Raw genomic sequence first — 57,671 nt, forward strand, 5'->3', positions numbered from 1 at the left:
CTTGCCATCCTGTTCATCAACGGGATGTGTCTGGGCGCGGGCATTCTGGTCAGCACCGCCTTTGGCGCGGGAGATACCCAGCTGGTAGAGCGGCAGGTCTCCACCACCGCCATTGCAGGCACGGCGTTCTCTTTGACCTTCTCTGCCCTGTGCGTGCTGCTGGCAGACCCGCTGCTGCGGCTGCTGCAGGTGCCTGCGGCTATTCTGCCCATTGCGGTGAACTACCTGCGTATCGTGTTTGCGGGGCTGATTTTCACCTTCTTCTATAATTTTCTTGCCGCCACCATGCGTGCGCTGGGCGACAGCAAGAGCGCGCTGTATTTTTTGATGATCAGTGCGGTGCTGAACATTGGCGGCGACCTGTTTTTTGTGGAGGCACTGGGCTGGGGCAGCGAGGGCTGCGCCCTTTCCACCGTGCTCAGCGAGGCCGCCTGCTGCCTGCTTTGCGTGGTGTACATCCGCTATAAGGTTCCGGTTTTACAGCTGGGCAGACGGTGGCTGGTGTATGACGGCAAGCTGCTGCGCAAGACCGTGAGCTACGGCTGGGCCAGTGCCATGCAGCAGGCCACGGTGCAGCTGGGCAAAATTGCGGTGCAAGCCATCGTGAACACCATGGGCGTCAACGCCATGGCGGCTTTTACCGCCGCCTCCCGCATTGATGACTTCGCCTACACCCCGCAGCAGAACATCGGCCACGCCATGACCACCCTGATGGCGCAGAACCGGGGCGCGGGCAAGGCCGACCGGGTACGGCAGGGCTACCACTGCGGGATGCGTATCGAGTTTGCCTATGGCATTCTGCTTACGGCCATCTGTCTGCTGTTTGCCCAGCCCATTATCCGGCTGTTTGCCACCGACCCCGCTGTGGTGGACTTGGGCGTGCGTTTCTTGCGCACCATCTCGCTGTTTTATCTGATGCCCGCCGCCACCAACGGCATTCAGGGCTTTTTCCGGGGTATGGGCGATTTGAAGGTCACCCTGAACAGCAGTATGCTGAACATGGGCGGCCGTGTGGCTGCTGCCGCCCTGTTTGTGCTGGTGCTGAAGATGGACATCGAAGCCCTGCCCTTCAGCTACGCGGTAGGCTGGCTGCTGATGCTGCTGTACGAGCTGCCCCTGCTGGTACGTTTTCTGCGCAGCAGCGAGATGTAAGATAAAAAACAATGCCGGAGCATCAACGCTCCGGCATTGTTTTTTATAGATATGTTTTACTTGGTGCCGTAGATACGGTCGCCTGCATCGCCCAGACCGGGCACGATGTAGCCATTCTCGTTCAGGCGGTCGTCCTGTGCGCCCAGATAGATGTCCACATCGGGGTGTGCCTCGTGCAGAGCCTTGATGCCTTCGGGTGCGCCCAGCAGACCGATGAACTTGATGCGCTTTGCGCCGTGCTTCTTGATCTGGGTGATGGCGTCGATGGCGCTGCCGCCGGTAGCCAGCATGGGGTCCAGCACCAGAACGTCGCGCTCAGCGATATCCTGCGGCAGCTTGCAGAAGTACTCCACAGGCTGCAGGGTCTTTTCGTCGCGGTACAGACCGATGAAGCCCACCTTGGCAGCGGGCAGCAGGGTCAGCATGCCGTCCAGCATACCCATGCCTGCGCGCAGGATGGGCACCAGAGCCAGCTTGCGGCCTGCCAGCACCTTGGTCTTTGCCATGGTGATGGGAGTTTCGATCTCCACCTCTTCCAGCGGCAGATCGCGGGTCGCCTCGTAGCACAGCAGGGTTGCGATCTCGCCAACAAGGTCGCGGAACTCCTTGGTGCCGGTCTGTTTGTTGCGCAGCAGGCTGATCTTGTGCTGCAGCAGCGGATGTTCAACGATCATCGGGGTCATAAAAACACGCTCCTTAATTTATATAGAACATTCTATCGGGTACTGATCTGTGGCCTTGCCCGCCCGGTGGGCGCACAAAAGGATTTTTTCACAGAGAAGCTTGCAGTGCAAGCTTCTCTGTGAAATTACAAAAATTCCAATCAGCGGTTTTCCAGTGCGGTCAGCTTGTCGATGCGGCGCTGATGACGGCCGCCCTCAAACTCAGTGTTCAGGAAGATATCCACCAGCTGGCAGGCAAGGCCTGCGCCCACTACACGACCGCCCATGCACAGGGCGTTGGCGTCGTTGTGGCGGCGGGTATACTCGCAGCTGAAGCTGTCGGAGCAGCAGCAGGCGCGGATGCCCTTGATCTTGTTGGCTGCCATGCTGATGCCCACACCGGTGCCGCAGAACAGCAGTGCCTTCTCACACTGGCCGCTCACCACTGCGTCACAGGCGGGTACAGCCATATCGGGGTAGTCCACGCTGTCGGTGCTGTGGGTGCCAAAGTCGATATACTCCAGACCAAGCTCCTCCAGATGTGACTTGACAGCCTCTTTCAGTTCAAATCCGCCGTGGTCGGCGGCAAGTGCAATGGGTTTTGCCATGAAAAAACGTCCTTTCCCTGTGAGTGGTCACAGTTCCGCTTTTATTGTTTGTTTGCTGCGGCTTCGGCAGCCAGACGCTCTGCCCGCTCCCGCTCCGCCTGACTGAGACGGTGGTAGTCCGGCAGCAGCGCCTCCGGCAGCACAGCCTGCCCGGCTGCGGCCATCTGCTTTGCCACAAGTGCTACGGCAGCGGCACGGCCGCCCCGCAGCGCCGGGGGTGTTTGCAGCACACCCGGCACATCGCTGTATTTATTATAGCACAGACCCGCGCCATCACCAACAAAAAACAGGGGCTTTTTGCAATTTTCTACAAAATCCGCCAAATCTGCAACCGCCCGGGCGTCATCGTCCAGCAGGCGTGCGTGGGTGGCAAGGTCAAACGCTGCGCTGTATACCTGTGCGCGGCGGGCATCCAGTGCGCAGAGCACCGTGCCCTCGCCGGTGTGGGCAGCAGCCAGCGCTTCCAGTGTAGACACCGGGGCGCACAGGGTCTCGCGCGGGAAGGCCAACCCCTTGACGGCGGCCAGCCCGATGCGCAGGCCGGTAAAACTGCCCGGGCCTGCGTTGACAGCATACAGGTCGATGTCCGCGCAGGTCAGCCCGCACAGCTTTAAGCAGGTGTCGATCATGGGCATCAGCGTTTCGCTGTGGGTCATGCCGCCGTCCAGATACACCTCGTACAGCAGGCGGTCGTCCTGCAGCAAAGCCACACCTGCGGTCTTGCCCGCCGTATCCACGGCCAGAATATTCATACCGTCACCCCCTCAATGGTAATCTTGCGGGTGGTATCGTCCAGACGTTCGATGTTCACCCGGATGGGGTTTTCCAGTGCCAGCAGGTCGGCAAAGTTTTCGCTCCACTCTGCCGCCACCACAGCGCCCTGATCCAGATAATCGTAGAAGCCTGCCGCGCACAGATCATTCTCGGTAGAAATGCGGTACAGGTCAAAGTGCGCCAGCGGGCGCGGGCCCCGGTAGTAGTTCACGATGGCAAAGGTGGGGCTGGACACTGGGTCGGTGCAGCCCAGACCCTCGGCAAGACCCTCGGTAAAGGCGGTCTTGCCAGCGCCCAGACCGCCGGTAAAGGCGATCAATGCCCCGGGGGCCAGCACAGCGGCCATCCGTTTGCCCAGCGCCACCGTTTCGGCGCGGGAATGGGTGATATATTCTGACATGAAGGTTACCTCATCGTTTCAAAAAAGGGATGGCAGACACTCTGCCATCCCTAAGTATAATATAAAACGTGCAAAAGTGCAATGGTCAGGCGGCGGCAGGGGTCTGCTGCTCTACGGCACTGTTCGTTGCCATGCCGGGCGCGGTGAGCCGAGCGGTGCCGTCGCCCTGAATGATGGGATAGGACGCCGCCGAGTGCGGATGCCGCCCGGTGTTCTGGTTGAGATACCACACGATGTCGTTTTCGCCGTAGACCTCAAGGCCGTAATCAATGGCCTGCTGCAAGGTCTCACCCTCGATCAGGCGGTTCACGGTCGCCCACAGCATACTGCGGGAGTACACGCTGTATACGTTGTTCACAAAGCCCGCCACAGCCTTTGCCCCGCCGGAGAGCAGCCCATCCGAAAGGGCGGTGTTCACATGGCCGCTGCGTCCGTAGAACTCGCAGGTCTCCGAAAGCACGATGGTGCCGTTCAGCTTCCCGCCCCGGTAGGCATTGCTGAAAAAGCCTCCGGTGACGGCGTAGCAGCCGTTCACCTTGATGACCCGGTGGCTGAGCAGATCCATGCCGTAGCGCAGGTCGTTCCAGAAATCCGATTTTTCCAGCAGCAGAAGGATGGGCGCAGTGGCCTGTTTTTTCCACAGCCAGCCATACTCATAGGTATAATACGCGCCGTGGGCGCTTAGGATGGCAAGGTCGTAGTCTGCCATCCGCTTCAGGTCGGAGACGGTCACCATCATGTCCAGATGGGTGTCCAGGCCGTAGCCGTTCCAGTAGTCCTTCATATAAGAATAGTAGGGGTAGCGGTTGCTGTTCACCCCGTTATCAAAGGCATAGTAGATGACCGCATTGCCCACGGTGCCGTTCTCTGCAGCGAGCAGGGCGGGCGCATCCTCCATCTCCGGCCCGGGCAGGGCGGCGTCTGTCTCGCTCTCGGTGTCGGTGAGCAGAATACCGCCCAGTGCGCCGCAGCTGTAAGTAAAGCTTATCATGCCGTTTTTCGCATCCACATAGATGCTGTCCTTTTTTATAAGCCCCTGTGCCGCCAGCTCGTCCAGCTGCGCCAGCGCAGCAGTCTGACGCGCTTTCTCCGACATTCCGGCGTAGGCGGCGCTGTCGGTCAGGGCGGTGACGGCGGCATCCGTCTGCTGCATCTCCTTTACCTCAGAGGCAGTCAAGGTCTGGGGGGTGCCGGTGGTCTCCTCCGGCGCGGCGGCCACTGCCGGACACACTGCCGTAAAGGCCAGTGCGATGGCACACACCGCACTGAGCAGGCGGCGATAAACTGTATGTTCCATTTCTTCTTTCCCGTTCCTCTCCCCCGGCACACTGCCGGGGCTGTTGTGCGCAAGGCTGCGCCCACAGGTTCATTGTAGGATGCCGCCGGGGCTTTGTCAAGCATCCCGGCAATGTTTTACCATTCCGTCACACCCGGCGCATTGCATTGGCAGGGGGATTTGTGTATAATAGCGATATGTTGGGTTTTTATCGCCTGTACGCAGGTACACCCCGGCAGACTGTTCTGATGAAAGGCGGTGCTTTCCTTGGATAGCATTCGACAATATTTTAAGCGCACCGATAAGATCTATCTGCTGCTGTGCATTTTCAGCAGCGTTATGGCGGTGCTGGCGCTGTCCTCGTGGGCAGCTAAGCAGGGCAACGGCTTTGCCACCGACGAGGTGACCGGTGCCATCATTGGCATTGGCGACTACCGCCGGGCACTGGTGCAGGCGGGCGCTTCCGTCATTGGCATCGTGATCGCGCTGCTGCTCTCTTGCGTGGACTACCGCAGCCTTGTAAAGGTGTGGCCGGTGCACGTTGTGCTGACGTGGGGTCTGGTGCTGCCCACGCTGGTCATCCGCAACGTATCCATCGGCCCGCTGACCATCGGCTACAACGCCGGTGATACCGACAACTACTCCTGGTACAAGCTGGGCGGCTTTACCTTTCAGCCCACAGAGCTGGCAAAAATCAGCTTTATCCTGACCTTTGCCATGCACCTGAACAATGTGCGCAGCCGCATCAACGAGCCAAAGGAGCTGGCAAAGCTGCTGCTGCATCTGCTGGTGCCCATTGCCATCATCCATGTGCAGGGCGATGACGGCACAGCCATCATCTACGGCATCATCGGCTGCTGCATGATGTTTGCGGCGGGACTGAGCTGGAAGTATATCTTTGCGGCGTTTGCGGCGGCAGGTACTGCCGTGGCGATGGCCTTTGCCTTTTTCAGCGATAAGATCGGCAAAGGATACCAGTGGTACCGCATTCTGGCGGTGCTGGACCCGGAAAACACCACCGGCTGGGCCCCCAGCGAGACGATATGGAAGAACATCATCTACCAGCAGCAGCGCGGCGAGATCGCGCTGGGTTCCGGCGGCATCTTTGGCAACGGTCTATTCACCGGCCGGTATTACAGTGTGCCCAACGCCCACAATGACTTCATCCTCAGCTGGATCGGCAACGTGGCGGGCTTTGTGGGCTGCTGCGTGGTGCTGGGCGTTCTGCTGGCGCTGGTGATCAAAACCTTTGCCACCGGTGCCCGCAGCGAAGATCTGCTGGGCAGCTACATCTGCGCCGGTATCGGCGGTGCGCTGATGGCGCAGATCGCGGTGAACGTGGGCATGAACCTGCGGGTGCTGCCGGTCATCGGCGTCACACTGCCCTTCTACTCTGCCGGTGGCAGCTCGGTGCTCATGTTGTATATCTGTGTCGGTTTAGTACTGTCTGTATACTCTCACAACACCAAAAACCTGTTCGGGTAAAGAATATTCTATAAGCAAGGACGTGCAGCCCGCAGGCTGCACGTCCTTGCTTTTTAGGTGATTTTAAAACAAACGCCATATTTGAAGCACAAAATTTCCTTAAATCATGCCCAGAGCGAAGCGGAGGGCATTCAAGAACGTCCCAGCTTTTCCAGCTCCACCACCGGCCAGCCAAGGGCGCGGATAGCGCTTTCATCGTGGGTGGCCAGCAGCACCGGCTTGCCCGCGCAGCGCTGCCGCAGCAGCGCCGCCGCCCGCTGCAGGGTGTCCGGGTCCATGCCGGTAAAGGGCTCGTCCAATAGCAGGGTGTCGCTGGGTGCCCACAGCGCCCGCAGCAGCGCCACCCGCCGCTTTTGCCCGCCGGAAAGTCTGCGGGCGGGCAGCTGCAAGGCGGCAAGTTCCATTCCAAGCTGTTGAAATTCGTTTACAATTTGCTCTTTGTACTGGCTTTCTGCCCCCGGCAGCACCAAAGTGACGTTCTGCACCGCATTCAGCTGGGGGCAAAGACGGTCCTCCTGAAAGACCGCTGCCACCCGGCCCACACCCTCCACACTGCCGGTGGTGGGGCGTTCCAGCCCCATCAGGATGCGCAGCAGGGTGGTCTTGCCCCAGCCGCTGGGTGCCCACAGCACCACAGGAGCGTCCACCTCCATGCACAGGTCGGTGAAGAGCGGCGCTGTGCCGAACCGCTTTGTCAGGTGTTGAAGCTTCAGCATTTTGTCCCCTCCTCTCCCAGCACTGCGCCAACGGCTTTATCCAGTGCAAACAGGAACAGCTTTTCAAAGCCTGCGCTCAGCAGAATGATGACAAAGGTCCACGCAAACAGTTCCCCGGTGGAAAGGGTGATCTTGGCGCGGTACAGCGCATCGCCGATGCTGCCGTTGGGCAGGCCGATGACCTCGGCCGCCACGCCGCTTTTCCAGCAGATGCCCAGCGCTACACTGCACCCCTGCCGGAAAGCCGGCAACACCGCCGGCAGCCAGACCGCACGCAGGCGGCGACCCGGCGGCAGACGGAACACTGCCGCCATTTCCAGCAGCTGCACGTCTGCCCCGGCAATGCCGGTGCGCACCGCGCCGTACAGCACCGGCAACACCATCAAAAAGCTGATGAGCACCGAAAGGGCACTGCCCCGCACCCAGACCAGTGCCAGAATGATAAAGCTTGCCACCGGCGTGGCTTTGACCAGCTGCATCACCGGAGCCAGCAGTGCATCGGCGGCGCTCCACCGGGCAGCGCATACCGCCAGCACCACGCTGACCACTGCGCCCAGCACAAAGCCCAGCAAAATGCGCCCGGAGCTGAAGCCCACCCGCTGCCAGAAATCCGCCCTTGGCAGCAGTTGCACCAAAGTGCGCAGCGCCTGCACCGGCGATACCAAAAACACCTCCTGCCCGATGGCCATAGCTGCGGCCTGCCACACCGCCAGCCAGAACGCCACCGCCAGCAAACGGCGAAAAATCTGCTTGTTCTGCTTCATAAACTGCCCTCTTCCCCTGCCTATTATAAGGTATAGTATACCATACCGTCCCGCAAAGGGGAATGACCTGTGCACCACCCGCGGCGGGTCGGCTTTCAATGTATATACTTTTATTCAACCGTCGTATGCTTGACATGAATTTACATCCAGTGTAAACTGGATACAGTATGCGGTGCATCTTTGCACCGGCGCAGGAAAGAGGGGGGACGGTATTGACGCAAGCGCTCAAGGGCCGCAAGCTGTTGCTTGTCGGTTTTACGTTGTTTTCCATGTTTTTCGGGGCGGGTAACCTGATCTTCCCGCCCGATCTTGGCGCAAAGGCAGGGACAAACTTCTGGCCCGCCTTTCTGGGGCTTGCTATCAGTGCCGTGGGTCTGCCCGTGGCAGGGGTCATCGCGGTGGCACGGGCTGACGGTCTGGACAAGTTGGCCGGGCGGGTGCACCCGGTATTCGCACAGGTGTTCATGATCTTGATCTACCTGTCCATCGGGCCGTGTCTGGCTATTCCGCGCACCGCAAGTACCTCCTTTGCCATGCTTACCCCGCTGCTGGGCAGCAGCGCCGGGTTGCAGCTGGGGTATTCCGTGCTGTTCTTCAGCGCGGCCTTTCTGGTAGCGCTGCACCCGGACAGGCTCACCCGCTGGCTGGGCAGGCTGCTCTGCCCCTGCCTGCTGGTTCTGATTCTGATCCTGTTCGGTGGCTGTCTGCTGCACCCGCTGGCGGCGCAGTACGCTGCGCCCACCGAGGCGTATCGTTCCGCTGTTGTGTTACAGGGCGTATTGTACGGCTACCAGACCATGGACGCTCTTGCGGCGCTGAACTTTGGCGCGGTCATCGCTATGAACATCCGGGCGCAAGGCGTTGCCCGGGAGCAGGACGTGCAGCGCAGTGCCATCCGTGCAGGGCTTGTGGCGGGCGGGTTGCTGCTGGTGGTCTACACCATGCTGGGGCACGCCGGAGCGCTGACCGGTGCTGCCGTGCCCGGCCTTGCCACCGGTGCCGAGGTGCTGACCGTGCTGGCCGAGCGGCTGTTCGGTAAGGCGGGGTTGGTGCTCCTTGCTGCCATCTTTATGCTGGCCTGCTTCAACACCTGTGTAGGGCTGATCGCCTGTGTGGGAGAGTATTTCCACACCCTGCTGCCCCGCATCCCCTACCCCGCCCTTGCCGCCTTTTTTGCCGCTGCCAGTATGCTGATCGCCAATTTAGGGCTGGCAGAGATTCTGCGCCTGTCCATCCCGGTGCTCAACGCGCTGTACCCGGTGGCCATTGTGCTGATCGTACTTTCCTTCGTGCCCGAGCTGGAGCAGCGCCGCCGGGTCTACCCGCTGTGTATCGGCTGTACCGCCGTGCAGAGCATTGCCGCTGCGCTGCCGCTTAGCGCACTTTCTGCTCTTGCCAACGCTCTGCCGCTGGCAGCACTGGGTTTTAGCTGGGTGCTCCCGGCGGTTGCCGGGCTGCTGGCAGGCATCCTTTTGAGCTGTACAGAAAAATAAAGGAGATTTTACTATGATCCAGCCTATCATGCACGACCCGTTGTTTCTGGCGCAGAAGTCTGCCCCTGCTACCCCGGAGGATGCGCCCGTTGCACGGGACTTACTGGACACCCTGACCGCCCACGCCGACGGCTGTGTGGGCATGGCAGCCAACATGATCGGTGTGCTCAAGCGCATCATCGCGGTGGAGGCCGAGGACGGGTATCTGGTACTGTTCAACCCGGTCATCCTGAAAAAGTCCGGCCTGTACGAGGCCGAGGAGGGCTGTCTTTCGCTGGAAGGCGTGCGGAAAACAAAGCGCTACCAGAGCATCAAGGTGCAGTACCAGACCATGGACGGCAAGCCGCGCATCAAGACCTTTACCGGCTGGACGGCGCAGATCATCCAACACGAGATCGACCATTGCGATGGGATCTTGATCTGAATCCCATCGCACACTCCCCCGCGTGGGACGATTTTGAATGCGCTCCGCGTTCGCTCTGCGCATAAATAGCGGAAAGAATATTTTTATAGTTGTAACTCTGGAAAATCTGCGGCTTTTCCAGAGTTACTTTTTCACGAAAGGGGCGCAAAGATATTGCAACTGCCTCTCCCGGTTACGGCTCTTCCTGTGAAAAGGGGATTCAGAAACGCCCGCAGACGTTTCTGAATCCCGAATATAAAATAATTTTTCCGCTGAAAATGGCTAGAGCGCAGCGGAAGCCATTCCAAATCGTTTTTGCTCACCAACTATAACGCACAAAGCCCCCGAGGGTGTGACCCCCGGGGGCTTTGCTATGCTGTAACAGAGAAATGAAGGTGTTATTGTTCGCTTAAAACCTCTTGCGGTGCCCTGCATCCGCTTCGACCCTTGGGCGGGTCTCGCGTCTTGCAGACCGCTGCGCCAAAAATTGCTCCCTGTTTCCGCCGCAGGCGGCGGTCGCAATTTTAGCCTTTAACGCCACCAAGAGCAACGCCGCGGACGATAAACTTGGACAGCAGCAGGTAGACGACGATGACCGGCAGAATGGCGATGGCCACCATCATGTACACCTTGCCCATATCGAACTTCAGGAAGTCCGCGCTGCGCAGCTGAGCGATCAGGATCGGCAGGGTCTTTTTGTCGGCGGTATCCAGCACCAGAGCCGGGATGAAGTAGTTGTTCCAGCTTGCCACGAAGGAGAAGATGGCCTGCACAGCCAGAGCCGGCTTCATGATGGGCAGCACGATTTTATTAAAGGTATAGAACTCGCCTGCACCGTCAATGCGGGCGGCCTCCACGATCTCCATGGGAAGGGAGGCGTCCAGATACTGCTTCATGAAGAAGAACACGGTAGGTGCTGCAATGCTGGGAACGATCAGCGGGATGAAGCTGTTTTTCAAGCCCATCTTGGAGATCAACTGCAGAAAGCCCAGTGCGGACACCTGTGTGGGCATGGTCATGATGAGCAGGATCAGGGCAAAAGCGGCCTTTTTGAATTTGAAGTTATAGGCGTAGATGCCGTAGGCCGTCAGTGCCGAGAAGTAGACGCTGAGCGCTGCCGAGCAGGCAGACACCAGCAGGCTGTTGCGGATGCCGCTTACCACAGGGATGTTGGCGTCCGTAAGCACGTTGCGGAAGTTTGTGATGATGGACTTGCCCGGCATCAGCGAGAAGCCCTTCTGGATCTCGAAGTGGGTGCGGGTGGAGTTGATGATCAGCACATAGAAGAAGAACAGGCACAGAAAGCTGATCAGCACCAGCACCAGATAGCACCACGCACGGCGGGCGGTCAAGATCGCCTTTTCGGACTGGTTTTTAGGCGTATGTGCCATACTTATTTCCCTCCTTTGGCAGCAGCCTTTTTGGCTGCTTTCAGTTCCTTGCGCTGGGCCTTGGTCAGGCCGTCATCTTCCTTGGTCAGCGAGAAGTACACGACGACGCACAGCACTGCACACACAAGGAACAGCACCACAGATACTGCACCGGCCATGCCGTAGTTCTTGCTGAACAGGTGGTTATTCAGGTACATGATCATAGTGGTGGAGGTACGGTCGGGGCCGCCCTTGCCGTTGGTCAAGATCTGCGGCACATCGAACATCTGCAGGCCGCCGATCATGGAGGTGATCATCACATAGACCAGAATGGGGCGGATCAGGGGCAGGGTGATCTTCCAGAACATCTGGTTCGGGGTGCAGCCGTCCAGCTCCGCAGCCTCGTACAGGGTGGGATCCACGCCCATAATGGCTGCCATCAGCATGATGGTGGTGTTGCCGAACCACATCAGGAAGTTCATCAGACCCACCAGACCACGGTTGCCCCACACGGTATTCAAAAAGCTGATGGGGGTCTTGATCCAGCCCATGCTCAGCAGCACTGCGTTCACCGGGCCGTTATCCGAGAACAGGGCGAAGAACAGCATGGCGAAAGCCGAGGCCATGATCAGGTTGGGCATGTAGATGACCGTCTTGAAGAAGGTCTGTCCCTTCAGCTTCAGCCGCAGGTCGGTGAACCATGCCGCCAGCAGCAGCGAGACGATGATCTGCGGGATAAAACCGATGATCCACAGGATCAGCGTGTTGCTGAAATACTTGGGCAGATCGGTCGCGAACAGGGTGATGTAGTTTTTCAGACCCACAAAGCTGGGTCCGATGATCTTCAGACCGCTGCGGTAATACTCAAAAAAGCTGTAATAGATGGTGGATGCCAGAGGGATCAGCTGGAATACCGCGAAGATGATAAAGAACGGTGCAATGAAGATATAGCCCCATTTCGCGTAGCTGATCGACCCTTTCTTCTTTGTTTTTTCTCCCATGAGATCTCCCTCCTGCCGGGTCACAGCAAAACCAAAGGGGCGGGCGAGATACGCCGCCCGCCCCTTTGCTTCAATTTTCAGTTCGGAGTAAAACCGCTTATGCGGGCCATACCACGTCGGTCAGCTCGGGGTACTTCTCCTTGATGGCGGTCTCGAAGTTTGCCTTGGCGGCATCCTCCTCCACGTTGCCGGTGAAGTAATCCTTGAAAGCGTTCTGGAAGCTCTCGTTCAGGCCCTGATCGTACGGGCCGGCGTTGGACATATCGATCTTGGTTGCAGCCTCTGCAAACAGAGCGATGTGGTTCTGGCCGCCGAGGAAGTCGGACTTGTAATCGCTGCTGGCGATCTCGTTCATGGCCTTCTCGTTGTTGGTGTAATCCTGCGTATCCATGGTGATCTGCTTCATGATGGCTTCATCGCAGGTCAGCTTCAGCATAACGTCCTTGATGGTCTCAAGGTTGTCGCTGCCGGCTGCGCCGCAGATCCAGGTGCCGCCCCAGTAGTAGGGCTGAGGGCCTTCGCACACAGCGTAGTCGCCGTAGATGCCGTTGCCAACCTCTTCCTTGCCGCCCTCAGCGGTAGGAGTTGCCAGAGAGTTGCCCAGCAGGGTGAAGTTGATGCCCCAAGTGGAGTAGAAGAAGCCGAACACCTTACCGGTGGGGCCCTGATCGGAAGCCCACTGGCTGTCCCACAGGCTGGACTTGTTGTTGTAGCCCTTGTCGGTGTACTCCTTGGTCTGATCCACCCACTTCATTAGGTTCTCGTCCACGGTAACGGTGGTACCGGTGACCCAGGGTGCGGAGACGTTGTTGGAGAAGGTGCGGTAAGCATCATCGAAGCCGGACAGCATCTTGTAGCCCTTGGCAGCAGCCTTGGCAGCTACATCGTTGAACTTATCCCAGTCGGACAGGTAGGTCTGCACTTCAGCGGGGTCATCGGTGCCCAGCACTTCCTTGGCAATGCTGCGGCGGTATGCGAACAGACCCGGGGTAGCCTGCCAAGTGGTGCCGCGCTGGCTGCCGTCCACAGAAACGATGTCCTTGGTGTACTGGTACTGGCCGGCCAGATCGGAATCGGTCAGGCCGATATCCTTCTTGACATCCAGAACGTAGTCGGAATCCACATACTTCAGAGCGTAGTCAGCCTCGATCAGGAAAATGTCGATCTTGTCGTCATCGGCAGCGGAGTCCTGATTCAGCAGAGCCTCGTCCAGCTTGTTCTGATAGTTGTTGTTCTCGTTGGCGTTGATGGTCCACTTCACGGTGGTGCCGTCCTTCAAGGTGGTGGTGGACTTGTCGGCTGCGATCTCCTTGACCTCGGGATAGTAGTCGTTGAAGCGGCTCTGGAACTCATCATTCCAGCACCAGATGTTCAGCACCTTGCCCTCGGCAGCAGCCGGAGCAGAAGCAGCAGCGGAGGATGCGGGAGCCGCAGAGGAAGCAGCAGTGCTGCTGGAGCTGCCGCCGCAGGCTGCCAGAGCAGCACCAACAGTCACGACACCGGAAGCGAGCAGGAAATTACGACGAGAGATCTTTTTCATAAGGGTAAACCTCCTTCATGGTTTTCCAATTAAAAAAATTCATTCTCAAAAACTCCGCGCCGGGAGTTGTGGGCCTTTGTTAAAGGATGCGGACGGAGCCGCCGTCCAGCAGTTTGCCGGACACCCGGATCTGCTCCGGCAGGGTCACACGCGGATGCTCGATCAGCTCGATCAGCTTATCCGCTGCCAGCCTGCCAAGGGATTTTGTGTTCTGCTGGTAGGTCACCAGCGGGGGTTTGACCACCCGGGAGAGATAGATGCCATCGTATCCCATCACCGAGATGTCCTCCGGGATGCTCAACCCCGCTTCGGTCAGGGCGTTGTAGCCGCCCAGTGCGGAAAAGTCATCCGGGAAGATGATGCAGGTGGGCCGCTGCGGCAGTGCCAGCAGCGCCCGGGTCTCCTCTGCGCAGCGATCCACATCGTGGTACACACCGCAGCGGACGTACTCCTCCGGCACCTTCAACCCCAGCTCCTCGCAGGCTTGATAGAAGCCTGCCAAGCGGTTCTCGGTAACGGCGGTCTTTTCGCCGTGGATGAAGGCGATGCGCCGGTGTCCGCAGGCCCATGCCTGCTGTACCAGAGCCTTTGTTCCCACCACGTTGTCTGAAAGGATCGCCATCCGGTTGTTGAACACATGGTCGATGGTCACCACCGGCACATCGCCGTTGACCAGCTCCACCACCTGTGGATCATAAAAGTTCACACAGGCGATCACCACGCCGTCCACACCCCGGTAGTGGCAATGTTCCAGATAGCTCATGGACTTGCCGCTGATGTTGTGGTTGATGAAGGTGATATCATAGCCGCGCTTTTCCGCTTCTACCTTGAAGCTGTCCAGCACTGCGGAGAAGTACTCGTGGGTCAGGCCGCTCTGCTTTTCATCTACAAACAGAACGCCAAGGTTGTAAGTACGGTTGGTTTTCAGTGCCCGGGCCGCTGCGTTGGGCAGGTACCCCATGCGGCGGGCCGCTGCACGGATGCGCTCCCGCGTGGCCGGTGCGATGTCCGGCTGGTTGTTCAGCGCCTTACTGACAGTTGCGACGGATACGCCGCACTCTTTTGCCAGATCCTTCAGGGACGGCATCTTATAGCCTCCTTCCAAGGAAAGGAGCTGCGGAATGTTTCTCGCGAGTTCCTTAATCGTTTTCGCAATCTCAATATAGCGCATTCTGTACCAAAAATCAAGCGAAAATGCAAAAGTTTTAGCTCAGATGCATCACTTTTGGCATTTCGTTTCAATTTGACCTGTAAAAATTGTGCATCTCGATTCACTTTCGTTACATTTCGATTAAAACGGAAAAATTTTCGTTGCAGTTTCGTTATGGTTTTCGGTGTCAGAGGCTGTATGTATATATTACTTTTAAAATGGGTTTCAGGTCTTTCGTTCCGCGTTTCGCCGGTATGCGCAGCGCAGAATGCCGCCGAAAACCGCCGGGGCTGCGCAGATTATTTTTAAATTTCCGTTGAGATTTTTGCAAAAAGCTCTTGCATTTTTGGGTGGGATAGGGTATGCTTAGCGTGATGAGATTGCTTCTTTCGCAGCGCCTTAATCGTTTTCGCAATCGACACACTGCCCACCTGACAAGGCGCAGTTTTAAGGAGGAAGCATTATGAAGTTCGGATATTTTGATGACCAGAATAAAGAATATGTCATCACCACCCCGCAGACACCCCTGCCCTGGATCAACTACCTTGGCAGCGAGGACTTCTTCAGTCTGGTCTCCAACACGGCGGGCGGTTACAGCTTTTACCGGGACGCCCGGATGCGCCGCCTGACCCGTTACCGCTACAATAACTCCCCGCTGGACATGGACGGCCACCGGATCTATATCAAGGACGGCGACACCGTTTGGAACCCGGGCTGGCAGCCCACCAAGACCCCGCTGGACAGTTACAGCTGCCGCCATGGTCTGGGCTACACCATTCTGGAGGGCAAAAAGGACGGTGTGACCGCCCGGCAGGAGCTGTTCGTCCCCAAGGGGGATGCCTGTGAGCTGGACCGGGTGACCGTGTGCAACGGCGGCACCACCGTTAAGGAGCTGGACCTTTTCAGCTATGTGGAGTTCTGCCTGTGGGACGCTGTGGATGACAGCTCCAACTTCCAGCGCAACTACTCCACCGGCGAGGTGGAGGTAGAGGGCAGCGTCATCTACCACAAGACCGAGTATCGCGAGCGCCGCAACCACTACGCCGTGTTCTGGGCAAACTGCCCGGTGGACAGCTTTGACACCACCCGGGATGCCTTTTGCGGCGTATACGGCGGCCCGGCAGATCCGCAGGCCGTCCGCGCCGGACACTGCTCCGGCAGCATTGCCCACGGCTGGGCACCGGTGGGTGCGTTGCACATCCACCTGACCCTCGCCCCCGGCGAGAGCCGCAGCATTCTGTTTGGTCTGGGTTATATCGAGAACCCGCAGCAGGAAAAGTTCATTGCCCCGGGCGTCATCAACAAGACCCGCGCCCACGCCATGATGGAGCGCTACGCCACCGATGCACAGATCGATGCCGCCCGCGCCGCCTTGCGCACCCACTGGGAAGAGCTACTGTCCACCTACCATCTGGAATCCGGTGAGGAAAAGCTGAACCGCATGGTCAACATCTGGCACCAGTACCAGTGCATGGTCACCTTTAACATGAGCCGCTCCGCCAGCTACTACGAAAGCGGCACCGGACGCGGCATGGGCTTCCGGGACAGCTGTCAGGATCTGCTGGGCTTTGTGCATATCATCCCCTCCCGTGCCCGGGAGCGCATTCTGGATATCGCCGCCACCCAGTTTGAGGACGGCAGCGCCTACCACCAGTACCAGCCCCTGACCAAAAAAGGCAACCGGGATATCGGCACCGGCTTCAACGATGACCCGCTGTGGCTCATTGCCGGTACTGCTGCCTACCTGCGGGAGACCGGCGACTGGTCTATTCTGGAAGAACAGGTACCCTTTGATAACGACGCCACCAAGGCGCAGACCCTGATGGAGCATCTGCGCCGCAGCTTCAACTTTACCTGCACCCATCTGGGTCCCCACGGTCTGCCGCTCATCGGCCGCGCCGACTGGAACGACTGCCTGAACCTGAACTGCTTCTCCGAGCACCCGGGCGAGAGCTTCCAGATCACCGGCCCCAGCGAAGGTCCCGTAGCCGAAAGCGTTTTCATTGCCGGTATGTTCGTCAAGTACGGCCACGAATACGCCCAACTGTGCGACCATCTGAATCTGACCGAGGAGGCCGCTGCCGCCCGCAAGCACATTGATGCCGTGGAACAGGCCACCCTGACCGCCGGTTGGGACGGCGCATGGTTCCGCCGTGCCTACGATGCTTTCGGCAAGCCCGTCGGCAGCAAGGAGTGCACCGAGGGTCAGATCTTTATTGAGCCGCAGGGCATGTGTGTCATGGCTGGCATCGGCAAGGAGAGCGGACAGGCCGCACAGGCACTTGCCAGTGTGGAAGAGCGTCTGGACACCAAATACGGTGTGGTGCTGCTGCAGCCCGCCTATACCAGCTACCAGCTGAATTTGGGCGAGATCTCCAGCTATCCTCCGGGATACAAGGAGAACGCCGGTATCTTCTGCCACAACAACCCGTGGATCAGCTGCGCCGAGGCAACGCTCGGCCACGGTGACCGCGCCTTTGCGGTGTACCGCAAGACCTGCCCCGCCTATATCGAGGACATCTCCGAGATCCACCGCACCGAGCCCTACGTTTACAGCCAGATGGTAGCCGGTAAGGACGCCCCCACCTTCGGCGAGGCCAAAAACAGCTGGCTGACCGGCACGGCGGCATGGACTTTCTTCAACATCAGCCAGTACATTCTGGGTATCCAGCCCACCTTGGACGGCCTGCGGGTAGACCCCTGCATCCCCCACACCCTGTCCGGCTTCACCGTGACCCGCCGCTACCGCGGTGCAGTGTACCATATTACGGTGGATAACGCCGCCGGGGTGCAGCACGGCATCAAGGCCGTTACTGTGGACGGCAAGATCATCTCCGGCAATGTACTGCCGCTGGCTGCCGCTGGTACTGAGGTAACGGTGCAGGTGACCATGGGTTAACCCGACTTTCTCTGCTTTTTCATATTATTCTCCTTTCTGTGACCAAAGCCGCCGCGCAGCTCCCTGCACGGCGGCTTTGGTTTATAATGAAACAGTTTAACGATTGAAAATGCGCTCCGCGTTGCTCTGCGCATAGATAGCGGAATTATGATTTTAATTTGCATTTCAGCCAAGCCTGCGGGCTTGGCTGAAATGCTTTTTCACGGGAGGGGTCGTAATGGTAAAATAGCGCTTTCAGACTGCAAATGCTGTTTTCCTCTGCGACCCCACTTGTGAAAATGCGTTTGTCGCGGCCCGCAGGCCGCGACAAACGCGAAATAAAAATAATCTTTCCGCTGAAGATGGCCAGAGCATAAGCGGAGGCCATTCTAAATCGTCCCCTTCCCTCTTGCAATTTTGGGGAAAGAGGTGTAAAATACAGTCACAATCAAACACAGGGGAGCTCGTGCAGCGGGCTGAGAGGAAGTATAGCAAGCTTCGACCCTTTTACCTGATGCGGATAATGCCGCCGTAGGAAGTCATACCTTTTATGATTTTTTGCAGGAGGAGCCGTGCCGGGCCCCTCCTGTTTTTTTGTACCTCTGCGGAGGTTCCGCAGCCAGCTGAGGGGGAGCGCCCTGAGCCTTGGATGAATGCAGCGATGGGAAGCCGTGTTCCGGCGTGAGAGGAAGCCAGTAAGCTTCGACCGCACCTTCCGTACCTGTTCCCGCCTTGTTGCGGGCACGGGCTGTTTTGTTGCGGGAGCGCCGGTATTCGTCCTGCGCTGCCGCAGATGGTTGAAAAGGAGCTAATTTATCATGAAAAATCTCTCTGTCAAAAAGCTTGCCCTTGCCGGTATGTTCTGTGCCCTGTGCGTGGTGGGCAGCGTGTTCAGCTTTCCCATGTTCGGCAGCAAGTGCGCCCCGGTGCAGCACATGGTCAACGTGCTGTGCGCCGTTCTGCTGGGGCCGTGGTGGGGTGTAGGCGTGGCCTTTGTGGCTTCCCTGCTGCGCAACCTGCTGGGTCTGGGCAGCCTGATGGCTTTCCCGGGCAGTATGTTCGGTGCACTGCTGTGCGGCCTTGCATACCACAAGACCAAAAACCTGATCGCCACCGTGGTGGGTGAGGTGTTCGGCACCAGCATTCTGGGCGGCTTGTGCGCATGGCCCGTGGCCATCTTCCTGATGGGCAAGAGCGCTGCAGACATCGCTTTCTACGCCTACATCGTACCCTTCCTCATCTCCACCGCTGTGGGTGCGGTGATCGCCGGTGCAGTGGTGTTCAGCCTGCAGCGCTCCGGCGCTCTGCGCTCCATGCAGAACAGCCTTTCCTGAGCGGAGGTGCCGGGAATGCTCAAGACCGCCTTTGAGAACCTGCGCAGCCGTAGCCCTCTCATCCACAACATCACCAACTACGTCACCGTGAACGACTGCGCCAACATGGTGCTGGCCTGCGGTGCCTCCCCCATCATGGCCGATGATGCCGCCGAGGTGGAGGAGATCACCGCCATCTGCGGCGGACTGAATATCAACATCGGCACGCTGAACAGCCGCACCGTCACCAGTATGCTGCTGGCGGGCAAAAAGGCCAATCAGCTGGGGCATCCGGTGGTACTGGACCCGGTGGGTGCCGGCGCCTCCCATCTGCGCACGGACACCGCCTTCCGCCTGCTGCGGGAGGTGCAGTTCACGGTGATCCGGGGCAACATCTCGGAGATCAAGACCCTTGCCTCCGGCGCGGGCACCACCAAGGGCGTGGATGCGGACGTAGCCGACAAGGTGACCGAGGAGAATCTGGACAGCGCTGTAGCCTTTGCCAAGGCTTTTGCCGCCCGCACCGGCGCGGTAATCGCCATTACCGGTGCTATTGACATCGTGGCCGATGCGCAAAAAGCCTACTGCATCCGCAACGGCAACCCCATGATGAGCAGCATTACCGGCACGGGTTGCCAGCTTTCTGCCCTGACGGCGGCCTTTGTCACCGCCAACCCTGGCCAGCCGCTGGAGGCTGCCGCAGCGGCGGTGTGCGCCATGGGTCTGGCGGGCGAGATTGCCCACCAGCGGCTCACCCCGCAGGACGGCAACGCCACCTACCGCAATTACATCATTGATGCCATTTACAACATGACCCCCGAACAGCTGGAGAAAGGCGCAAACTATGAAGTGCGATAAACACACCATGCTCCTGTACGCGGTGACCGACCGCGCATGGGTGGGCGAGCAGACGTTGTATCAGCAGGTGGAAAGCGCCCTGAAGGGCGGTGCCACCTGTGTACAGCTGCGGGAAAAGCAGCTGGGCGACGCAGATTTTTTACAGGAAGCCATCCAGATCCACGCCCTGTGCCAGCAGTACGGTGTGCCGCTGTTCATCAACGATAACGTGGAAGTGGCGCTGCAGTGCCACGCCGAGGGCATCCATGTGGGGCAGGACGATATGGCCGCCGCACAGGTGCGTCAGCGCGTGGGCGAGGGCGTGATGATCGGCGTATCCGCCCACACGGTACAGGAAGCACTGGACGCTGTGGCGCACGGCGCAGATTACCTTGGCGTAGGCGCGGTATTTGCCACCCACACCAAGACGGACGTGAGCGAGATGCCCCGGCAGACCCTGCTGGACATCTGCAACGCCGTGGATGTGCCGGTGGTGGCCATTGGCGGCATCCACAAGGAGAACATCCTGCAGCTCAAGGGCACCGGCGTGGACGGCGTGGCGCTGGTAAGTGCTATCTTTGCCGCAAAGGACATCGAGGCCGAGTGCCGCGAACTGCGCGCCCTTTCGGAGCAGATCATAAAGTAAGTTATCATCCCGCGGCAAACCGGGGGCACCACCTTGGGCCGCGTTACAAAATTCATGGAGAAAACCAACATGAAAAGCGTATTTTGCGCAGGTGCCGGCATCCAGAGCATACTGTTTTTTCTGAATGACGGCTACCTGTCTGCCACCCTTGCCTGCGGGTCGGGAGTTTCTCCGAGGACCGTCCGCTGGGGTGGGACCCTGCTGCCGCAGGCAGTAGGGCGGGCGATGGAATGGCCCGATTCGTGTCCGAGGAGAAAGCTCCCGGCACGCGGGCTGCCCCACATCACTGTATGACCAGCACCCTGCTGTTCAGAGATAAACTGTCATTTGGAGGAACACAGCGTATGCAGACTTATACCACCCAGATGGATGCCGCCCGCAAGGGCATCATCACCCCGGAGATGGAGATCGTAGCCAAAAAGGAATACCGCACCACCGAGGAGATCCGCCAGTGGGTCGCCGAGGGCAAGGTAGCCATCCCCGCCAATAAGCACCACAAGTGCCTGAACCCCGAGGGCGTGGGCTCCATGCTGCGCACCAAGATCAACGTGAACCTTGGCGTCTCCCGCGACTGCAAGGACTATAACATTGAGATGCAGAAGGTGATGAGCGCCGTGAACATGGGCGCAGAAGCCATTATGGATCTGTCCAGCCACGGCAACACCCAGCCCTTCCGCCAGAAGCTGACCCACGAGTGCCCGGTGATGATCGGCACTGTGCCGGTGTACGATTCGGTCATCCACTACCAGCGCGACCTTGCTGAGCTGACTGCACAGGACTTCATCGATGTGGTGCGTCTGCACGCAGAGGACGGCGTGGACTTTGTTACCCTGCACTGCGGCATCACCCGCAAGACCATCGAGCAGATCCGCAAGCACAAGCGCAAGATGAACATCGTGAGCCGCGGCGGTTCTCTGGTGTTTGCGTGGATGAGCATGACCGGCAACGAGAACCCCTTCTACGAGCACTTTGACGAGATCTGCGAGATCTGCGCCGAGCATGATGTGACCATCTCTCTGGGCGACGCCTGCCGTCCCGGCTGTCTGGCTGACGCCACCGACGTGTGCCAGATCGAAGAACTGGTGCGTCTGGGCGAGCTGACCAAGCGCGCATGGGCGCACAACGTGCAGGTGATGGTGGAAGGCCCCGGCCATGTGCCCCTGAATCAGGTGGCCGCTAACATGGAGGTGCAGAAGAGCATCTGCATGGGCGCACCCTTCTATGTGCTGGGACCTCTGGTCACCGATATCGCCCCCGGCTACGACCACATCACCGCTGCCATCGGCGGCGCAGTGGCAGCCGCCAGCGGCGCGGCTTTCCTGTGCTATGTGACCCCCGCCGAGCATCTGGCACTGCCCAACGTGGAGGATGTAAAGCAGGGCATCGTGGCCTCCAAGATCGCCGCCCACGCCGCCGACATTGCCAAGGGCATCCCCCACGCCCGGGACATTGACGACAAGATGGGCGATGCCCGCCGCGTACTGGACTGGGATGCACAGTTCGCCTGCGCGCTGGACCCCGAGACCGCCAAGGCCATCCGCGACGCCCGCCTGCCCGAGGACGACCACAGCGACACCTGCAGCATGTGCGGCAAGTTCTGCGCCGTGCGCAGCATGAACAAGGCACTGGCCGGTGAATACATCGATATCCTGTAAGCTATTCCCGCGCTGAAAGGCGCTTCTTCCTCCGGGACTGCTGCACAAGCGTGCGGCAGTCCCTTTTTTCATATAGAAAACCACAAGCTATGCTTGTGGAAGAAAAGAGCCGTAGCGTTGAAACGGTAGAAAAAGAACCTCCTTTTGCTATAATTAGAAGCGGGTAACGCCAACCGCATACTAAAGCAAAAGGAGGTTCATCCATATGGACGAGAAAAGTTTATCACATACGAGCTGGAATTGCAAATATCACATAGTGCTAGTACCGAAATATCGCAGGAAAGTGATATACGGAAAGCTAAGAAAAGATATTGGAAAAATACTAAGGACACTATGCGATTACAAGCATGTAGAGATAATAGAAGCACACGCGATGCCAGACCATATCCATATGCTTGTGTCGATACCGCCCAAACTTGCCGTAGCAGATTTCATGGGGTATCTCAAAGGGAAGAGTACGCTCATGATATTCGAGCGACATGCAAACCTAAAATACAAATACGGAAGGAGAGTGTTCTGGGCGAAAGGATATTACGTAAATACAGTAGGTGGAAATGAAGCCAAGATCCGCAAATACATTCAGGAACAAGAGTTCAACGATCAGACGTGCGACCAGTTGAGCTTCAAGGAATACGAAGATCCATTCAAGAATGTAGCTGATTTCGATGACGACGATTCGCCAGAAGTGCCTACAGATAGTATGAGAAAGTAAAAGCGACGTCAGTGTGCGGTTGACGTCGCTCATTGTGCGCCTTTAGGCGCGGCTGGTATTATGGCCCCTATGGGGCCGTTCTGCAAACCCCGCGTTTTCACGCGGGGTTATGATTGTAGGACGATTTAAATGCCCTCCGCTTACGCTCTGGGCATATTCAGCGGAAAATTTATTTTAATTTCGTGGTTCAGGAAAGTCTGCAGACTTTCCTGAACCACATTTTCACGAGAAAAGTCGTGAAGATAAACTGCATTTGCCACACTACGTTCGGTTTAGTCAATCCGCACTATCAATATTTTAGATTTTACAATTCTTCTGTGCTGTACTATAATGAAGTAACAACTTTATTTTTCAAAAGTACAGGAGGCTGTTTTCTTGATAGTTGATCTGATTGAAGCACTTTACCGCCTGCTGTGGGGCGATTTGTTCACCCTGCCGGTGGCAGGCGGCATTGGCATCTCCTTTATGGTGGTGCTGTTGTTTGCAGCCGGTATCGGCTTTACCCTACGCACAAGGTTGCTGCCGGTGCGGCTGTTCCGGGATATGATCGGCGCAGTGTGCGAAAAAAAGCAGGCTGCGGGCGGGCTTTCCTCCTTCCAGACGCTGGTCATCTCCACCGCTACCCGGGTGGGCATGGGCAATCTTGTAGGCGTGGTGGCCGCTGTTTCGGCGGGCGGCGCGGGCGCGGTGTTCTGGATGTGGGTCACTGCCCTGCTGGGCGCTTCCACCTCCTTTGTGGAGTCTACTCTGGCGCAGAAGTACCGCGTGCCGGACCCGCTGTACGGCGGCTGGCGGGGTGGCCCGGCCTACTACCTGCATGTGCTGGCCGAGCGCAAACGGGGCAAAAAACTTCGCCGCTCGGTGTGCGCAGCACTGTTTGCGGTGTCCGGTCTGATCTGCTGGTGCGGCATCAGCCAAGTCATCTCCAACTCGGTCAGTTCTGCCTTTGAAAACGCCTTTCATGTCCCGCCGCTGGCTACCACCGTGGTGCTTACCCTGCTGGCGGCGCTGATCGTGCTGCGCAAAAACGCTACCGTAAAAAGCCTTGACTTCATCGTGCCGGTCATGGCGGTGTGCTACTTTGTCATCACGGTGGGCATCGTGGTGCTGAATATCCGGCAGCTGCCCGCCGTGCTGGCACGCATCTTTGCCGAGGCTTTCGGCCTGCGTCAGGTGGCCGCAGGCGGCTTTGGCGCGGTGCTGATGAACGGTGTCAAGCGCGGGCTGTTCTCCAACGAGGCAGGTAGCGGTTCTGCCCCTTGCGCCGCTGCCGCTGCGGAGTGCGACGACCCGGTAAAGATGGGGCTTGTGCAGGCGTTGGGCGTATTGATCGACACGGTGGTCATCTGCAGCTGCACTGCCTTTCTGATGCTGCTGGTGCCGCAGGACATCACCGCCGGGCTGACCGGCATGGGCCTTTTACAGACTGCTATGCAGTACCATCTGGGCAGCTTTGGCATCGTGTTCATTGCGGTGATCTTAGCACTGTTCAGCTTCTCCACCTTTCTGGGGGTGCTGTATTACGCCCGGGGCAATGTGGCCTACCTGTGCGGCGACAACTGGTGGAGCCAGACTGCCTACAAGCTGCTGGCGCTGGCTATGCTGCTGGTGGGCGGTACACAGGCCTACACCGTGGTGTGGGATCTGGTCGATGTGGGCATCGGACTGATGACCATCTTCAATATGCTGGCGCTCGTTCCCCTCTCCGGCGAAGCGCTGACCGCCCTGAACGACTACGAAATGCGCAAAAAGCTGAAATAAGAGCACAAAAACGGGCTGCTGCACAAGGTTCTGTGCAACAGCCCGTTTTGTAATATGCTAAAACTTTCAGCTATGCTGCTTCAGGGCGCAGACGGCGATGCTCAAGGCGCTCCATGCGGCCTGATACATCAGCACCGTGGCGATGGACAGCTGCCAGATGCTGCCCGCATAGGTCAGCAGCACTGCAATGAACACCGAGAAGCACACCGACACCAGCTGCACCGTTGTGGCGCTGGTCTCGGCATTCTGTGCCTGGTCTGCGGCCTGCAAGCCGCCGGTCAGGCTGGCAAAGCCCCTGTGATGGTACAGGCAGCACTTAGGCTTTTCCGGGGCTGCATCAGCGGCTTCAATGGCCTGACACTGCTCACCGTCCAGCACGGTAACCATGCCCTCCGGCAGATGGTAGGCCTCGGTGATGTGCCGCGCCGTCAGGCTGGGGTCCTTGCTGGTGACCAGCAGACGGATGTTCTCCCTTTGCAGAGAAGCAAGGCTGCGTGCCACATTGCGGCCGCCCACATAGCGCAGCACAAACATGGCGTGCAGGTTGCCGGACACTGCCAGATACAAAATTTGCAGTTCACCGTTTTTGGAATGGCTGTCCTCGTAGTCCTGCTCCGGCAGGGTAACACCCTCCTGCTCCATGTAGCGGCGGGTGCCGATGAGGATGCGGTTATTGTCGCACCATGCCGAAAAGCCCAGCCCGGTGTGCTGTTCCAGATCCTTGACCGGGAACAGGATATCGGTGCGGTCCTCGATGATCTGGCTGAACAGTCCGCGCAGAGTGTCGCAGCTCTCGTTCAGCACACTGGCCGCATACAGAATGGCGCGGTCGATGCGGCCGCCCTTGAAGATGCGGATATCCTCCAGCGTTACGCTGTCGGCGGTAAACAGGTCGTCGGCGTCCAGTTCAATGGTGTCGATGCCGCCCAGCTCCTCAATGGCTGCCCAGCCGGGCACCACAGCGCCCACAGCGGCAGCCGCTCTTTGCAGCCGCAGCGCCGCCAGACCGGGCACCAGCACCGAGGAAAGGGGGGCGCCCATGCACAACACGGCAGCAGCCGCAGCCACGGCGCAGTTGATGCCGCCGCCGAACAGCAGGAAGGCCACGCCGCTGAGCACTGCTGCTGCCAGCAGAACGCAGGCCACCTTCCGGGCACGGCGCTCGCTGGCGCGCTCGCTGAGGCTCTGCTCCACAAAATCATCGCTGGCGGTCTGCACCGGGCGGCTCAGCAGCACCCACGGATCCTTCTGCTCCAGATCCCGGGCGAGGGCGCGGATCAGATCTTTATCGCGGGTGCGGTAAGCGCCCCGCACTTCGCCGCCCTCTGCTGCCAGCGTGTAGCCGCCCTGCACGGCAGCCAGCATTACCCGGCTGCCCACCAGCGCCAGAAACAGCCCCAGCGCTGCCATACCGGTCAGCAGACCGATGCCCTCGGTGCTGCGGTAGGCGTTGGCATTCAGCATGGCCACCACTGCCTGCAGCAGCGCTGCCACAGCGGCCAGCGCGGGCATGGTGTCTGCACTGGGACGGCCGCGCAAGCCGGTCAGACCGTCCCGCAGCACCGGGTAGCCCACAAACAGGCTGGCGGCAAACAGCAGCAGATTGGCGGCATAGAACGCCGCCGGGGCAGCGTCCGGGTCCAGCACCGAAAGCGGCGGCAGCAGACGTTCTGCCGTCAGCCCAAGGTGCAGCAGCACCACAGCCAGAATGCCCGCCAGCACACAGCGCAAGGTCAGCTCTGCGGCCATGTGGTGCAGCTTATCAGTGGTGGATTCCGGCACAGTATTCTCGGCAGGGGCAGCGGTTTCTGCTGCGGGTGCGTCCTCCGGCTGTGCCGGGGTCACAGCTGCATCGGCTGCCGGTGCGGGCACTGTTTCATCAGCAGGAGCGCCGTCCTGCTCCAGCGGGAGCAGCGGCAGGCTCATAGTATCCTCTTTTTCCGGCTTGCGGGCAGCGGGCTTCTCGTCCTCTGCTGTGCCGAACATCTGGAAAATCGACTTTTTCTCAGGCTTTTTCGGCAGTGTCTCCGGGTCTGCCGGAACGCTGGCAAACACCGCCGACGGCAGCTCCTCGGCAGGCTTCTGTGCTGCCTTTGCCGGGGTTTTCTCCGGCTCTGCGGCGGGCTGTGCAGGCGCAGGCTGCACCTTGAGCTGCGGCGCTGCCTGCACAGGTTTTGCGGGCTGCGGGGCAGGCTTTGCCTTGCCGCTCATGCCGTTGAGCATATCCTTCAACTGCTGCATCTCCCGCTGTTCCAGTTCCTCCTGCGGCAGCAGCGTCTCCGGGGCGTTCTTCGCCTTGGGCTGTTTTTGGGGGGCCGCAACAGGCTGCGGCTCCGGCTGGGGTGCAGGCTTTTTCGGCTGTGGCTTCACGGCAGCAGCCGCCTTGGGTGCAGGCACAGGCTCTGCCGGGACGGCCTTGACAGGCTCCGGGCGGGCGGGCTGCATCGGCATTACCGGAACAGGGTCTGCGGTGCGCAGCTCCAGCGCCATGTCCTCCTGCTCCGGCTGTACCGGCTTTGCATCTGCCCCCAGCAGGATCTCGCCGGTGGGGATCTCCAGCATCGGCTGTGCCGGGGCGGGCGACTCTTCTTTGTCGTAGCCGAACAGCTTGCCCAGCAGCTTGGCCTTGGGCTTTTCCTCCACCGGAGCAGGCTCGTCCCGGTGGGTCATCTCCTCGGGCAGATCGATCACACTGGTGCTGAAGAAGTTGCGGAAACGCTCCTCTGCCGAGAGCTCCCCCGCCTGCTTGCCCTTGCGTTCATTTTTATTGTTCGGCATCCTTGTTCCTCCCACTGTTCTGGATGGAGTTTACCGCTTGTTTTATTCTTCTACGGCGCGCTGCGACTGGATCTCGTACAGGATGATGCCAGCTGCCACCGAAACATTATAGCTGTCCACGCCGGTGCCGGGTGCAGCCATATCCAGCCGCACCACGCCATCACACAGCTTCTTGACCAGCTGGGATACGCCGCTGCCCTCGCTGCCCAGTACCAGCGCGATGGGGCCGGTCAGATTATTTTTGCGCAGGGACACACCATCCATGTCGGCGCAATAGACGAACACGCCCTGCTCCTTCAGACGGCGGATGGTCTCGCCGATGTTGGCCACCCGCGCCACCGGCAGACGCTCGGCAGCGCCTGCGCTGGACTTGATGACGGTGGGGGTGACGGACGCGCCGCCCCGCTTGGGGATGACGATGCCGTGAGCGCCGCACAGCAATGCACTGCGCATGACTGCGCCCAGATTGTGGGGATCCTCAATGCCGTCGCTCAGCACCAGAAAGGGCGGTTCGCCCTTGGCCTTGGCTGCTGCCAGCAGATCCTCCACGGTCGCGTACTCGATCTCGCTGGCAAAGGCTGCTACGCCCTGATGGCTCTCGGTGCCGGTCATCAGGCGCAGCTTGTTGGGGTGCACCCGCTTGACCGTTGCGCCGGCTTCCTTGGCCAGTGCTGTATAGTATGCCGCCACTGCCGGAGCCATCCCCTCGGCAATGAGCACGGTGTCCACACCGGAGCCGCTCTTCAGCAGCTCGGTCACCGGGTTTTTGCCGTAGATCAGGCTCTCGCTTTTCTGCTGCGGCTGCTCTGCATCGCGGCGCGGACGGCGCGGCTGGTTACGTTCTTCCATCTTTTTATGCTCCTTCCGTTCCGGGTGGGCAGTGCCGCGCCGGAGCGTTTTATTTTGTTTATGATAATCCAAGATAAAGTATACCATATCTCGCCCGGCTTCGCCACAAATTGCCGGGATTTTATTCCCCGACGCCTAAAATTTTTTTCGGCAGAAAGCGTCTTTCCTGCCGGACTGGGCATCTGTAAAAATGTTTTGCACGCTGCCCGGGCGGCACGACACACTTCTGCTGTTTTGCCAAGGCAAAAAGTTTTCCACAAAAAATGTCTATACATTCCGTAAATGCTCCGCAATTTTTCCACAAGTTGAAAACTCCGTGGAAAGTGTGCAAAAGTCCAGCCGCAGCGCCTGTTTTCCGGGTGGAATTAAACAGTTTCCACCGAGTTTTCAACAGCAGCTTCCCCCATATCTTAGCAAAAGTCTTACAATTTGTAAAATTCAAGTCGGAATTATGACAATTTTTTGAACCGGAAATTGTCCGTTTTTGCAATTTCCTCCAACATCATTTTGACGAATGTTAAAATACGTTGAAAACCCACTTCATCCAAGCGCAAGGCAGATGTTGCGGCGTATATGGATTTTTGTCTCTAAACACGATAAGTTTCTGATGCAGCCGCTGGAGCTGCTTTGTGCCGTGCTCGTTCCGCAGCAGCTCTATGCAAGAAAAAGCGCCTGTTCGGATTGATTTTAGGCGCAGTTTGGGGTATACTAACCATGTGGGCTTGTTAAACCATGCACAATGCGGTGTGTGGCAGAGCCGGAACCCCGATAATTTTTGGAGGTAATGAATAATGTTGGTAAATGCAACCGAAATGCTGCTCAAGGCACGCGATGGCCACTACGGTGTGCCGCAGTTCAACATCAATAATCTGGAGTGGACCAAGGCAGTCCTGACCGCCTGCGAGGAAATGAAGAGCCCCGTCATTCTGGGTGTTTCCGAGGGTGCAGGTAAGTACATGACCGGCTTCAAGACTGTTGCCGCTATGGTCAGCGCCATGGTCGATTCCATGGGCATCACCGTTCCCGTCGCTCTGCATCTGGACCACGGCACCTACGAGGGCTGCAAGGCCTGCGTTGAGGCCGGTTTCTCTTCCATCATGTTCGATGGCAGCCACTACTCCATCGAGGAGAACGTGGAAAAGACCAAGGAGCTGGTTGCTCTGGCACACGCTCACGGTATGAGCATCGAGGCCGAGGTCGGCTCCATCGGCGGCGTTGAGGACGGCGTTGTAGGCGCTGGCGAGATCGCTGATCCCGAGGAGTGCGCAAAGATCACCGCTCTGGGCATCGACTTCCTGGCTGCCGGCATCGGCAACATCCACGGCGTCTACCCCGCAAACTGGAAGGGTCTGGACTTCGAGGCTCTGGACCGCATCCACAAGGCCACCAACAACATTCCTCTGGTTCTGCACGGCGGCACCGGCATCCCCGATGAGATGATCGCAAAGGCCATCAGCCTGGGCGTTTCCAAGATCAACATCAACACCGAGTGCCAGCTGGTGTTTGCTGAGGCCACCCGTAAGTACATCGAAGAGGGCAAGGATCAGCAGGGCAAGGGCTTCGACCCCCGCAAGCTGCTGGCTCCCGGCGCAAAGGCCATCGAGGCCAAGTGCAAGGAGAAGATCGAGCTGTTCGGCTGCGCAGGCAAGGGCTAAGCTGAGGCTTGTATCGTAACCGGTACACCACCCAATAAAGTATGCGGCCCCGCCGCACTGTTATGCACAGTGCAGCGGGGCCGCTTTTTATTTTATATGCGAGCACTCAGACGTGGGTCTTTTCCATATCGCCAGAAATGGATTGCATACAGTCCCGCACCCAGAAGCAGGCAAAAGACTGAATAGCTAAGAATCGGAAGCCGCAGCAGTACAATCTTACCCGCGATCTGGGTAAAGAACCAGCCCGTTCCATACAGAATCACGATATAAAGCATCAGCCATGCAGCATATTTCAGCCAATGCTCCCGCGGCGGAAAGCCTACCTGCTCCATCATCCGGCGGAACAGTATGCAAAACGCCGCCACTGCAACAGCAAGCTGCATCAGATACCCTACGGATAGTTCAAAAAACCAATTTCCAATTACCGGATAGAGCAGCAAGCCTTCCACGCCCCACCCCAAAAAGAAATACAGAGGTGCAACATACCAGAAGTAATCCCCGGCTCTCAGTGTTTTCAAGCTGGGCTTGACCTCTTCCACAAAGGTCTTTGCGTCCGAAATCGAATGAAACAGTTCCTGATTTTCCTTGTTGGCTTGGATTGCAATATCAAGCAAATCGCTGCGCACAAGTTCGATACCACAGAAGTCCCAGCTGACCCGGCGAAGATAACGAATCACTTCTTTAAGCTGTGCCCGACTTTCTTCAGTCAGCAGCTTAGTACGCATCCGGTTTGTTTTTCGCAATGCAAAATACTTATTCATCTGGCTCCTCCTTAAAAATTTTTTTCACCAGCTGGCAGAGCTGGCTCCAATCCTGCCGGAACTCAAGAAGCGCCTGCCGCCCTTCTTCCGTTACAATGTAGTATTTTCGGCTCGGCCCCTTGGGAGAAGGTCTGCGTTCTACCGTAACCTTTCCCTGCTGCTCCAAGCGCAATAGCAGCGGATAGAGTGTACTTTCACTCAAGTCAGAAAATCCGACCTGTTTCAGATGCATCACGATCTCATAGCCATAGGTCGGCTCTTGCGCAATCAATTTCAGGACACAATATTCCAGAACACCCTTTAAAAGTTGTGCATTGTTTTCCATAAGTCCTCCTCTCCGCTAGTATGTAATGCGTAGTAGCTTATCTACATTGTATTACATAGTAGTGTTTCTGTCAAGCCCTGACCTATTGGCATTACAACCAAAAATCATGCCATATTTTTATGCAACAAAAAAACCCTGAGACTTTCATCTCAGAGCTTTCTGTTCAAGTCGGCGACTACCTATTTTCACAAGCCGTTTCCAGCTAACTATCTTCGGCACAAGTAAGCTTAACTTCTGTGTTCGGAATGGGAACAGGTGGAACCTTACCGTCATCGACACCGACCGATTTGACTGAATCAGTATAACACATTTCTGCGTATCTGTCCAGTATTTTTAGAAGGACGTGCCTTCAAAACTGAATAATCACTGCTGACATTTTTTCGTTGACTTAAAAGTCTCAAGCGAATTGTGGTCAAGCCCTCGACCTATTAGTACATGCTTGCTGAATGGATCACTCCACTTACACATCATGCCTATCAACCTTGTAGTCTTCAAGGGGTCTTACTTGTTTGAAACAATGGGATATCTTATCTTTGGGTCGGCTTCACGCTTAGATGCTTTCAGCGTTTATCCGATCCGTACATAGTTGCCCAGCTATGCCCTTGGCAGAACAACTGGTGCGCCAGAGGTACGTCCGCTCCGGTCCTCTCGTACTAGGAACAGCTCCCATCAAATATCCTGCGCCCACGACAGATAGGGACCGAACTGTCTCACGACGTTCTGAACCCAGCTCGCGTACCGCTTTAATTGGCGAACAGCCAAACCCTTGGGACCGAATACAGCCCCAGGATGCGATGAGCCGACATCGAGGTGCCAAACCTCCCCGTCGATGTGGACTCTTGGGGGAGATCAGCCTGTTATCCCCAGGGTAACTTTTATCCGTTGAGCGATGGCATTTCCACTCACATACCACCGGATCACTAACTCCAACTTTCGTTACTGCTCGACCCGTCAGTCTCGCAGTTAGGCTCGCTTCTGCGTTTGCACTCTTTTGCTTGATTTCCGTTCAAGCTGAGCGAACCTTTGAACGCCTCCGTTACTCTTTAGGAGGCGACCGCCCCAGTCAAACTGCCCACCTAACAATGTCCCCCGCCTTGATTCAAAGGCGCAGGTTAGAATTCCAATATCGCAAGGATGGTATCCCAACGGCCACTCCACAAATGCCAAAGCACTTGTTTCCCTGTGTCCCATCTATCCTGTGCATGCAACATCGAAACCCAATATTAGGCTACAGTAAAGCTCCATGGGGTCTTTCCGTCTTGTCGCGGGTAACCGGCATCTTCACCGGTACTACAATTTCGCCGGGCGGGCTGTCGAGACAGTGCCCAAATCATTACGCCTTTCATGCGGGTCAGAACTTACCTGACAAGGAATTTCGCTACCTTAGGACCGTTATAGTTACGGCCGCCGTTCACTGGGGCTTCGATTCAATGCTTGCACATCTCCTCTTAACCTTCCAGCACCGGGCAGGCGTCAGCTCGTATACGTCATCTTTCGATTTAGCACAAACCTGTGTTTTTGGTAAACAGTTGCTTGGGCCGATTCTCTGCGGCTCCATCTCTGGAGCACCCCTTCTCCCGAAGTTACGGGGTCAATTTGCCGAGTTCCTTAACAACCCTTCTCCCGTTGGCCTTAGAATCTTCTTCCTACCTACCTGTGTCGGTTTGCGGTACGGGCACCGCAGAAATACACACAGCTTTTCTCGCCATCTTCCATCCCGGACTTCGGTACTAACTTCCCTCGATCGCTACCGGAACCAACACCCGGCTCCGAGACTTCAAATGTGTCCCTGTGTTTAACTCTTTTGGTGGTGACGGAATCTCTACCGTCTGTGCATCGGCTACGCCGTTAGGCCTCACCTTAGCTCCCGACTAACCTGGAGCGGACGAACCTTCCTCCAGAAACCTGAGGCTTTCGGCCATGCAGATTCTCACTGCATTCGCGCTACTCATTCCGGCATTCTCACTTCTATACACTCCACAGCCGCTTGCGCTACTGTTTCACCGCGTATACAACGCTCCCCTACCCAATACATTGCTGTATTGCCTAAGCTTCGGTGTCAGGTTTAGCCCCGTTAAATTCTCCGCGCAAAGACGCTCGACCAGTGAGCTATTACGCACTCTTTGAATGTGTGGCTGCTTCTGAGCCAACATCCTGGTTGTCTACGTATCTTCACATCGTTTTCCACTTAACCTGACTTTGGGACCTTAGCTGTAGATCTGGGCTGTTTCCCTTTTGACAATGACATTTATCTGACACTGTCTGACTCCCAAGCATCAATACTCTGGCATTCTGAGTTTGATAAGCTTCGCTAACCTCTCGGCCGCTAGGCTATTCAGTGCTTTACCTCCAGGTATCTAACTTGAGGCTAGTCCTAAAACTATTTCGGGGAGAACCAGCTATCTCCGGGTTCGATTGGAATTTCTCCGCTACCCACAGTTCATCCGCCGCCTTTTCAACGGAGGTCGGTTCGGTCCTCCATGGAATTTTACTTCCACTTCAACCTGACCATGGGTAGGTCACCCGGTTTCGGGCCCATTGTATGCAACTTAACGCCCTTTTCAAACTCGCTTTCGCTTCGGCTCCAGACCTTAAGTCCTTAACCTTGCTGCATACAATCGCTCGCCGGACCGTTCTACAAAAAGTACCCTATCACACTTTGACGTGCTCTAGGTGCTTGTAGGCACAGGGTTTCAGGTTCTTTTTCACTCCCCTCCCGGGGTGCTTTTCACCTTTCCTTCACAGTACTATACGCTATCGGTCACTGGGTAGTATTTAGGGTTGGAGGGTGGTCCCCCCATATTCCGACCAGGTTTCACGTGTCTGGCCGTACTCTGGATCCTGCGCAGCTCTCTCCGTTTTCACCTACGTGGTTCTCACACTCTCTGACCGGCCTTCCCATGCCGTTCGGTTAACAGATTAAGTCCTAAAAGCAGTCCGTACCCCGGAAGTATTTCTACTCCCGGTTTGCCCTCTTCCGCGTTCGCTCGCCACTACTTACGGAATCTCGTTTGATGTCTCTTCCTCGCCCTACTTAGATGTTTCAGTTCAGGCGGTTCCCTCGATATACCTATTTTTAAGTTCAGTATAACGTACCTGAGTATGAACCCAAGTGAGTTTCCTCATTCAGAAATCTCCGGATCAATGCTTATTTGCAGCTCCCCGAAGCTTATCGCAGCTTATCACGTCTTTCATCGGCTCCCAGTGCCAAGGCATTCGCCCTGCGCCCTTGTTCGCTTGACCTTTCAAACGTTCTTTTGGAACATTTGGTATCCTCTTGATTCTCTCTTGCCAACGAAGATTATTGTTACCCTTCCTTTTGAAATTGTAATATTTCTTAAAAAAGAACTTACTATAATCTTTGTTTCGCAGTTATTATTCAGTTTTCAAGGTACGTCTTTGAGTGTCCTTTTCAGGGCCCTCAAAATCGAACAATATCTACTTAAACTTTAACTTGTCACCTGTTCCAATGACCGACCATCTTAGATGCTCTGTCATTGCCTGACTCCTTAGAAAGGAGGTGATCCAGCCGCAGGTTCTCCTACGGCTACCTTGTTACGACTTCACCCCAATCACCAGTTTTACCTTCGGCGGCGTCCTCCTTGCGGTTAGACTACCGACTTCGGGTCCCCCCGGCTCTCATGGTGTGACGGGCGGTGTGTACAAGGCCCGGGAACGTATTCACCGCAGCATGCTGATCTGCGATTACTAGCAATTCCGACTTCGTGCAGGCGAGTTGCAGCCTGCAGTCCGAACTGGGACGTTGTTTCTGAGTTTTGCTCCACCTCGCGGTCTTGCTTCTCTTTGTTTAACGCCATTGTAGTACGTGTGTAGCCCAAGTCATAAAGGGCATGATGATTTGACGTCATCCCCACCTTCCTCCGTTTTGTCAACGGCAGTCTGGCCAGAGTCCTCTTGCGTAGTAACTGACCATAAGGGTTGCGCTCGTTGCGGGACTTAACCCAACATCTCACGACACGAGCTGACGACAACCATGCACCACCTGTCTCTGCGTCCCGAAGGAAACACATATTTCTATGTGCGTCGCAGGATGTCAAGACTTGGTAAGGTTCTTCGCGTTGCGTCGAATTAAACCACATACTCCACTGCTTGTGCGGGCCCCCGTCAATTCCTTTGAGTTTCAACCTTGCGGTCGTACTCCCCAGGTGGATTACTTATTGTGTTAACTGCGGCACTGAAGGGGTCAATCCTCCAACACCTAGTAATCATCGTTTACAGTGTGGACTACCAGGGTATCTAATCCTGTTTGCTACCCACACTTTCGAGCCTCAGCGTCAGTTGGTGCCCAGTAGGCCGCCTTCGCCACTGGTGTTCCTCCCGATATCTACGCATTCCACCGCTACACCGGGAATTCCGCCTACCTCTGCACTACTCAAGAAAAACAGTTTTGAAAGCAGTTCATGGGTTGAGCCCATGGATTTCACTTCCAACTTGTCTTCCCGCCTGCGCTCCCTTTACACCCAGTAATTCCGGACAACGCTTGTGACCTACGTTTTACCGCGGCTGCTGGCACGTAGTTAGCCGTCACTTCCTTGTTGAGTACCGTCATTATCTTCCTCAACAACAGGAGTTTACAATCCGAAGACCTTCTTCCTCCACGCGGCGTCGCTGCATCAGGGTTTCCCCCATTGTGCAATATTCCCCACTGCTGCCTCCCGTAGGAGTCTGGGCCGTGTCTCAGTCCCAATGTGGCCGTTCAACCTCTCAGTCCGGCTACCGATCGTCGCCTTGGTGGGCCATTACCTCACCAACTAGCTAATCGGACGCGAGGCCATCTCAAAGCGGATTGCTCCTTTTCCCTCTGCTCGATGCCGAGCCGTGGGCTTATGCGGTATTAGCAGTCGTTTCCAACTGTTGTCCCCCTCTTTGAGGCAGGTTCCTCACGCGTTACTCACCCGTTCGCCACTCGCTCAAGAAAGCAAGCTCTCTCTCGCTCGTTCGACTTGCATGTGTTAGGCGCGCCGCCAGCGTTCGTCCTGAGCCAGGATCAAACTCTTTATAAATGATATTTATCACTTAAAAGTGTTAAATCTTGTTTCGCTCAGCACGCAATCGCTTGCGTCCTGTGTGAATTACCTTTGTTTGGAATTGTTTACCGTGTTTTTCCAACACGAATATAGGTTCCGTTACAAGTTCTTTCGATATTGTTCAATTTTCAAGGTCCTGTGCGCCGCAGCCTTGCGGCTGACGACTTGATTATTTTACCACAGAAGCGGTTTTTTGTCAAGCACTTTTTTGAGAAGCTTTTGAAGTTTTCCGAACTTAAATCGCTCAGCAGTTTCTCGGTGCTAACCGGAACATTCGAACGTTCATTGGTTCTTTTCAAGGGCTTCCTGCTGGGACTTCAGAAGTCATTCTTTTGTCTCAGCGCTTGGCGCTCACATATAATATCATACCGCAACTACTTTTGCAAGCCTTTTTTACATTTTTTTCGCCTTTTTTTGCGCTTTGTATACATCATCCAGTTTTTTGTTCAGTTTCAGGGGATGTTTTGACCTTTCTTCCACCATTTCTGCGCAAAAACAGCCGCCGCACAAAAAGTGCAGCGGCTGTTGCCTTGGGATTCAGTTCTTTTCTTCCTGCTTCATCTCCCGCAGGGTCAGCCAGACTGCTGCTGCCAGCATCGGCAGCGCAGCGATCAGTCCAATGGGCATGGGGCCCAGTACATTATAATAAGCGTCTGCCGGGGTGACCAGCACCTGCGGCAATGCTGCAATGGCATTGAACGCACCGTGTGCGATGGCCGGCACCCAGATGCAGCCGGTCTTTTCGTAGAGCCAGTCCAGCAGAGTGTTGAGGGCAAAGCAGACCACGCACCATACCACCAGCCCCAGCAGGGGTGCGCCCAGATAGTTGGTACCGTACTCGTAGCCTACCAGCAGCATCAGCGGCCAGTGCCAGACACCCCATACAACACCGCCCAGCAGACGGCCGTTCAGTAGACCAAACCGCTCTTTCAGGCGGGGCATCATGTAGCCGCGCCAGCCGACCTCCTCGCCCAGCGCGGGGAACATATTGATAGCCGGGGCAAGGAGCACCGCAAACAGACCGTTTTGCAGCAGATAGCTGAGGGTGGAAACGCCCAGCTGGCTGCGCAGGGTCTGCGCGTCCATCTCGCCGCCGTAGGCGGCTACCAGCCAGCTGCCGGAAAAGTCCAGCCGGGAGGGGAATACGGCAAAATACAGCACCGCACCCAGCAGGGTGAGCACCGCCGGGCCGAACCATGCCGCCAGCCAGAACCGCCGCTTGCCCTGCACCTTCCAGCCGATGCCGGTGGGCTGGCGCAGAAATGCCTTTTGCACCAGCAGTACAGCCAGCAGCGGGCAGAACATGGTAACGATGAGCGCCAGCTGATACAGCACCGCATTATTCTGCTGCAATAGTGCCATGCAGCCGCCGACCTGACACAGCCATGCCATGCCGAAGGCAAGCAGGAAGTACAGGCCGAAGCCCTGTTTTTCTTTTACTGTCATACAAACTTCACCGCCGTTCCGTAAGCTATGACCTCTGCCGCGCCCTGCATGACGCTGGCAGAGGCGTACCGCATGCCCACAATGGCATCTGCGCCAAGGCTTTCAGCGTCCTTGACCATGCGTCCGGTGGCGATCTGCCGGGCTTCGGTGAGCATATCGGCGTAGTCGGTCACCTCCCCGCCCACAAGGGTGCGGAAACCGGCCATCATATCGTGGCCAAGGTTGCGGCTCTGCACCGTGCTGCCCCGCACCACGCCCAGCGCTTCCAGTTTTTTGCCCGGAATCTCGTTAATAGTTACGATAAGCATCTTCTTCTCCCTTTCCGATCTCTTCGATCCGATCCAGCAGCACCTTCAGGGTGCCTACGATGCAGCCCGCCGGGATGCCGAACATCACCACCAGCAGCGGTAGCGGCGGGGCATCCTGCGGGTCGGTGTAGATTGCCCAGCCCATGATCGCCATTACAAAAGCCATCATGGTCATAAAAAGGGCGGCACCGATGCAGGCACCCCGGATGCGGCGGGTCTTTTGGTCAGTCCGTTCAATGTTCACAAAAGTCACTCCCTGTTCTTCCCGTGCGGTCAGACGCGCCAGCGTCTGCTCCACATCCAGTTGTTCCAGAGGGCCGTTCTCCTGTTGGAGCAGCGTGCAGAAACCGATTGCTTCTTCCAAGTCGGCGCGGCGGCTGCGCAGACGTTCCAGCTGCCGGCTCATGCCCTCGGCCAGCGTGCGCTGCCCTTCCAGCATCTCCCGGATCTCTGCCAGCGGCACGTCCAGCTTACGCAGCAGCTTGATGCGGCGCAGGCGCTCCACATCCGCCTGCGAGTAGCTGCGGTAGCCGTTGCCCGGCTCCCGGCTGGGACTGATGAGCCCCTCCTCCTCGTAAAAGCGGATGTTCTTTTTGGTCACGCCGACGGCGGCTTCCACTTCGTTGATCTTCATGGGTCACGACCCCCTCCTTACGGGAGTATTCTACACCTTCCACAAAGGGGAAGGTCAAGCCTTTTTGCAAAAAAGAGCCGCCGCACAACCTTGTACAGCAGTTCCTTCCTTTAAAAATAGCACTTGATCTGGAAACGGTCGGCGTTGTCCTGCTTTTTCTCTACCACGATATGCTCGTGGTTGAAGTCGAAGTGCACCGGGGTGCACAGGTCGGTATTGCGGGTCAGGCGCAGCAGTTCCTGCACGCGCTTCTTTTCCTCCGGCACATAGAACAGGTAGCTCACGCCCTCTTTTTTGGCGCGGCCGGTGCGGCCGATGCGGTGGGTGTAGTGCTCGTTCTCGCTGGGCACATCATAGTTGATGACAGCATCCACATCCGAGACGTCAATGCCGCGGGCGGCAACGTCCGTAGCCACCAGAATGGCCAGCTTGCCGTCCCGGAAAGCCTGCATGATCTGGTTGCGCTCCTTCTGGGAGAGGTCGCCGTGCAGGCAGTCCACCGAGAAGCCCAGCCGTGCCAGCTGGTTTGCCAGTGTGGCGGTGTTGAACTTGGTATCGCAGAACACCATCACCCGCTTGTAGCCCTCGCCGATGATGATCTGTGCCAGATCCGACAGCTTGTTACGGCCGGAGGTCTCCAGCATATACTGGGTGATCTTGGGCTGGCTTTCCTCCCGGGGCTGCACGGTGATCTCCTCGGCGTTGTGCTGGTACAGCCAGCCGATATCCATCACCTCGCGGCTGATAGTGGCGGAGAACATGGACAGCGCCTTGCGCGCCTTCATCATCTCGATGATGTGGCGCACATCCTTATAAAAGCCCATATTCAACATTTCATCGGCTTCGTCCAGCACGATCTGGGTCACATGGGAGATATCAATACTGTGGTGCTTGTAGTGATCCATCAGCCGTCCCGGGGTGGCTACCACGATCTGGCAGCCCTCGGCCAGACGCTTTGCCTGCTTTTCCATATTGGCACCGCCGTATACGCACGCCACCTGCACCTCTGGCATAAAGTAGGTGAGGTTGGTCAGCTCCTCCGCGATCTGCTGGGCAAGCTCCCGGGTGGGTGCCATGATAACGGCCTGCGGGTATTTGTTTTCCGGCTGGATATGCTCCACCACCGGGATACCGAAGGCACAGGTCTTGCCGGTGCCGGTGGGTGCCTTGGCAATAACATCATGCCCGGCCAGCATGAGGGGGATGGTCTTTTCCTGAATCTCGGTCATTTCGGCAAAGCCCATGCGTTCCACGGCCTTGTGGATGGCTTCGCTGCACTGCAACTCGCTGTAAAGCATTTGGACAACTCCGTTCTTTGTGGCGTTTTTTCTCGTTGCAACAAGTATAGCATGAAATGCCGCGCTTGTCAGCAGAGAAACAAAAAGAACCGCACCCGGGGTCACGGGTACGGTTCTCAGTGTGCAGGATCAGGCGGTCTCTTCCACGCTCTTCTTGCCGGCCTCCAGCTTCTGCTTGAAGCGACCGCTGGCCTTGAAGCCGGGGATGGAGGTGGACTCCAGCTGGCTGGAGACCTTGGTCTTGGGGTTGGTGTAAGCCTTCGGCTTGCGGGGACGCATCTCAAAGCGGCCAAAGCCGGCGATGGTCACCTTTTCGTCAGCGCGCAGGCAGTCCGCGATCTGGTCAAACATTGCATCCATCGTGGTCTCGACCTGAGCTTCGGTAAAGCCGGTCTTGCGTGCCACGGTTTCGATCATCTGGGAACGGGTCATGTATCGATATCCTCCTGGAATGTCCAAAAGTAACGTCTTTTGGCAAATTTTGCGTTGTTGAGTATAACATATTTCTCGTACTGTTTTCGATGGATTGCGCACGAAATGTACCTTATTGCACACGAACTATATTTAGTTCCGTGCACCCCGCACAAATACAGCGCCCACCGTTTCGGCAGGCGCTGTACAGAACTATTTTATGCGGGTCTCAGGGCTTATTTGCTGCGGTACAGAGTGGCGATATCCACCAGCGGGATGTTTGCCAGACTGTGCTCGCTGCGCAGGCAGTCCACCAGAGAGGCGGCAGTATCCACTGCGGTGATGCAGGGGATGCTCAGCTCCACGGCCTTACGGCGCAGGCGGACGGAATCGCGCCGGGGGTCACGACCCTTGGCGCTGGTGGAGAACACATAGTCCACCAGACCGCTCTGCAGCAGATCCACGATGTTGGGCGCCTCGCCGGAGATGTTGCGCACCTCGTTGCAGGGAACCATGTGCTTGTTGAGCCATGCACAGGTGCCGGAGGTACCGTAGAGCTTATAGCCCATATCCTTCAGCTTCCATGCAATATCCACGAACTCGGGCTTGTCGCTGTCCTTCACGGTGAAGATGCAGCAGCTGCCCGGGCCGGGGGTCTTGAAGGTATAGCCTGCACCGATCAGACCCTTGAGCAGGGCGTCGTGGTAATTGGGCGCAATACCCAGCACCTCGCCGGTGGACTTCATCTCGGGGCCGAACTGGGTATCCACGGCGTGCAGCTTTTCAAAGCTGAACACGGGTACCTTTACCGCCACATAGGGGGCGTTGGGGTGCAGACCGGTACCGTAGCCCATATCCGTCAGTTTCTCGCCCAAGCAGCAGCGCACGGCCATATCCACCATGGGCACGCCGGTGACCTTGGAGATGTAAGGCACGGTACGGGAGGAGCGGGGGTTCACCTCGATGACATACACACGGCCATGGGAGACGGCGTACTGCACGTTGACCAGACCGGTGACGTGCAACTCGCGGGCAAAGCGGCCGGTATAGTCCACCATGGTGTCGATCTCGTCCTGCGTCAGGTGCTGTGCCGGGTAGACACAGATGGAGTCGCCGGAGTGCACGCCGGTGCGCTCCACCTGCTCCATGATGCCGGGGATCAGGAAGTTTTCGCCGTCGCAGATGGCGTCCACCTCGCACTCGGTACCCATGATGTACTTATCCAGCAGCACCGGGTGATCCATATCGACGTGCTCGGTGATAACGCCCATGTACTCGATGATATCCGCCTTGTTGTAGGCCACGATCATGTTCTGACCGCCCAGCACATAGGAGGGACGCATCAGCACCGGCAGGCCGATCTCCTCGGCAGCGGCCAGAGCCTCGTCCAGATTGAACACGGTGCGGCCCGGGGCGCGGGGGATGTTGCAGCGCTCCAGCAGCTCGTCAAAACGCTCGCGATCCTCGGCCTCGTCGATGGCGTCCGCCGGGGTGCCCAGAATGGGCAGACCGATCTCGTCCATGTGCTTGGCCAGCTTGATGGCGGTCTGTCCGCCGAACTGCACCACGCAGGCATCCGGCTTTTCGGTGGCAATGATGTTGTCCACGCTCTCCGGGTTCAGCGGGTCGAAGTACAGACGGTCGCCGGTATCAAAGTCGGTGGAAACGGTCTCGGGGTTGTTGTTGACCAGAATGGCCTCGCAGCCGTTCTTTTTCAGCGTCCATACGCAGTGCACAGAGCAGTAGTCGAACTCGATGCCCTGACCGATACGGATGGGGCCGGAGCCAAAGACCAGAACCTTCTTCTTTTTAGGCTCGCCCTTGGCAGCGGTCTCGGCTTCCTTCTCGGCGATGAAGCTTGCAGCCTCGTTGTCGCCGTCGTAGGTGGAGTAGAAGTAGGGGGTGTTGGCAGAGAACTCGGCAGCGCAGGTATCCACCATCTTGAAGCCGGCGCGGTAGTTCTCCACGGGCAGGGTGTCCACCTGTGCCAGACGGCGGATGGTCTTATCCTGGAAGCCGTACTTCTTGGCAGTCTTGTACTGCTCCAGAGACAGCTGGCCGTTGCACTGTGCCAGACCCTTTTCCAGATCTGCCAGATGCTGCATCTTATCAAGGAACCACCAATCGATCTTGGTGATATCGTAGATGACCTTGTGGTCGATGCCGCGCTTCAGTGCCTCGTACACGCAGAACACGCGCTCGGCGTCCTGAACGTGCATGTGCTCCACCACTTCCTCGTCGGTCAGCTCCTCAAAGGGCTTGTGGGTCAGGGTGTCCATGCCCAGCTCAATGGAGGAAACAGCCTTCATCATGGCAGCTTCGAAGCTGTTGCCGATGCTCATCACCTCGCCGGTAGCCATCATCTGGGTGCCCAGAGACTTGTCGGCGTAGACGAACTTATCAAAGGGCCACTTCGGGTACTTGACCACGATGTAGTCCAGCGCAGGCTCGAAGCAGGCGCAGGTCTTGCCGGTGACATCGTTGGTGATCTCGTCCAGCGTGTAGCCGATGGCGATCTTGGTAGCCACCTTGGCAATGGGGTAGCCGGTAGCCTTGGAAGCCAGCGCGGAGGAGCGGGACACACGGGGGTTGACCTCGATGACCGCGTAGTCGAAGCTGTCCGGCTTCAGGGCGAACTGGCAGTTGCAGCCACCCTCGATGCCCAGCTCGGTGATGATATTCAGTGCGGCGGTACGCAGCATCTGGTACTCGTGGTCGGTCAGGGTCTGGGAGGGAGCCACGACCACCGAGTCACCGGTGTGGATACCCACGGGGTCGAGGTTCTCCATGTTACATACGGTGATCACGTTGCCCTTGTGGTCGCGCATCACCTCGTACTCGATCTCTTTCCAGCCGGCGATGCACTTTTCCACCAAAATCTGATGGATGGGAGAAAGGCGCAGGCCGTTGGTGCCGATCTCGATCAGCTTTTCGCGGGTCTCGCAGATGCCGCCGCCGGTGCCGCCCATGGTAAAGGCCGGGCGCACGATGACCGGGTAGCCGATGCGGTCGGCGCAGTCCAGTGCGTCCTGCAGCGTCTCCACCACCTCAGAGGGGATGATGGGCTGGTGCAGCTTTTCCATGGTCTCCTTGAACAGCTCACGATCCTCGGCACGGTCGATGGTCTCAGGCTTGCAGGCCAGCAGACGGATGCCGGTGCGGTCCAGATAGCCGGAGCGTGCCAGCTCCATGGACAGGTTCAGACCTATCTGACCGCCGAGGTTGGGCAGCACGGAGTCCGGCTTTTCAATGTCCAGAATACGCTCCACGACTTCCAGCGTCATGGGCTCGATATACACATGGTCGGCCACGTCCGGGTCGGTCATGATGGTAGCGGGGTTAGAGTTCAGCAGAACAGTCTCGATGCCCTCTGCTTTCAGGGCGCGGCAGGCCTGTGTGCCGGAGTAGTCAAACTCCGCAGCCTGACCAATGATGATAGGGCCGGAGCCAATGACCAGCACCTTTTTGATTCTGGGGTCCTTCGGCATTTCAGCGTGCCTCCTTTGCTGCTTTGACGTTGTTCAGGAAGCGGTCGAACAGGAATTCGGTGTCCTTGGGGCCGCCGTTTGCTTCCGGGTGGAACTGCACGGTAAAGCAGTTCCACTTTTTGTACTTGATGCCCTCGCAGGTGCCGTCGTTGGCATTCACCTGTGCCACCTCGCCCATCTCGGCGGGCAGCTCCTCGCCCACGACCGCGTAGCCGTGGTTCTGGCTGGTGATAAAGGTGCGGCCGGACTCAAAGTCGGTCACAGGCTGGTTGGCACCGCGGTGACCGTACTTCAGCTTCATGGTCTTGGCACCGGCTGCCAGTGCGGACAGCTGGTGACCCAGACAGATGCCGAAGGTGGGGATGTTCAACGCAAAGATGTGCTTGAGGTTCTCGATGATCTCCACCGGCTCGGCGGGGTCGCCGGGGCCGTTGGACAGCATGATGCCGTCCGGGGCAAGGGCCTTGATCTGCTCTGCCGTTGCAAAGGCGGGCATCACGGTCACCTTGCAGCCGCGCTTGACAAGGCAGCGCACGATGTTGCGCTTGCAGCCGTAGTGCATCAGCACGATATGGGTCTCGCCTTCCGGGTTGAACACCTCGGGTGCGGCGCAGGTCACGTTCTTCACGGCGTCGGTCACGGCGTAGGCGCGGATCTCAGCCAGCAGTGCCTCGGTCTCGGCCTTATTGACCGGGTCGGCGGGGTCAAAGGTGGTCAGGATGGCGCCGTTCATCACGCCGCTCTCCCGGATGATGCGGGTCAGGTGGCGGGTGTCGATGCCCTCGATGCCGATGGTATTGTTCTTTTTCAAAAAGCTGTCCAGCGTCTCCTCACAGCGCCAGTTGGAGGGGGTGGTGCAGGCTTCGCGCACGATGTAGCCCTTTGCCCAAATGCGGTCGGACTCCATGTCATCGTGGTTCATGCCGTAGTTGCCAATGAGGGGATAGGTCTGGGTGATGATCTGGCCATAGTAGCTGGGGTCGGTCAGGGTCTCCTGAAAGCCCACCATGCCAGTGGAGAACACCACCTCGCCCACGGTCACGCCCTGCGCGCCCACGGACTGTCCGGCAAAGACCATGCCGTTTGCCAAAAGAAGATATGCGTTCATAGTTTTCCTCGTTTCAACAAAAGCTTTCAGTTTACAGGGTCTGCTTTGCTTCCTGCTTCATCTTGCGGCTGCCCAGATGCACCAGCGGCAGCTTGCCCTCCTTGCAGATGGGGCACTCCTCCGGGGTATAGTTGGGCAGGTCCAGCTTCAGGGCGCTGGCCAGAATGGGGATGGGAGACGGAGCCTCGGGCTTGGTGCGGTCCACCACGCAGGTGATGCCAAGGCAGATGCCGCCGGCCTCTTCGATGACGCGCTTGGTCTCCAGAGAGGAGATGCCGGTGGTCACCACGTCCTCTGCGATGATGCACTTTTCACCCGGATGGATGGCAAAACGCTTCAGGCACATCACGTTGTCCACGCGCTCGGTAAAGATCGCGCGCTTGCCGGTCTGGCGGGCCAGCTCGTAGGCGTACACGATGCCGCCCATGGCAGGGCCGACGATGACGTCCACATCCATCTCCTTGACCTTGTCGGCCACAGCCTTCATCACCTCGGCGCAGCGGTCCGGGTACTGCTGCAGATAAGCCATCTGGCAGTATGCGCCGGAGTGCCGGCCGGAGGACAGCAGGAAGTGACCCTCCAGAAATGCGTCACAGCTCTTCAGAATTTCAAGTGCTTCACTCATTGTACTTCTCCCTCTCTTTTCAGTGGTGTATATTCCTTTGGGTGGTATTGTACCACGCTTTTACGGCATTTGCAAATTTATGCGTTAAGTTTTATTTTATGCGCATAATTGTAGATATTTTATGGATATATCAGTTTTTATTCTGCATGACGTGCGCAGCCGCGGATCTCGTCCAGCGTTTTCACGCCGTTTTTGTCCATCCATGCTGCCATCTCATCGGCAATGGTCTCCATCGCGCGGGGGTTTGCAAAGTTTGCCGCGCCCACCTGCACTGCGGCGGCACCTGCCATGATGAACTCCAGTGCGTCACGGCCGGTTGCAATGCCGCCCAGACCCACCACCGGGATGTTCACCGCACCCACGGCCTGCCAAACCATGCGCAGGGCGATGGGGCGCACCGCCGGGCCGGACAGACCGGCAAAGATGTTGTTGAACACCGGGCGGCGCTTTTCCAAGTCAATGGCGCAGGCCTGGAAGGTGTTGGTCAGGCTGATGGCGTCCGCACCGGCAGCCTCCACAGCCTTGCACATCTCGGGGATATTCTCGGCCTGCGGGCTCAGCTTGACCATCAGGGGCTTTTTGCAGGCAGCGCGCACCATGCGCACCACTTCCCCGGCAGCTTCGGCTTTCACGCCGTAGGCCATGCCGCCCACCTTGACGTTGGGGCAGGAGATGTTCAGCTCCACAATGTCCACTGCGCTCTCGCTCAGCATGGCAGCGCCTTCCACATACTCCTCCTCGCTGTGGCCGCCAAGGTTTGCAATGGCCACCGTGCCGTATTTCTGCTTCAGTTCCAGCATCTCGGGCAGCTCCACGTCAATAAAGTGCTGCACGCCGGGGTTCTGCAGGCCGATGCTGTTGATGAGGCCGGAGGGGGTCTCCCACAGGCGCTCGCCCTTGTTGCCGTACTGGCCGTGCAGGGTAAGCCCCTTGCCGGAGATGCCGCCGATCTTTGCAAAATCGGCCAGTTCCTCGTACTCCACACCGTAGCCCACGGTGCCGGATGCGCCGATGACCGGGCTGTTCATCACAAAACCCAGCAGGTTGGTTTTCAGGTCTGCCATCAGAAGAACACCTCCGTTGCGTCAAATACAGGGCCGTTCTTGCACACGCTTTTGCCCTCGCCGCTCTTGGTCTCGCAGGTGCAGCCAAGGCAGGCGCCAATGCCGCAGGCCATCTTCTTTTCCATGCTCACAAAGCAGGGGGTGCCTTTTTCGGCACACAGGCGGGCGGCGTTCTTCATCATCACGGTGGGGCCGCACACCAGCACCACATCGTAATCGGCGGGGTCATACAGCTGGGTGACAAAGCCGTGGAAGCCCACCGCGCCGGTGTCGGTGGACACCTTGACGAGGTTTGCGATGCTGCGGTACTCCTCCATGCAGTAGGGGGTATCGCGGAAGCCGAAGAACACATCCGGCTTTACTCCGGCAGCGGCCAGCTCGCGGGTAAGCTGGAACATGGGTGCAGTGCCGATGCCGCCGCCCACCACGGCGATCTTTTTGTACTTGCTCAGGATGTCCGGCACATCAAAGCCGTTGCCCATGGGGCCGGTGAGCTGGAAGGTATCCTGCTGCTTGAGCTGTGCCAGCTTCTCGGTGCCCTCGCCCACCACCTGATACAAAAACTCGATGGTGCTGCTGTCCGGGTTCCAGCGGTGCACGCTGATGGGGCGGGACAGGAAGGGGGCTTCGTCTGCGCCCCAGGAGCGCAGGGTGAAGAACTGGCCTGCGTGGGGGGCATGGTCGCGGTCCGGCCACACCACGGTCAGCAGGCGGATGTCCGGGGCAATGACCTCATTGCGCAGGACGGTGGCTTCACAGCAGGCTGCACGCATGAGCAATGGCCTCCTTCATGTTCACACACTCGTTGTAAGCGGCCTCGTCAAAGACAACGCCCGGCTGCTTTTTGTAAGCCAGCAGGATGCCGCGGCTGGAGTTGACCACGCCCCCGTTGCCCTTGGTGAGGTACTGAGCGATATCCTCGGCCTTGCCGCCCTGTGCGCCGTAGCCGGGGATCAGGAAGAAGCTGTCCTGATACTTTGCGCGGATCTCGGTGGCCTCCTCGATGTGGGTACCGCCGATGACCAGACCGATGGAGGAGTAGCCGTGCTCGCCCATATAGTCCTTGCCCAGCGCGTTCAGCTTGTCGCCCACCAGATCGTAGACGTGGCGGCCGTCGGCCAGCTTCTCGTACTCAAAGTCCTTGGCGCCGCCGTTGGAGGTGCGGCAGAGCACGAACATACCCTTGCCCTGCTTCTCAGCATAGGGCAGATAGGGGCTGATGGAGTCCAGACCCATGTAGGGTGCCAGCGTGACGAAATCACTCTCGAAATCACCGGTAAAGTGACCCATGGCGTACATCTCGGCAGTCTTGGCAATGTCGCCGCGCTTGATGTCCGCGATCACCGGCACACCGGCCTCGCGCACAGCCTTCAGGGTGTCGGCGTAGGCCTTCATGCCCTCCATGCCCAGAGACTCATAATAAGCGATCTGCACCTTGTAGCAGCCGGCCACAGCCTTGGTGGCATCAATGAGCTTCTTGTTGAAGCGCACGATGTTCTCGCCCTTGGTCAGGGTGCTGTCCACAAAGTCGGCGGGCAGGTAGCTGAAATCGGTGTCCAGACCCACGCACACCGGGCCGCGGGCTTCCACAGCTTCGTACAGTTTGTCCATGTTCGTCATTTGGGTGTCCTCCTGTATAAGTCGTATTTATAGAAAATAAATTGTAACTATGGGTTTTACTCCTCGGCCTGATAGGTGATCTTACCGGCCTTGATGGTGGCAAACACCTTGCCGTAGAGCTGTGCACCGTCAAAGGGAGTGTTGTGGCTCTTGGAGTGCAGCTTTTCCTTTTCCACCGTGTAGGGAGTGTCCAGATCCACCAGCACAAAATCGGCATCGAAGCCCGGCTCCAGCTGACCCTTGGCAAGGCCCAAAATCTCGGCGGGGCGGGTGCTCATCAGATGCACCAGCAGCTCCAGCGGCAGACCCTCCTGCTTGCAGAGCTTAGTGTAGCACACGCCGAAGGCGGTCTCGCTGCCCACCATACCGGCCATGCCCTTCAGCTTATCCTCTTCGGAGTGGGGTGCATGGTCTGTGGCAATGGCGTCAACGATGCCGGTGCGGATGCCCTCCACCAGTGCCTCCACGTCATCGGCGGTGCGGATGGGCGGGTTGACCCGGTAGTCGCAGGTGTCGTTGGTGAACCACAGGTGGTGGGGGGTCACCTCACAGGTGACGGGTGCGCCCCGCAGCTTTGCCGTGCGGATGGCGTCCAGCGCACCCCGGGTGGACACATGGCACATGTGCAGCCGGGTCTGGTAGTACTCGCTCAGCCAGCAGTTGCGCACTGTCTCGATGTCCTCGGCCAGACGGTAGTCCCACGGGCTGATCTCCATATCCTCGGCGTGGCTCATGACCGTGATGTCCTTCTGGGTGCAGATGGCAAAGGCCCGCGCCATGGTGGCGTTATCCTGCACGCCGTGGCCATCCTCGGTGATGAACTTCACGCTGGCGGGCAGAGTCTTGAGGTGGTCGATGCTCACACCGTCAAAGTTCTCGGTGATGGAGACGGTCTGGTTTGCATCGCACAGCCCCACCTCGGCGGCTTTCTGCTCCACCATCATGGCCTGTGCGGCGGAAGAGCAGACGGGCTTGGTGTTGGGCATCAGGTTTACAAAGGTGTAACCACCGGCGGCGGCGGCGCGGCTGCCGGTCTCGATGTCCTCCTTGTACTCAAAGCCCGGGGTGCGCCAGTGGCAGTGCAGGTCCACAAATGCGGGCAGCACCGTCAGCCCACCGGCATCCACCACCGTCTCGTTCTCGGCGGCAAGGGCGGAAAGATCCTGCCCTACGGCAGCGATTTTGCCATCCTTTACATAGATCTCGAGCGGCCGTCCCTCGGTGTTCACAGCGTTTGTCAGCAGCATCGCGGTTCCCTCCTGTAATGGTATTTTTGTGTATCAAACGCCCGAAAACGGGCAAAAAAAAACTTTTCCCCGCAAAGGGAAAAGCTCATTGCGCAAAAAAAGGAAACAACGAAGCCACGGCAAAACCGGACGCGAACTGCTTGTTCAGTTTCGGGTTCTGGGCGCTGCACAGCATGGTGTTTCTCCTTTTTATGATGGTTGCGTTTTCATTCGTATTATTTTATCATAGAACCGCAAAATATGTCAATGGCTGCGCGCAAAAACAGGTGCTAAAAGGTTTCTGGTATCTCTCGCCGAATTTTGGATACTCTACCCAAAACCCGGGTCATGCGGCAAAATAAATGCCATTTTGTTCCACAATCCCTAGCGCGGCACTGTACTTTCGTCTCCTGCTGTGCTATTATAATACGGTAAAAGGGAGAGCCCCGCCGCGTGGGCGGGTGTTTATGGGAAAGAGAGGTTTTCCGCATGGGTTTACTTGAGGACGCGCGGAACATCCAGCGCAAGGACCCCGCCGCACGCAGCGTGCTGGAGGTAATGCTGCTGTACCCGGGATTCCACATTCTGGTGTACCACCGCATTGCGCACTGGCTGTACGAGCACAAGCACTTTTTTCTGGCACGATGGGTCAGCCAACATGGCCGCCACCGCACCGGCATCGAGATCCACCCGGGTGCCACCATCGGCAAGTGTCTGTTCATCGACCATGGCATGGGCATCGTGTTCGGCGAGACCTGCGAGATCGGGGATAACTGCACCATCTACCACGGAGTAACGCTGGGCGGCACCGGCAAAGATACCGGCAAACGCCACCCCACCTTGGGCAACAATGTGCTTATCGGCGCGGGCACCAAGGTGCTGGGCCCGGTGTTCATCGGAGATAACGCCCGCATCGGTGCGGGCAGCGTGGTTCTGCGCAACCTGCCCGCCAACTGCACCGCCGTGGGCGTGCCCGCCGAGGTGGTGCGCATCAACAACAAGGCGGTGAACCCTGCCGACGATCTGGACCAGCAGGATCTGCCGGACATCGTCTCGCAGCGGCTCACCGATCTGGATCGCCGCCTGAGCCAGCTGGAAAAAGCGGCGCAGGGCGATATTCCACCCACTGCCGCGCAGATCGCCGCCCGGCAGCGGAAATAAAAGATCCTTTTGATAAAAAGAGGAGACAGGCTTCCCGGAAAGGGTCGCCTGTCTCTTTTTTGTTGTCAGCTGCTATAACACCTGCTCACCGTTTTCTTTATTGCAGTACATCCGGGCATCGGCCTGCCGGATAGCCTCGGTCAGGGGCTGCACATTGCACACGCCGCCAATGCTTACCGAAAGCCGGAGCTCCGGGTGGCTGGGCACCCGTGCCGCCTGCACAGCGTTCTGCACCCGCCGGATGACGCTTTCTACGCCGTCAGGGCAGTTCTGGGGCATCAGCAGCAAAAATTCATCGCCGCCGTAGCGGATCAGAATATCGGTCTGGCGCAAGCAGCTTTGCATGGCTGCGGCCACGGTTTGCAGCGCCTCGTCCCCCACCAGATGCCCAAAGCTGTCGTTGACCGACTTGAACTGGTTCACATCGATCATCGCTACACCGCCGTGCATCTCGCCCCCGGCAAGGAACTTATCAAAATAGCGGCGGGTGTAGGCCCCGGTCAGAGGGTCTACGAAGGCGCTGCGTTCCATTCCATCGCAGCGGTCCAGCAACAGCCGGTGGCCGCCCATATCCAGCCAGCGGCCATCCGTCAGCCGGGTGACCATTTCCAGCATACAGCCCCTGCCGCCTACCTCGATGTACTTGGAAATGACAAAATAGGCTTCCTCGTCCTTGAACTCGATCTTATTCAGAATGGTCTTGCGGGCGTAGGCTTTGGCCGAGATGCAGTTTTCGCACCGGGTATCCCGGTTCCATACCATGTGGCAGTTGCCGGGCTTTTCGGTCAGGATGCCGTCGCTGTCCAGCGCAAGCACCTTGCGGTGCTCCGGGTCTACCAGACGCACCACATCAAAGATGCCCTGCAGCCGCCGCAGAAACTGGGCGGGATCCTCTTCCGGGTCGGTCGCAGTCAGCAGCTCTGCCTGATGCTCCACGCGGTGCTGTTCATCGGTGAGCTGCCCCAGCACGTTCACGCAGCGGCGCACCCCGGCACCGCTCCAGATGGTGTGCAGCGCCATCCGGTGCAATCGCGGCTCCCCGTTCCGCTCCACCATGACCGGCAGCACCACGTCCGGTGCTTCCGGCGTGGCGCGGCTGATAGCCTTGGAAAGCTTGCGCTGATCCTGCTCGTTCAAAAAGCCAAGTCCCCTGCCCTGTGCAAAATCGGTCACCGTTTTTTGCTGCAAGGGCTCGGCATGGTAGTCATACACGGTCACGCTGCCTGCCAGCAGGTCGTAGTCGAACCGGATGCCGCCGCACTGGGCGGCGTAGAAATCCGTGCGTTCCTTTTCCTGTTCCAGCAGCAGCTGAGAGTGGTTCTCCCGGGGCAGCGCCTCCCGGTGCAAAATCTCCTCCGAAAGGCGGTGGGTCTCCTGCCGGAAGCCGCGGTCCCACTCCGAGCGGGTCAGCTCGGTGCGCAGCTGCTCCGAGGACTTTTGCAGGCAGTCCAGCAGCAGCGGGTTAAAAGCGCCGCACTCGCCGTTCAATATCATGCGCAGCGCGGTGTCGTGGTCGTAAGCGTGCTTATAGCAGCGCTCGCTGGTCAGGGCGTCGTACACGTCCGCCAGCGCCACCACCTGCGCCGCAATGGGGATCTCGTCCCCTTTCAGCCGGTCAGGGTAGCCATTGCCGTCCCAGCGCTCATGATGCCAGCGACAGATGGCGTGCGCCACCTGCAACAGCGGCTCGTCCCGGGCAATGGACTGTCCCAGATCCTGCAGCATCTGCGCACCCGCCACGGTATGGTTCTTGATAATGGCAAACTCTTCGGCGGTCAGGCGTCCGGGCTTGTTCAGGATCTCCTCCGGGATGACGATCTTGCCGATATCGTGCAGCGCCGAGGCGGTGCTGATGCGGGCGATATCGCTTTCGTCCAGCTGATAACGATCGGTCTTTTGCACCAGCCGGTGCAAAAGCAGGTCGGTCAGGGTGCGGATGTGCAGAACATGCAGCCCGCTCTCGCTGTTGCGGAACTCCACCACATGGCTCAGGATGCTGATCATCAGCACGCTGTTGTGTTCTTTTTCGTACACCTGATCGGTGACAAGGCGGGTGAGCCGCTTTTGCTTGGCGTACAGCATGAGGACATTCTTCACCCGGCGCAGCACCATGATCCGCTCGAAGGGACGGCGGATATAGTCCGTTACCCCCAGATCGTAGGCGCGCTCGATGTTGGCGGTGTCCTCTGCCGCCGAGATGACGATGACCGGGATCTCGTCCAGCCATGCGTGGTACTTCATCACCCGCAGCACATCAAAGCCGTCCATGCCGGGCATCATCAGGTCCAGCAGCAACAGAGAGATATCCGTGCGTTGCCGCATCAGTTCCACTGCCGCTGCGCCGTCCTCTGCTTCCAGATAGTCATAGCCATCGCCCAGTATCTCCTTGAGCAGGGCACGGTTGATCTCGGAATCATCCGCGATCAGGATCTTCGGTTTCTCGTTCATGGCCATGTTTCTCCTTTTGCGGCGCATCCATCTGCTCCGGCTTTGTTCCGGGTGTACCGTCCGCACTAATCGAATGCAGCGGGCTTTCCCCGGCATCCGCTTTATTGCGTTCATTTATACTTTACTGGATTTTACAGCAAAATGCAAGGATGCGTGCAACATTTCTGCCATTTTCCGGTATTTTCTGCAAACGTTCTCATTCCCGGCTGTATAAATGCAATCCAATTTTTACAGTACCCTTTGCAAACGTTGTTCAAAAGCAAGCCGTTTGTCGTTACAGCCCTTTCTGTGAAAATGCGGTTGCCGCGCTCCGCAGAGCGCGGCAGCCGCGAAATATAAATCTACTTTCCTCTGACAATGCGCAAAGCAAAGCAGAGCGCATTTTAAATCGTCCCACGCAGAAAGAAAAAGGACTGCTGCGCAAAACACGCAACAGTCCTTTTAAGATTCATTCTTGGGGCATCATGGCATCGAACCAACCCATCAGTTCCGCAGCCATCTGCTCCAGCCGGGTCTCCGGCTGCCATGCAGGCTGTGCGGGCTCCGGGGGCAGCGCCTGTTCCGGGGCACAGAGAGTCTCTTCCGTCTCCGGTACAGGCTGTTCCGGTGCAGCCTCGCATTGCGGCTCAATCTCGGGGGCTGTATCCGGCTGCACGGGTGCTTCCTGGGCAGTCTGCTGCATGGCAGCAAGAGCAGCTTCCGCTCTGCGGCAGGCGGCCTCAGCCTGTTCTGCCCGGGCATTGGCCTGTTCCAGCTGCTCCCGCGCCTGCTCACAGGCGGCTTCCAGCTCTGCATTCTCGTGCTTGAGGGCAAGCAGGGTGCGCTCAAAGGCGAACATCCGGGTCTGGTACCGGCGCACCTCGGCGCGTGCCGCAGCCAGCTTGCGGCTCAGCTGCTCTGCCTGCGCCCGGGCGCTTTCCGCCTGTGCTGCGGCAGATGCCTGTACAGCAGCCTGCCGGGCAAATTGTCCGCGCAGGGCACCGGTCTCCCGCTCTGTCTGCACCATGATGCCCTCCCATGCACACCTTGCACGGGGCTTGCGCTGACCGCATGGGCGCAGCTGCCAGCCCCATTGTAGCCTGTAATTACTTCCGCTTGTTCAGAATAGCCAGCAGCTCATCGTAGTAACGGTTATCGCTGCTTTCCTCTTCCACGGCCTTCTTTTCAGCCGGGGCAGCAGCCGGTGCGGCATTGCTTGCCGGGGCTGCGGCTGCGCCGGTGTCGCTGCTGAACACCGCAGACGGCACAGACTGTGCACCGCCCATGGCGTTGTTGATGCTGTTGCGCAGGTCGCTGGCGCTCTTGTTGTCAAAGCCGGTGGCCACAACGGTCACGCGCATCTCATCGGACAGGTTCTCATCAAAGGCAGTACCCCAGATAATGTTTGCATCGGGATGTGCGCTCTGGGTAATGAGGCCTGCGGCGGTCTCCACGTCCTCCAGACCGATGTCCGGGCTGGAGGTGATGTTGATGATAACGCCGTGCGCACCGGCAATGCTGGTCTCCAGCAGCGGGCTGGAGATTGCAGCCTTGGCGGCGTTCTCGGCCTTGCCTGCACCCTTGGCGCTGCCCACGCCCATGTGGGCGTAGCCGGCATCCTTCATGATGGAGCGCACATCGGCAAAGTCCAGATTGATGAAGGCGGGCACATTGATCAGGGCAGAGATGGACTCCACGCCCTGACGCAGCACGTTATCGGCGGCCTGGAAGGCGTTCATCAGGGTGATTTTTTCCTGACTGATCATCTTCAGGCGCTCGTTGGGGATGACGATCAGGCTGTCAACGTGCATCAGCAGGTTGGCAATGCCCTGCTCGGCCAGCCCCATCTTACGCTTGCCCTCAAAGGAGAAGGGCTTGGTAACGATGCCAACGGTCAGAATGCCCAAGTCGTGTGCCACCTCGGCCACAACGGGTGCTGCACCGGTGCCGGTGCCGCCGCCCATACCGGCGGTGATAAAGACCATCTGGGAGCCCTTGAGGGCGTTGGCGATCTCGTCCTTGCTTTCTTCAGCGGCGCGCTGGCCGATCTCCGGGTCTGCACCCGCACCACGACCCTTGGTCAGCTTGGAACCCAGCTGCACCTTGACCGAGGCATGGTTCTTAGCCAGTGCCTGCTGGTCAGTATTCATTGCGATGAACTCCACGCCCTGCAGGCCATCGCTCACCATGCGGTTCACGGCGTTGCCGCCGCCGCCGCCCACACCGATCACCTTGATCGTCGTAACGTTCTCGTCCAGTTCTTCATCGAGCATCAATGCCATAACTTTGTCCTCCATCGGATTTTTATGTGGAACTGCGCAAAAGCCGCACAGATATTATCATACGATACTTATATAACAGTATCGTATCATTTTTTCATTCCGATTGCAAGACAAAATTGCTTTTTCGTGGGTGTTTTTTTCATAACCCCACTCCGGGCGGGTATTTCCTGCCAAATCTGTGCGCCCAGCCCCGCCAAAAGCCGGTCAAGGTCTGCATACCCGCGCCGGATAAATTCTGTTCCGCCAAGGCGGCTGCTGCCCCGGGCAGCCAGTGCCGCAAGCACCAGCGCCGCCCCGCCTCGCAGGTCCGGTGCGGTCAGCTTTGCCCCGTGCAGCACCCCGGCGGGCTGCACATACAAGGTACGCTCTGCCACTCGGACGTTTGCCCCCAGCGCCGCAAAGCCCTCCGCGCAGGCAAATCGGTTTTCAAACACCCTGTCCTGCAAGCTGCTTTCTTCCTGTGCGCAGAGCATCACCGCCGCCAGCAGCGGGGCGGCGTCCGTGGCAAGGCCGGGATAAGGTGCGGTGTGCACATTTCCCGCGCCGCGCAGTGCCCCGAACCGTGAAATGGCGGCAGCATCGCGCGCACGCTCTACGGTGCAGCCCATTTGTTCCAGAATTTCCAGCAGCGGCGCATACAGCCCGGGCGCACAGCCTGCCAGCTCCACCCTGCCGCCTGCCGCTGCCGCCGCACAGGCCAGCGTAGAGGCGATGATACGGTCTGCCACCGGCGCAAAGGTGCAGCCTGCAAGGCAGCGCTTTCCCTGCACCCGGATGGTGTCGGTGCCCGCGCCCTCCACGCAGCCGCCGCAGACGTTGAGGAAGGCGGCAAGATCCACGATCTCCGGTTCCTTTGCGGCACCATGCAGCACGGTCTGCCCCTGCGCCGTAGCAGCGGCCAGCAGCAGTGTTTCGGTAGCGCCCACGCTGGGAAAGCTAAGACAGATCTCCGCGCCCCGCAGCCCCGCCGGGGCGTACAGCGTAAGCTGTCCGGGCGCAGCGGGCAGCTGCCGCACCCCCATCTGCGCCAGCCCCTGCAAATGCAGGTCGATGGGTCTTGCCCCGATGCGGCAGCCCCCGGGCAGTACAGTGTTCACCCGCCCCAGCCGCGCCAGCAGCGGCGCACAGAACAGGATGGATGCCCGCATCCTGCCTGCGGCCTCCGGTGCAAGGTCGGTGCGCATGGGCTGTCCCTGCACCACCAGCTCTGCGCCCTGCCAGCCCGCCGTGCAGCCCACGCCCCGCAGCAGGGCAAGACAGTCCTCCACATCGGTCAGGCGCGGCACATTTTGCAGCCGCACCGGCCCGCTGCACAGCAGCGCAGCTGCCAGCAGCGGCAGCACACTGTTTTTGGCCGCAGGCAGTTCCACCCTGCCCTGCAAAGGCCGTCCACCCGTAATGATCCAATCCCCAGCCATGCCAAGACCCCCGTTCTGCAAAAGATACCCCATGGTATGCAAAACGAGGGTCTTTGGTCAAAGAAATGCGCCGGAAACGGCCTTCCCGCAGTCTGCTGGGTTTGTCCGGTCATTTGTCCGTGTTTTTCCGGTATTTCCGCGCCGCTGCTGCCCCATTGCGGCAGGAAATGCAGCCTTTTATCAGCTTTCGCCCCGAGAGACGGAAAGCACGATGCCCATCTCGCCCAGAAGCATCATCAGGCTGGTACCGCCGGAGGAGAAAAAGGGCAGACTGATGCCGGTGTTGGGGATGGTGTTGGTGACCACCGCGATGTTCAGCACCGCCTGCAATGCCACCTGCACCACAAAGCCCACCACCAGCAGTGCGCCAAAGCGGTCCGGCGCGTGCGCCGCCAGCGTGATGCCCCGCCACAGCAGCGCGCTGAACAGCAATATCACCGCACACGCGCCCAGAAAGCCCAGTTCCTCGCAGAGGATGGAAAAGATGAAGTCATTCTGCGGTTCGGGCACGAACAGATGCTTCTGGCGGCTGTTGCCCAGCCCCAGCCCCGCCGCCCCGCCGCTGCCGATGGCGTACAGGCTTTGGATGGTCTGGTGGCCGTCCCCCAGCGGGTCGGCAAAGGGGTCCAGCCACGAATTAAGACGGTCGGCGGCGTAGGGCACCAGCTCCGGCATGAGCACGATGGCCGTGCCGATGGCGGCAGCGCCGCCCGCCCCTGCCAGCATAAACCACCGCAGCCCGGTGCCGCCCACAAACATAAGCACCGCGCCGATGCTTAAAATCAACACTGTACCGGAAAGGTGAGGCTCCAGCAGCATGAGTATCGCCACCACCCCCAGCACCAGCGCAAAGGGCACTACCCCCACCGCAAAGCTGCCCATGCGGTCGTGGTTCAAAGCGATGATGTGGGCAAACACCAGCACTACCGCAAATTTGGCGATCTCGCTGGGCTGTAATGTGCCCAGCCCCGGCAGCACCAGCCAGCGCTTACAGCCGTTATACTCCGGCATGAACAGCACCGCCGTCAGCAGCACCAGCGAGAGCGCCAGCAGCGGCCACGCCAGTTTGTGATAGATGTGGTAGTCCACCCGGCTGGCCATCCACATCGCCGCCAGACCCATGGCGGCGTACAGCAGCTGCGG

Annotated in this window: 47 protein-coding genes, 3 rRNA genes and 1 riboswitch (2 of these 51 running past the window's edge); of the genes, 14 read left to right on the top strand and 36 right to left on the bottom strand. The window is 58.3% G+C overall.

Going from position 1 to position 57,671, the window contains the following annotated elements:
- A protein-coding gene (locus MTP36_RS12400) for an MATE family efflux transporter (RefSeq protein WP_249251146.1) crosses the window boundary here: on the top strand, positions 1–1,152 show its 3' portion. It extends 177 nt beyond the left edge of the window; only the last 1,152 of its 1,329 coding nucleotides appear in the window; the start codon falls outside the window, past its left edge; it ends in the stop codon at positions 1,150–1,152.
- Between the two features lie 56 nt (positions 1,153–1,208).
- On the opposite strand, the gene upp is transcribed toward MTP36_RS12400, so the two are convergent.
- The 5 genes from upp to MTP36_RS12425 all read right to left on the bottom strand — a co-directional run bounded on the left by upp (position 1,209) and on the right by MTP36_RS12425 (position 4,893).
- Positions 1,209–1,835, bottom strand: a complete 627-nt coding sequence (gene upp, locus MTP36_RS12405; RefSeq protein WP_005920380.1) for a uracil phosphoribosyltransferase — start codon at positions 1,833–1,835, stop codon at positions 1,209–1,211.
- Between the two features lie 140 nt (positions 1,836–1,975).
- A complete protein-coding gene (gene rpiB / locus MTP36_RS12410) occupies positions 1,976–2,422 on the bottom strand; it encodes a ribose 5-phosphate isomerase B (RefSeq protein ID WP_055186127.1) in 447 nt (148 codons plus the stop codon).
- Positions 2,423–2,463: 41 nt separating this feature from the next.
- Positions 2,464–3,174, bottom strand: a complete 711-nt coding sequence (gene tsaB / locus MTP36_RS12415) for a tRNA (adenosine(37)-N6)-threonylcarbamoyltransferase complex dimerization subunit type 1 TsaB (protein WP_097778843.1) — start codon at positions 3,172–3,174, stop codon at positions 2,464–2,466.
- Positions 3,171–3,596: a tRNA (adenosine(37)-N6)-threonylcarbamoyltransferase complex ATPase subunit type 1 TsaE gene (tsaE, locus tag MTP36_RS12420; protein ID WP_005920389.1), complete on the bottom strand. Its 426-nt coding sequence runs from the start codon at positions 3,594–3,596 to the stop codon at positions 3,171–3,173. The genes tsaB and tsaE overlap by 4 nt, the downstream gene beginning before the upstream one ends.
- An 85-nt stretch (positions 3,597–3,681) precedes the next feature.
- The gene (locus MTP36_RS12425) at positions 3,682–4,893 is read right to left on the bottom strand and encodes a hypothetical protein (protein ID WP_249251147.1); all 1,212 of its coding nucleotides are present in this window, start codon (positions 4,891–4,893) and stop codon (positions 3,682–3,684) included.
- Between the two features lie 237 nt (positions 4,894–5,130).
- Here MTP36_RS12425 and MTP36_RS12430 point away from each other — a divergent pair, with 237 nt between their 5' ends.
- The gene (locus tag MTP36_RS12430) at positions 5,131–6,357 is read left to right on the top strand and encodes an FtsW/RodA/SpoVE family cell cycle protein (protein WP_249251148.1); all 1,227 of its coding nucleotides are present in this window, start codon (positions 5,131–5,133) and stop codon (positions 6,355–6,357) included.
- Between the two features lie 131 nt (positions 6,358–6,488).
- Here the strand turns inward: MTP36_RS12430 and MTP36_RS12435 are convergent, their stop codons facing one another.
- Both MTP36_RS12435 and MTP36_RS12440 read right to left on the bottom strand, forming a co-directional pair.
- Entirely contained in the window at positions 6,489–7,073 is a 585-nt protein-coding gene (locus tag MTP36_RS12435; protein ID WP_249251149.1) for an ABC transporter ATP-binding protein, read from the bottom strand.
- Positions 7,067–7,837, bottom strand: a complete 771-nt coding sequence (locus MTP36_RS12440; protein WP_249251150.1) for an ABC transporter permease — start codon at positions 7,835–7,837, stop codon at positions 7,067–7,069. Before MTP36_RS12440 ends, MTP36_RS12435 begins: the two co-directional genes overlap by 7 nt.
- 212 nt (positions 7,838–8,049) lie before the next feature.
- Here MTP36_RS12440 and brnQ point away from each other — a divergent pair, with 212 nt between their 5' ends.
- The gene (gene brnQ, locus MTP36_RS12445; RefSeq protein WP_442900207.1) at positions 8,050–9,330 is read left to right on the top strand and encodes a branched-chain amino acid transport system II carrier protein; all 1,281 of its coding nucleotides are present in this window, start codon (positions 8,050–8,052) and stop codon (positions 9,328–9,330) included.
- A 13-nt stretch (positions 9,331–9,343) separates the two neighbouring features.
- Complete coding sequence (locus tag MTP36_RS12450) at positions 9,344–9,754, top strand: peptide deformylase (RefSeq protein WP_249251152.1); 411 nt, start codon at positions 9,344–9,346, stop codon at positions 9,752–9,754.
- 503 nt (positions 9,755–10,257) lie between these two features.
- On the opposite strand, the gene MTP36_RS12455 is transcribed toward MTP36_RS12450, so the two are convergent.
- The 4 genes from MTP36_RS12455 to MTP36_RS12470 form a co-directional block, all read right to left on the bottom strand.
- The gene (locus MTP36_RS12455; RefSeq protein WP_097778848.1) at positions 10,258–11,124 is read right to left on the bottom strand and encodes a carbohydrate ABC transporter permease; all 867 of its coding nucleotides are present in this window, start codon (positions 11,122–11,124) and stop codon (positions 10,258–10,260) included.
- A gap of 2 nt (positions 11,125–11,126) precedes the next feature.
- Entirely contained in the window at positions 11,127–12,104 is a 978-nt protein-coding gene (locus MTP36_RS12460; protein WP_117529784.1) for a carbohydrate ABC transporter permease, read from the bottom strand.
- A 97-nt stretch (positions 12,105–12,201) separates the two neighbouring features.
- Positions 12,202–13,644: a twin-arginine translocation signal domain-containing protein gene (locus MTP36_RS12465; RefSeq protein WP_249251153.1), complete on the bottom strand. Its 1,443-nt coding sequence runs from the start codon at positions 13,642–13,644 to the stop codon at positions 12,202–12,204.
- Between the two features lie 79 nt (positions 13,645–13,723).
- Positions 13,724–14,731, bottom strand: coding sequence for a LacI family DNA-binding transcriptional regulator (locus tag MTP36_RS12470; RefSeq protein ID WP_097778851.1), 1,008 nt, complete (start codon positions 14,729–14,731; stop codon positions 13,724–13,726).
- A 526-nt stretch (positions 14,732–15,257) separates the two neighbouring features.
- Between MTP36_RS12470 and MTP36_RS12475 the strand changes: the two genes are divergently transcribed.
- Positions 15,258–17,693 carry a GH36-type glycosyl hydrolase domain-containing protein gene (locus MTP36_RS12475; protein ID WP_249251154.1) on the top strand — a complete coding sequence of 812 codons (2,436 nt, stop codon included), beginning with the start codon at positions 15,258–15,260 and terminating at the stop codon, positions 17,691–17,693.
- Between the two features lie 145 nt (positions 17,694–17,838).
- Here MTP36_RS12475 and MTP36_RS12480 read toward each other — a convergent pair whose 3' ends face one another.
- Positions 17,839–18,060, bottom strand: coding sequence for a hypothetical protein (locus tag MTP36_RS12480; protein WP_249251155.1), 222 nt, complete (start codon positions 18,058–18,060; stop codon positions 17,839–17,841).
- A 58-nt stretch (positions 18,061–18,118) separates the two neighbouring features.
- Positions 18,119–18,227: riboswitch (TPP riboswitch) on the top strand.
- A 263-nt stretch (positions 18,228–18,490) separates the two neighbouring features.
- Between MTP36_RS12480 and thiW the strand changes: the two genes are divergently transcribed.
- The 6 genes from thiW to MTP36_RS12510 all read left to right on the top strand — a co-directional run bounded on the left by thiW (position 18,491) and on the right by MTP36_RS12510 (position 24,596).
- Entirely contained in the window at positions 18,491–19,006 is a 516-nt protein-coding gene (gene thiW, locus MTP36_RS12485; RefSeq protein ID WP_015536868.1) for an energy coupling factor transporter S component ThiW, read from the top strand.
- Between the two features lie 15 nt (positions 19,007–19,021).
- Entirely contained in the window at positions 19,022–19,843 is an 822-nt protein-coding gene (gene thiM, locus MTP36_RS12490) for a hydroxyethylthiazole kinase (RefSeq protein WP_249251156.1), read from the top strand.
- Complete coding sequence (gene thiE / locus MTP36_RS12495; RefSeq protein WP_097778854.1) at positions 19,830–20,468, top strand: thiamine phosphate synthase; 639 nt, start codon at positions 19,830–19,832, stop codon at positions 20,466–20,468. Before thiM ends, thiE begins: the two co-directional genes overlap by 14 nt.
- Before the next feature lie 344 nt (positions 20,469–20,812).
- On the top strand, positions 20,813–22,123 hold the full coding sequence (gene thiC / locus MTP36_RS12500; protein ID WP_044959529.1) for a phosphomethylpyrimidine synthase ThiC: 1,311 nt from the start codon (positions 20,813–20,815) through the stop codon (positions 22,121–22,123).
- Positions 22,124–22,328: 205 nt separating this feature from the next.
- A complete protein-coding gene (tnpA, locus tag MTP36_RS12505; protein WP_249251157.1) occupies positions 22,329–22,835 on the top strand; it encodes an IS200/IS605 family transposase in 507 nt (168 codons plus the stop codon).
- A gap of 375 nt (positions 22,836–23,210) precedes the next feature.
- Positions 23,211–24,596 (top strand): alanine/glycine:cation symporter family protein, encoded by a 1,386-nt coding sequence (locus MTP36_RS12510; RefSeq protein WP_249251158.1) that lies wholly within the window; start codon positions 23,211–23,213, stop codon positions 24,594–24,596.
- A gap of 66 nt (positions 24,597–24,662) precedes the next feature.
- Here MTP36_RS12510 and MTP36_RS12515 read toward each other — a convergent pair whose 3' ends face one another.
- A complete protein-coding gene (locus MTP36_RS12515) occupies positions 24,663–27,374 on the bottom strand; it encodes a cell envelope biogenesis protein OmpA (protein ID WP_249251159.1) in 2,712 nt (903 codons plus the stop codon).
- A gap of 42 nt (positions 27,375–27,416) precedes the next feature.
- Positions 27,417–28,310 (bottom strand): 23S rRNA (guanosine(2251)-2'-O)-methyltransferase RlmB, encoded by an 894-nt coding sequence (rlmB, locus tag MTP36_RS12520; RefSeq protein WP_442900208.1) that lies wholly within the window; start codon positions 28,308–28,310, stop codon positions 27,417–27,419.
- A 704-nt stretch (positions 28,311–29,014) separates the two neighbouring features.
- Here rlmB and fba point away from each other — a divergent pair.
- Positions 29,015–29,878: a class II fructose-1,6-bisphosphate aldolase gene (gene fba / locus MTP36_RS12525; protein ID WP_005920439.1), complete on the top strand. Its 864-nt coding sequence runs from the start codon at positions 29,015–29,017 to the stop codon at positions 29,876–29,878.
- 92 nt (positions 29,879–29,970) lie between these two features.
- Here fba and MTP36_RS12530 read toward each other — a convergent pair whose 3' ends face one another.
- The 17 genes from MTP36_RS12530 to MTP36_RS12610 form a co-directional block, all read right to left on the bottom strand.
- Positions 29,971–30,639 (bottom strand): hypothetical protein, encoded by a 669-nt coding sequence (locus tag MTP36_RS12530; protein WP_249251160.1) that lies wholly within the window; start codon positions 30,637–30,639, stop codon positions 29,971–29,973.
- Positions 30,632–30,964, bottom strand: a complete 333-nt coding sequence (locus MTP36_RS12535) for a PadR family transcriptional regulator (protein ID WP_005925528.1) — start codon at positions 30,962–30,964, stop codon at positions 30,632–30,634. Before MTP36_RS12535 ends, MTP36_RS12530 begins: the two co-directional genes overlap by 8 nt.
- A gap of 166 nt (positions 30,965–31,130) precedes the next feature.
- Positions 31,131–31,247 (bottom strand): 5S ribosomal RNA (gene rrf, locus MTP36_RS12540).
- A 125-nt stretch (positions 31,248–31,372) separates the two neighbouring features.
- A 23S ribosomal RNA gene (locus MTP36_RS12545) occupies positions 31,373–34,207 on the bottom strand.
- A gap of 270 nt (positions 34,208–34,477) precedes the next feature.
- Positions 34,478–35,988: ribosomal RNA gene (locus MTP36_RS12550) — 16S ribosomal RNA — on the bottom strand.
- The 16S, 23S and 5S rRNA genes sit together here, the layout of an rRNA operon.
- Positions 35,989–36,549: 561 nt before the next feature.
- Entirely contained in the window at positions 36,550–37,458 is a 909-nt protein-coding gene (locus MTP36_RS12555; RefSeq protein WP_249251161.1) for a CPBP family intramembrane glutamic endopeptidase, read from the bottom strand.
- Positions 37,455–37,766, bottom strand: a complete 312-nt coding sequence (locus MTP36_RS12560; RefSeq protein ID WP_005920073.1) for a heavy metal-binding domain-containing protein — start codon at positions 37,764–37,766, stop codon at positions 37,455–37,457. Before MTP36_RS12560 ends, MTP36_RS12555 begins: the two co-directional genes overlap by 4 nt.
- Positions 37,747–38,400, bottom strand: coding sequence for a MerR family transcriptional regulator (locus MTP36_RS12565; RefSeq protein ID WP_249251162.1), 654 nt, complete (start codon positions 38,398–38,400; stop codon positions 37,747–37,749). The genes MTP36_RS12560 and MTP36_RS12565 overlap by 20 nt, the downstream gene beginning before the upstream one ends.
- Positions 38,401–38,510: 110 nt before the next feature.
- On the bottom strand, positions 38,511–39,698 hold the full coding sequence (locus MTP36_RS12570) for a DEAD/DEAH box helicase (protein ID WP_015537546.1): 1,188 nt from the start codon (positions 39,696–39,698) through the stop codon (positions 38,511–38,513).
- A gap of 129 nt (positions 39,699–39,827) precedes the next feature.
- Complete coding sequence (locus MTP36_RS12575; RefSeq protein WP_005920451.1) at positions 39,828–40,130, bottom strand: HU family DNA-binding protein; 303 nt, start codon at positions 40,128–40,130, stop codon at positions 39,828–39,830.
- Between the two features lie 215 nt (positions 40,131–40,345).
- Positions 40,346–43,597 carry a carbamoyl-phosphate synthase large subunit gene (carB, locus tag MTP36_RS12580; protein ID WP_249251163.1) on the bottom strand — a complete coding sequence of 1,084 codons (3,252 nt, stop codon included), beginning with the start codon at positions 43,595–43,597 and terminating at the stop codon, positions 40,346–40,348.
- A 1-nt stretch (position 43,598) separates the two neighbouring features.
- Complete coding sequence (locus MTP36_RS12585; protein WP_249251164.1) at positions 43,599–44,705, bottom strand: carbamoyl phosphate synthase small subunit; 1,107 nt, start codon at positions 44,703–44,705, stop codon at positions 43,599–43,601.
- 31 nt (positions 44,706–44,736) lie between these two features.
- Positions 44,737–45,330, bottom strand: coding sequence for an orotate phosphoribosyltransferase (gene pyrE, locus MTP36_RS12590; protein ID WP_005920457.1), 594 nt, complete (start codon positions 45,328–45,330; stop codon positions 44,737–44,739).
- 137 nt (positions 45,331–45,467) lie between these two features.
- The gene (locus MTP36_RS12595; protein WP_112091765.1) at positions 45,468–46,394 is read right to left on the bottom strand and encodes a dihydroorotate dehydrogenase; all 927 of its coding nucleotides are present in this window, start codon (positions 46,392–46,394) and stop codon (positions 45,468–45,470) included.
- Positions 46,394–47,167 carry a dihydroorotate dehydrogenase electron transfer subunit gene (locus MTP36_RS12600; protein ID WP_249251165.1) on the bottom strand — a complete coding sequence of 258 codons (774 nt, stop codon included), beginning with the start codon at positions 47,165–47,167 and terminating at the stop codon, positions 46,394–46,396. The genes MTP36_RS12595 and MTP36_RS12600 overlap by 1 nt, the downstream gene beginning before the upstream one ends.
- Entirely contained in the window at positions 47,148–48,014 is an 867-nt protein-coding gene (gene pyrF, locus MTP36_RS12605) for an orotidine-5'-phosphate decarboxylase (protein WP_249251166.1), read from the bottom strand. Before pyrF ends, MTP36_RS12600 begins: the two co-directional genes overlap by 20 nt.
- Positions 48,015–48,070: 56 nt before the next feature.
- On the bottom strand, positions 48,071–49,261 hold the full coding sequence (locus tag MTP36_RS12610; protein ID WP_097779312.1) for a dihydroorotase: 1,191 nt from the start codon (positions 49,259–49,261) through the stop codon (positions 48,071–48,073).
- A 26-nt stretch (positions 49,262–49,287) separates the two neighbouring features.
- On the opposite strand from MTP36_RS12610, the gene MTP36_RS12615 reads away from it, so the two are divergent.
- Positions 49,288–49,602: a hypothetical protein gene (locus tag MTP36_RS12615; protein WP_207657569.1), complete on the top strand. Its 315-nt coding sequence runs from the start codon at positions 49,288–49,290 to the stop codon at positions 49,600–49,602.
- 127 nt (positions 49,603–49,729) lie between these two features.
- Positions 49,730–50,401 (top strand): serine O-acetyltransferase EpsC, encoded by a 672-nt coding sequence (gene epsC, locus MTP36_RS12620; protein ID WP_097779311.1) that lies wholly within the window; start codon positions 49,730–49,732, stop codon positions 50,399–50,401.
- 72 nt (positions 50,402–50,473) lie between these two features.
- Here epsC and MTP36_RS12625 read toward each other — a convergent pair whose 3' ends face one another.
- The 5 genes from MTP36_RS12625 to MTP36_RS12645 all read right to left on the bottom strand — a co-directional run.
- Positions 50,474–52,849 carry a diguanylate cyclase domain-containing protein gene (locus MTP36_RS12625; RefSeq protein ID WP_249251167.1) on the bottom strand — a complete coding sequence of 792 codons (2,376 nt, stop codon included), beginning with the start codon at positions 52,847–52,849 and terminating at the stop codon, positions 50,474–50,476.
- Positions 52,850–53,297: 448 nt separating this feature from the next.
- Positions 53,298–53,855, bottom strand: a complete 558-nt coding sequence (locus MTP36_RS12630) for a hypothetical protein (RefSeq protein WP_249251168.1) — start codon at positions 53,853–53,855, stop codon at positions 53,298–53,300.
- Positions 53,856–53,934: 79 nt separating this feature from the next.
- Positions 53,935–55,110: a cell division protein FtsZ gene (gene ftsZ, locus MTP36_RS12635; RefSeq protein ID WP_055186827.1), complete on the bottom strand. Its 1,176-nt coding sequence runs from the start codon at positions 55,108–55,110 to the stop codon at positions 53,935–53,937.
- Positions 55,111–55,196: 86 nt separating this feature from the next.
- Complete coding sequence (locus MTP36_RS12640; protein WP_249251169.1) at positions 55,197–56,528, bottom strand: UDP-N-acetylglucosamine 1-carboxyvinyltransferase; 1,332 nt, start codon at positions 56,526–56,528, stop codon at positions 55,197–55,199.
- Positions 56,529–56,708: 180 nt separating this feature from the next.
- Positions 56,709–57,671, bottom strand: partial view of an FtsW/RodA/SpoVE family cell cycle protein gene (locus MTP36_RS12645; RefSeq protein ID WP_249254436.1) — the 3' portion only. The gene runs 120 nt beyond the window's last position; only the last 963 of its 1,083 coding nucleotides appear in the window; the start codon falls outside the window, past its right edge; the stop codon is at positions 56,709–56,711.

Origin of the sequence: Faecalibacterium sp. I4-1-79, assembly GCF_023347235.1 — a bacterium.
Classification (GTDB): domain Bacteria; phylum Bacillota; class Clostridia; order Oscillospirales; family Ruminococcaceae; genus Faecalibacterium; species Faecalibacterium tardum.

Bases quoted from the DNA above. Each gene is read 5' to 3' on its own strand.
- upp (WP_005920380.1), bottom strand. From the start codon at position 1,835: ATGACCCCGATGATCGTTGAACATCCGCTGCTGCAGCACAAGATCAGC.
- rpiB (WP_055186127.1), bottom strand. From the start codon at position 2,422: ATGGCAAAACCCATTGCACTTGCCGCCGACCACGGCGGATTTGAACTG.
- tsaB (WP_097778843.1), bottom strand. From the start codon at position 3,174: ATGAATATTCTGGCCGTGGATACGGCGGGCAAGACCGCAGGTGTGGCT.
- tsaE (WP_005920389.1), bottom strand. From the start codon at position 3,596: ATGTCAGAATATATCACCCATTCCCGCGCCGAAACGGTGGCGCTGGGC.
- MTP36_RS12425 (WP_249251147.1), bottom strand. From the start codon at position 4,893: ATGGAACATACAGTTTATCGCCGCCTGCTCAGTGCGGTGTGTGCCATC.
- MTP36_RS12435 (WP_249251149.1), bottom strand. From the start codon at position 7,073: ATGCTGAAGCTTCAACACCTGACAAAGCGGTTCGGCACAGCGCCGCTC.
- MTP36_RS12440 (WP_249251150.1), bottom strand. From the start codon at position 7,837: ATGAAGCAGAACAAGCAGATTTTTCGCCGTTTGCTGGCGGTGGCGTTC.
- MTP36_RS12450 (WP_249251152.1), top strand. From the start codon at position 9,344: ATGATCCAGCCTATCATGCACGACCCGTTGTTTCTGGCGCAGAAGTCT.
- MTP36_RS12455 (WP_097778848.1), bottom strand. From the start codon at position 11,124: ATGGCACATACGCCTAAAAACCAGTCCGAAAAGGCGATCTTGACCGCC.
- MTP36_RS12460 (WP_117529784.1), bottom strand. From the start codon at position 12,104: ATGGGAGAAAAAACAAAGAAGAAAGGGTCGATCAGCTACGCGAAATGG.
- MTP36_RS12465 (WP_249251153.1), bottom strand. From the start codon at position 13,644: ATGAAAAAGATCTCTCGTCGTAATTTCCTGCTCGCTTCCGGTGTCGTG.
- MTP36_RS12470 (WP_097778851.1), bottom strand. From the start codon at position 14,731: ATGCCGTCCCTGAAGGATCTGGCAAAAGAGTGCGGCGTATCCGTCGCA.
- MTP36_RS12475 (WP_249251154.1), top strand. From the start codon at position 15,258: ATGAAGTTCGGATATTTTGATGACCAGAATAAAGAATATGTCATCACC.
- MTP36_RS12480 (WP_249251155.1), bottom strand. From the start codon at position 18,060: ATGGCCTCCGCTTATGCTCTGGCCATCTTCAGCGGAAAGATTATTTTT.
- thiW (WP_015536868.1), top strand. From the start codon at position 18,491: ATGAAAAATCTCTCTGTCAAAAAGCTTGCCCTTGCCGGTATGTTCTGT.
- thiM (WP_249251156.1), top strand. From the start codon at position 19,022: ATGCTCAAGACCGCCTTTGAGAACCTGCGCAGCCGTAGCCCTCTCATC.
- thiE (WP_097778854.1), top strand. From the start codon at position 19,830: ATGAAGTGCGATAAACACACCATGCTCCTGTACGCGGTGACCGACCGC.
- thiC (WP_044959529.1), top strand. From the start codon at position 20,813: ATGCAGACTTATACCACCCAGATGGATGCCGCCCGCAAGGGCATCATC.
- tnpA (WP_249251157.1), top strand. From the start codon at position 22,329: ATGGACGAGAAAAGTTTATCACATACGAGCTGGAATTGCAAATATCAC.
- MTP36_RS12515 (WP_249251159.1), bottom strand. From the start codon at position 27,374: ATGCCGAACAATAAAAATGAACGCAAGGGCAAGCAGGCGGGGGAGCTC.
- rlmB (WP_442900208.1), bottom strand. From the start codon at position 28,310: ATGGTATACTTTATCTTGGATTATCATAAACAAAATAAAACGCTCCGG.
- fba (WP_005920439.1), top strand. From the start codon at position 29,015: ATGTTGGTAAATGCAACCGAAATGCTGCTCAAGGCACGCGATGGCCAC.
- MTP36_RS12530 (WP_249251160.1), bottom strand. From the start codon at position 30,639: ATGAATAAGTATTTTGCATTGCGAAAAACAAACCGGATGCGTACTAAG.
- MTP36_RS12535 (WP_005925528.1), bottom strand. From the start codon at position 30,964: ATGGAAAACAATGCACAACTTTTAAAGGGTGTTCTGGAATATTGTGTC.
- MTP36_RS12555 (WP_249251161.1), bottom strand. From the start codon at position 37,458: ATGACAGTAAAAGAAAAACAGGGCTTCGGCCTGTACTTCCTGCTTGCC.
- MTP36_RS12560 (WP_005920073.1), bottom strand. From the start codon at position 37,766: ATGCTTATCGTAACTATTAACGAGATTCCGGGCAAAAAACTGGAAGCG.
- MTP36_RS12565 (WP_249251162.1), bottom strand. From the start codon at position 38,400: ATGAAGATCAACGAAGTGGAAGCCGCCGTCGGCGTGACCAAAAAGAAC.
- MTP36_RS12570 (WP_015537546.1), bottom strand. From the start codon at position 39,698: ATGCTTTACAGCGAGTTGCAGTGCAGCGAAGCCATCCACAAGGCCGTG.
- MTP36_RS12575 (WP_005920451.1), bottom strand. From the start codon at position 40,130: ATGACCCGTTCCCAGATGATCGAAACCGTGGCACGCAAGACCGGCTTT.
- carB (WP_249251163.1), bottom strand. From the start codon at position 43,597: ATGCCGAAGGACCCCAGAATCAAAAAGGTGCTGGTCATTGGCTCCGGC.
- MTP36_RS12585 (WP_249251164.1), bottom strand. From the start codon at position 44,705: ATGAACGCATATCTTCTTTTGGCAAACGGCATGGTCTTTGCCGGACAG.
- pyrE (WP_005920457.1), bottom strand. From the start codon at position 45,330: ATGAGTGAAGCACTTGAAATTCTGAAGAGCTGTGACGCATTTCTGGAG.
- MTP36_RS12595 (WP_112091765.1), bottom strand. From the start codon at position 46,394: ATGGCAGACCTGAAAACCAACCTGCTGGGTTTTGTGATGAACAGCCCG.
- MTP36_RS12600 (WP_249251165.1), bottom strand. From the start codon at position 47,167: ATGCGTGCAGCCTGCTGTGAAGCCACCGTCCTGCGCAATGAGGTCATT.
- pyrF (WP_249251166.1), bottom strand. From the start codon at position 48,014: ATGACGAACATGGACAAACTGTACGAAGCTGTGGAAGCCCGCGGCCCG.
- MTP36_RS12610 (WP_097779312.1), bottom strand. From the start codon at position 49,261: ATGCTGCTGACAAACGCTGTGAACACCGAGGGACGGCCGCTCGAGATC.
- epsC (WP_097779311.1), top strand. From the start codon at position 49,730: ATGGGTTTACTTGAGGACGCGCGGAACATCCAGCGCAAGGACCCCGCC.
- MTP36_RS12625 (WP_249251167.1), bottom strand. From the start codon at position 52,849: ATGAACGAGAAACCGAAGATCCTGATCGCGGATGATTCCGAGATCAAC.
- MTP36_RS12630 (WP_249251168.1), bottom strand. From the start codon at position 53,855: ATGGTGCAGACAGAGCGGGAGACCGGTGCCCTGCGCGGACAATTTGCC.
- ftsZ (WP_055186827.1), bottom strand. From the start codon at position 55,110: ATGGCATTGATGCTCGATGAAGAACTGGACGAGAACGTTACGACGATC.
- MTP36_RS12640 (WP_249251169.1), bottom strand. From the start codon at position 56,528: ATGGCTGGGGATTGGATCATTACGGGTGGACGGCCTTTGCAGGGCAGG.